Source organism: Enterobacter mori, from assembly GCF_025244905.1.
GTDB classification, from domain to species: domain Bacteria; phylum Pseudomonadota; class Gammaproteobacteria; order Enterobacterales; family Enterobacteriaceae; genus Enterobacter; species Enterobacter mori_A.
On record NZ_CP104285.1, the window covers coordinates 4,192,457 to 4,249,058 of the forward strand.

57 protein-coding genes (2 of these 57 cut by a window edge) are annotated in these 56,602 nt (G+C 55.2%); 26 read left to right on the forward strand and 31 right to left on the reverse strand.

The annotated features are described in order from the left end of the window. The 4 genes from cgtA to rplU form a co-directional block, all read right to left on the reverse strand. Positions 1-218, reverse strand: the start of a protein-coding gene (gene cgtA, locus N2K86_RS19775; RefSeq protein ID WP_029739622.1) for an Obg family GTPase CgtA. Its footprint begins 958 nt before the window's first position; 218 of the gene's 1,176 nt are visible here — the first part of the coding sequence; it begins with the start codon at positions 216-218; the stop codon falls past the left edge of the window. A gap of 15 nt (positions 219-233) precedes the next feature. Next, positions 234-1,199 (reverse strand): DMT family transporter, encoded by a 966-nt coding sequence (locus tag N2K86_RS19780; protein ID WP_260659714.1) that lies wholly within the window; start codon positions 1,197-1,199, stop codon positions 234-236. A 95-nt stretch (positions 1,200-1,294) separates the two neighbouring features. Further along, positions 1,295-1,552: a 50S ribosomal protein L27 gene (rpmA, locus tag N2K86_RS19785; RefSeq protein ID WP_004385076.1), complete on the reverse strand. Its 258-nt coding sequence runs from the start codon at positions 1,550-1,552 to the stop codon at positions 1,295-1,297. A 19-nt stretch (positions 1,553-1,571) separates the two neighbouring features. Beyond that, entirely contained in the window at positions 1,572-1,883 is a 312-nt protein-coding gene (gene rplU / locus N2K86_RS19790; RefSeq protein ID WP_010436026.1) for a 50S ribosomal protein L21, read from the reverse strand. A gap of 257 nt (positions 1,884-2,140) precedes the next feature. Here rplU and ispB point away from each other — a divergent pair, with 257 nt between their 5' ends. Then, positions 2,141-3,112 carry an octaprenyl diphosphate synthase gene (ispB, locus tag N2K86_RS19795; RefSeq protein WP_260659715.1) on the forward strand — a complete coding sequence of 324 codons (972 nt, stop codon included), beginning with the start codon at positions 2,141-2,143 and terminating at the stop codon, positions 3,110-3,112. Positions 3,113-3,341: 229 nt separating this feature from the next. Further along, positions 3,342-3,620, forward strand: a complete 279-nt coding sequence (gene sfsB / locus N2K86_RS19800; protein ID WP_260659716.1) for a DNA-binding transcriptional regulator SfsB — start codon at positions 3,342-3,344, stop codon at positions 3,618-3,620. Positions 3,621-3,684: 64 nt separating this feature from the next. On the opposite strand, the gene murA is transcribed toward sfsB, so the two are convergent. From murA to mlaF, 7 genes are all read right to left on the reverse strand, one after another. Then, on the reverse strand, positions 3,685-4,944 hold the full coding sequence (gene murA, locus N2K86_RS19805) for a UDP-N-acetylglucosamine 1-carboxyvinyltransferase (protein ID WP_023309349.1): 1,260 nt from the start codon (positions 4,942-4,944) through the stop codon (positions 3,685-3,687). Positions 4,945-4,995: 51 nt separating this feature from the next. After that, positions 4,996-5,250: a BolA family iron metabolism protein IbaG gene (gene ibaG / locus N2K86_RS19810; protein WP_010436035.1), complete on the reverse strand. Its 255-nt coding sequence runs from the start codon at positions 5,248-5,250 to the stop codon at positions 4,996-4,998. A gap of 126 nt (positions 5,251-5,376) precedes the next feature. After that, positions 5,377-5,670, reverse strand: a complete 294-nt coding sequence (gene mlaB / locus N2K86_RS19815; RefSeq protein WP_260659717.1) for a lipid asymmetry maintenance protein MlaB — start codon at positions 5,668-5,670, stop codon at positions 5,377-5,379. Then, positions 5,670-6,305 (reverse strand): phospholipid-binding protein MlaC, encoded by a 636-nt coding sequence (mlaC, locus tag N2K86_RS19820; RefSeq protein WP_260659718.1) that lies wholly within the window; start codon positions 6,303-6,305, stop codon positions 5,670-5,672. Before mlaC ends, mlaB begins: the two co-directional genes overlap by 1 nt. A gap of 18 nt (positions 6,306-6,323) precedes the next feature. After that, positions 6,324-6,872, reverse strand: a complete 549-nt coding sequence (gene mlaD / locus N2K86_RS19825; RefSeq protein ID WP_260659719.1) for an outer membrane lipid asymmetry maintenance protein MlaD — start codon at positions 6,870-6,872, stop codon at positions 6,324-6,326. Positions 6,873-6,876: 4 nt separating this feature from the next. Then, entirely contained in the window at positions 6,877-7,659 is a 783-nt protein-coding gene (mlaE, locus tag N2K86_RS19830) for a lipid asymmetry maintenance ABC transporter permease subunit MlaE (RefSeq protein ID WP_010436044.1), read from the reverse strand. A gap of 7 nt (positions 7,660-7,666) precedes the next feature. Next, positions 7,667-8,479 (reverse strand): phospholipid ABC transporter ATP-binding protein MlaF, encoded by an 813-nt coding sequence (gene mlaF, locus N2K86_RS19835; protein WP_260659720.1) that lies wholly within the window; start codon positions 8,477-8,479, stop codon positions 7,667-7,669. Between the two features lie 228 nt (positions 8,480-8,707). Between mlaF and N2K86_RS19840 the strand changes: the two genes are divergently transcribed. The 11 genes from N2K86_RS19840 (at position 8,708) to npr (ending at position 16,627) form a co-directional block, all read left to right on the forward strand. Continuing rightward, complete coding sequence (locus N2K86_RS19840; protein ID WP_010436050.1) at positions 8,708-9,685, forward strand: calcium/sodium antiporter; 978 nt, start codon at positions 8,708-8,710, stop codon at positions 9,683-9,685. A 13-nt stretch (positions 9,686-9,698) separates the two neighbouring features. Continuing rightward, entirely contained in the window at positions 9,699-10,685 is a 987-nt protein-coding gene (kdsD, locus tag N2K86_RS19845; protein WP_010436053.1) for an arabinose-5-phosphate isomerase KdsD, read from the forward strand. Between the two features lie 14 nt (positions 10,686-10,699). Further along, positions 10,700-11,266 carry a 3-deoxy-manno-octulosonate-8-phosphatase KdsC gene (gene kdsC, locus N2K86_RS19850; protein WP_260661733.1) on the forward strand — a complete coding sequence of 189 codons (567 nt, stop codon included), beginning with the start codon at positions 10,700-10,702 and terminating at the stop codon, positions 11,264-11,266. Then, entirely contained in the window at positions 11,263-11,838 is a 576-nt protein-coding gene (gene lptC / locus N2K86_RS19855; protein WP_148401074.1) for an LPS export ABC transporter periplasmic protein LptC, read from the forward strand. The genes kdsC and lptC overlap by 4 nt, the downstream gene beginning before the upstream one ends. Then, complete coding sequence (gene lptA, locus N2K86_RS19860) at positions 11,807-12,361, forward strand: lipopolysaccharide ABC transporter substrate-binding protein LptA (RefSeq protein WP_260659721.1); 555 nt, start codon at positions 11,807-11,809, stop codon at positions 12,359-12,361. Before lptC ends, lptA begins: the two co-directional genes overlap by 32 nt. A gap of 6 nt (positions 12,362-12,367) precedes the next feature. Next, positions 12,368-13,093, forward strand: coding sequence for an LPS export ABC transporter ATP-binding protein (gene lptB, locus N2K86_RS19865; RefSeq protein WP_260659722.1), 726 nt, complete (start codon positions 12,368-12,370; stop codon positions 13,091-13,093). A gap of 47 nt (positions 13,094-13,140) precedes the next feature. Continuing rightward, positions 13,141-14,574 carry an RNA polymerase factor sigma-54 gene (rpoN, locus tag N2K86_RS19870; RefSeq protein ID WP_260659723.1) on the forward strand — a complete coding sequence of 478 codons (1,434 nt, stop codon included), beginning with the start codon at positions 13,141-13,143 and terminating at the stop codon, positions 14,572-14,574. A gap of 22 nt (positions 14,575-14,596) precedes the next feature. Beyond that, positions 14,597-14,884 (forward strand): ribosome hibernation promoting factor, encoded by a 288-nt coding sequence (gene hpf / locus N2K86_RS19875; protein WP_010436063.1) that lies wholly within the window; start codon positions 14,597-14,599, stop codon positions 14,882-14,884. Positions 14,885-14,966: 82 nt separating this feature from the next. Further along, the gene (gene ptsN / locus N2K86_RS19880; protein WP_010436064.1) at positions 14,967-15,458 is read left to right on the forward strand and encodes a PTS IIA-like nitrogen regulatory protein PtsN; all 492 of its coding nucleotides are present in this window, start codon (positions 14,967-14,969) and stop codon (positions 15,456-15,458) included. Positions 15,459-15,503: 45 nt separating this feature from the next. After that, positions 15,504-16,358, forward strand: a complete 855-nt coding sequence (gene rapZ / locus N2K86_RS19885; protein ID WP_010436066.1) for an RNase adapter RapZ — start codon at positions 15,504-15,506, stop codon at positions 16,356-16,358. Beyond that, positions 16,355-16,627, forward strand: coding sequence for a PTS phosphocarrier protein NPr (gene npr / locus N2K86_RS19890; RefSeq protein ID WP_003861872.1), 273 nt, complete (start codon positions 16,355-16,357; stop codon positions 16,625-16,627). The genes rapZ and npr overlap by 4 nt, the downstream gene beginning before the upstream one ends. 38 nt (positions 16,628-16,665) lie before the next feature. Here npr and mtgA read toward each other — a convergent pair whose 3' ends face one another. The 5 genes from mtgA to lptF all read right to left on the reverse strand — a co-directional run bounded on the left by mtgA (position 16,666) and on the right by lptF (position 22,924). Then, complete coding sequence (mtgA, locus tag N2K86_RS19895) at positions 16,666-17,391, reverse strand: monofunctional biosynthetic peptidoglycan transglycosylase (protein ID WP_260659724.1); 726 nt, start codon at positions 17,389-17,391, stop codon at positions 16,666-16,668. After that, the gene (gene elbB / locus N2K86_RS19900; RefSeq protein ID WP_260659725.1) at positions 17,388-18,041 is read right to left on the reverse strand and encodes an isoprenoid biosynthesis glyoxalase ElbB; all 654 of its coding nucleotides are present in this window, start codon (positions 18,039-18,041) and stop codon (positions 17,388-17,390) included. Before elbB ends, mtgA begins: the two co-directional genes overlap by 4 nt. Before the next feature lie 231 nt (positions 18,042-18,272). After that, positions 18,273-20,606, reverse strand: coding sequence for an aerobic respiration two-component sensor histidine kinase ArcB (arcB, locus tag N2K86_RS19905; RefSeq protein WP_260659726.1), 2,334 nt, complete (start codon positions 20,604-20,606; stop codon positions 18,273-18,275). A 135-nt stretch (positions 20,607-20,741) separates the two neighbouring features. Continuing rightward, the gene (gene lptG, locus N2K86_RS19910; RefSeq protein ID WP_260659727.1) at positions 20,742-21,824 is read right to left on the reverse strand and encodes an LPS export ABC transporter permease LptG; all 1,083 of its coding nucleotides are present in this window, start codon (positions 21,822-21,824) and stop codon (positions 20,742-20,744) included. Further along, the gene (gene lptF, locus N2K86_RS19915) at positions 21,824-22,924 is read right to left on the reverse strand and encodes an LPS export ABC transporter permease LptF (RefSeq protein ID WP_089597752.1); all 1,101 of its coding nucleotides are present in this window, start codon (positions 22,922-22,924) and stop codon (positions 21,824-21,826) included. Before lptF ends, lptG begins: the two co-directional genes overlap by 1 nt. A gap of 265 nt (positions 22,925-23,189) precedes the next feature. On the opposite strand from lptF, the gene pepA reads away from it, so the two are divergent. The 5 genes from pepA (at position 23,190) to ahr (ending at position 29,848) form a co-directional block, all read left to right on the forward strand. After that, complete coding sequence (gene pepA / locus N2K86_RS19920; protein ID WP_010436084.1) at positions 23,190-24,701, forward strand: leucyl aminopeptidase; 1,512 nt, start codon at positions 23,190-23,192, stop codon at positions 24,699-24,701. A gap of 118 nt (positions 24,702-24,819) precedes the next feature. Then, positions 24,820-25,263: a DNA polymerase III subunit chi gene (gene holC, locus N2K86_RS19925; RefSeq protein WP_221551114.1), complete on the forward strand. Its 444-nt coding sequence runs from the start codon at positions 24,820-24,822 to the stop codon at positions 25,261-25,263. Beyond that, the gene (locus tag N2K86_RS19930; RefSeq protein ID WP_260659728.1) at positions 25,263-28,118 is read left to right on the forward strand and encodes a valine--tRNA ligase; all 2,856 of its coding nucleotides are present in this window, start codon (positions 25,263-25,265) and stop codon (positions 28,116-28,118) included. Before holC ends, N2K86_RS19930 begins: the two co-directional genes overlap by 1 nt. Positions 28,119-28,241: 123 nt before the next feature. Continuing rightward, positions 28,242-28,745, forward strand: coding sequence for a GNAT family N-acetyltransferase (locus N2K86_RS19935; RefSeq protein ID WP_010436090.1), 504 nt, complete (start codon positions 28,242-28,244; stop codon positions 28,743-28,745). 83 nt (positions 28,746-28,828) lie between these two features. Further along, complete coding sequence (ahr, locus tag N2K86_RS19940; RefSeq protein WP_260659729.1) at positions 28,829-29,848, forward strand: NADPH-dependent aldehyde reductase Ahr; 1,020 nt, start codon at positions 28,829-28,831, stop codon at positions 29,846-29,848. Between the two features lie 87 nt (positions 29,849-29,935). Here the strand turns inward: ahr and N2K86_RS19945 are convergent, their stop codons facing one another. Further along, positions 29,936-31,573, reverse strand: coding sequence for a dihydroxyacetone kinase subunit DhaK (locus tag N2K86_RS19945; RefSeq protein ID WP_260659730.1), 1,638 nt, complete (start codon positions 31,571-31,573; stop codon positions 29,936-29,938). A 137-nt stretch (positions 31,574-31,710) separates the two neighbouring features. Here N2K86_RS19945 and N2K86_RS19950 point away from each other — a divergent pair, with 137 nt between their 5' ends. Continuing rightward, positions 31,711-33,213 (forward strand): helicase HerA-like C-terminal domain-containing protein, encoded by a 1,503-nt coding sequence (locus tag N2K86_RS19950; protein ID WP_260659731.1) that lies wholly within the window; start codon positions 31,711-31,713, stop codon positions 33,211-33,213. On the opposite strand, the gene N2K86_RS19955 is transcribed toward N2K86_RS19950, so the two are convergent. Next, positions 33,193-34,134, reverse strand: a complete 942-nt coding sequence (locus tag N2K86_RS19955; RefSeq protein ID WP_260659732.1) for a TIGR01212 family radical SAM protein — start codon at positions 34,132-34,134, stop codon at positions 33,193-33,195. The two genes, N2K86_RS19950 and N2K86_RS19955, sit on opposite strands and share 21 nt — an antisense overlap. A 686-nt stretch (positions 34,135-34,820) precedes the next feature. On the opposite strand from N2K86_RS19955, the gene gltB reads away from it, so the two are divergent. Then, positions 34,821-39,281 (forward strand): glutamate synthase large subunit, encoded by a 4,461-nt coding sequence (gene gltB, locus N2K86_RS19960; protein WP_260659733.1) that lies wholly within the window; start codon positions 34,821-34,823, stop codon positions 39,279-39,281. 9 nt (positions 39,282-39,290) lie between these two features. Next, positions 39,291-40,709, forward strand: coding sequence for a glutamate synthase subunit GltD (gene gltD / locus N2K86_RS19965; protein WP_260659734.1), 1,419 nt, complete (start codon positions 39,291-39,293; stop codon positions 40,707-40,709). A gap of 34 nt (positions 40,710-40,743) precedes the next feature. Here gltD and nanQ read toward each other — a convergent pair whose 3' ends face one another. From nanQ to zapE, 10 genes are all read right to left on the reverse strand, one after another. Continuing rightward, a complete protein-coding gene (gene nanQ / locus N2K86_RS19970) occupies positions 40,744-41,211 on the reverse strand; it encodes an N-acetylneuraminate anomerase (protein WP_260659735.1) in 468 nt (155 codons plus the stop codon). Next, positions 41,208-42,077, reverse strand: a complete 870-nt coding sequence (gene nanK / locus N2K86_RS19975; RefSeq protein WP_260659736.1) for an N-acetylmannosamine kinase — start codon at positions 42,075-42,077, stop codon at positions 41,208-41,210. Before nanK ends, nanQ begins: the two co-directional genes overlap by 4 nt. Next, complete coding sequence (locus N2K86_RS19980; protein WP_260659737.1) at positions 42,074-43,558, reverse strand: MFS transporter; 1,485 nt, start codon at positions 43,556-43,558, stop codon at positions 42,074-42,076. Before N2K86_RS19980 ends, nanK begins: the two co-directional genes overlap by 4 nt. 112 nt (positions 43,559-43,670) lie before the next feature. Continuing rightward, positions 43,671-44,564: an N-acetylneuraminate lyase gene (gene nanA / locus N2K86_RS19985; RefSeq protein ID WP_260659738.1), complete on the reverse strand. Its 894-nt coding sequence runs from the start codon at positions 44,562-44,564 to the stop codon at positions 43,671-43,673. Between the two features lie 124 nt (positions 44,565-44,688). Then, positions 44,689-45,471 carry a transcriptional regulator NanR gene (gene nanR / locus N2K86_RS19990; RefSeq protein ID WP_260659739.1) on the reverse strand — a complete coding sequence of 261 codons (783 nt, stop codon included), beginning with the start codon at positions 45,469-45,471 and terminating at the stop codon, positions 44,689-44,691. Between the two features lie 102 nt (positions 45,472-45,573). Next, positions 45,574-46,071, reverse strand: coding sequence for a ClpXP protease specificity-enhancing factor (gene sspB / locus N2K86_RS19995; RefSeq protein ID WP_260659740.1), 498 nt, complete (start codon positions 46,069-46,071; stop codon positions 45,574-45,576). A gap of 5 nt (positions 46,072-46,076) precedes the next feature. Beyond that, a complete protein-coding gene (gene sspA, locus N2K86_RS20000) occupies positions 46,077-46,715 on the reverse strand; it encodes a stringent starvation protein SspA (RefSeq protein WP_010436114.1) in 639 nt (212 codons plus the stop codon). A 305-nt stretch (positions 46,716-47,020) separates the two neighbouring features. Next, positions 47,021-47,413, reverse strand: a complete 393-nt coding sequence (rpsI, locus tag N2K86_RS20005) for a 30S ribosomal protein S9 (protein ID WP_003860436.1) — start codon at positions 47,411-47,413, stop codon at positions 47,021-47,023. 15 nt (positions 47,414-47,428) lie between these two features. Next, on the reverse strand, positions 47,429-47,857 hold the full coding sequence (gene rplM, locus N2K86_RS20010) for a 50S ribosomal protein L13 (protein ID WP_006178824.1): 429 nt from the start codon (positions 47,855-47,857) through the stop codon (positions 47,429-47,431). Positions 47,858-48,203: 346 nt separating this feature from the next. Then, positions 48,204-49,328: a cell division protein ZapE gene (gene zapE / locus N2K86_RS20015; protein ID WP_260659741.1), complete on the reverse strand. Its 1,125-nt coding sequence runs from the start codon at positions 49,326-49,328 to the stop codon at positions 48,204-48,206. A 189-nt stretch (positions 49,329-49,517) separates the two neighbouring features. On the opposite strand from zapE, the gene zapG reads away from it, so the two are divergent. The 3 genes from zapG to degS all read left to right on the forward strand — a co-directional run bounded on the left by zapG (position 49,518) and on the right by degS (position 52,614). Then, entirely contained in the window at positions 49,518-49,916 is a 399-nt protein-coding gene (zapG, locus tag N2K86_RS20020) for a Z-ring associated protein ZapG (RefSeq protein ID WP_010436126.1), read from the forward strand. 170 nt (positions 49,917-50,086) lie between these two features. Next, positions 50,087-51,454, forward strand: a complete 1,368-nt coding sequence (gene degQ / locus N2K86_RS20025; RefSeq protein WP_260659742.1) for a serine endoprotease DegQ — start codon at positions 50,087-50,089, stop codon at positions 51,452-51,454. Between the two features lie 92 nt (positions 51,455-51,546). Continuing rightward, complete coding sequence (degS, locus tag N2K86_RS20030) at positions 51,547-52,614, forward strand: outer membrane-stress sensor serine endopeptidase DegS (RefSeq protein ID WP_260659743.1); 1,068 nt, start codon at positions 51,547-51,549, stop codon at positions 52,612-52,614. An 87-nt stretch (positions 52,615-52,701) separates the two neighbouring features. On the opposite strand, the gene mdh is transcribed toward degS, so the two are convergent. Continuing rightward, positions 52,702-53,640, reverse strand: coding sequence for a malate dehydrogenase (gene mdh / locus N2K86_RS20035; RefSeq protein WP_010436131.1), 939 nt, complete (start codon positions 53,638-53,640; stop codon positions 52,702-52,704). A 398-nt stretch (positions 53,641-54,038) separates the two neighbouring features. Here mdh and argR point away from each other — a divergent pair, with 398 nt between their 5' ends. Both argR and yhcN read left to right on the forward strand, forming a co-directional pair. Then, positions 54,039-54,509 carry a transcriptional regulator ArgR gene (argR, locus tag N2K86_RS20040; RefSeq protein WP_010436133.1) on the forward strand — a complete coding sequence of 157 codons (471 nt, stop codon included), beginning with the start codon at positions 54,039-54,041 and terminating at the stop codon, positions 54,507-54,509. 376 nt (positions 54,510-54,885) lie between these two features. Continuing rightward, positions 54,886-55,149 carry a peroxide/acid stress response protein YhcN gene (gene yhcN, locus N2K86_RS20045; RefSeq protein ID WP_010436136.1) on the forward strand — a complete coding sequence of 88 codons (264 nt, stop codon included), beginning with the start codon at positions 54,886-54,888 and terminating at the stop codon, positions 55,147-55,149. 59 nt (positions 55,150-55,208) lie between these two features. On the opposite strand, the gene N2K86_RS20050 is transcribed toward yhcN, so the two are convergent. Together N2K86_RS20050 and N2K86_RS20055 are read right to left on the reverse strand one after the other, a co-directional pair. Continuing rightward, entirely contained in the window at positions 55,209-55,481 is a 273-nt protein-coding gene (locus N2K86_RS20050) for a barstar family protein (protein WP_010436138.1), read from the reverse strand. Positions 55,482-55,526: 45 nt separating this feature from the next. Next, positions 55,527-56,602, reverse strand: the 3' portion of a protein-coding gene (locus N2K86_RS20055) for an NAD-dependent succinate-semialdehyde dehydrogenase (protein ID WP_260659744.1). 379 nt of this gene lie beyond the right edge of the window; the window shows 1,076 of its 1,455 coding nt (coding positions 380-1,455); its start codon lies beyond the right edge, outside the window; it ends in the stop codon at positions 55,527-55,529.

A 56,602-nucleotide genomic window follows, 5' to 3' on the forward strand; every position in this document is an offset into this window, starting at 1 on the left:
CCGTTCTGGCCGCGCTCGGCACGGAAAGATTTTTCGAAACGGTAGTCGATCAGCGTGTTGAGGTTTTCATCCGCCTCCAGCCACACGTCACCACCATCGCCACCGTCACCGCCGTCAGGGCCGCCACGAGGAATATATTTTTCACGGCGGAAGCTTACACAACCGTTACCGCCATCACCTGCCACGACCAGAATCGTCGCTTCATCAACAAACTTCATTTTACTCTCCGTAACTCATTCGCCTGAGCGGGGGACTACTACGACCGCTTCATTTTTGCGCCAACGCCCCCAGAGACGATGACCAATGGCGGAATACATCGCACCCGCAACCACGACAAACGCACCGAGATAACCCAACAAGTTGAGCATCGGCTTGACGAAGACATCGGGCCAGGCCATTGATAACAAATCTGAAAATAACAGCGTAAACAGCGGAGTCAGCGTGATTAACGCGCTCACCTGCGCTGCCTGCCAGCGCGCCATTGCCTCAGCCAGCGCACCATAACCGACCAGCGTGTTCAGCCCACAAAAGATGAGGCACGCCAGTTGCCAGTCGCTAAGCTGAGTAATCACACCCGGCTTTGCTAACGGCAGTAATGCTACTGTACACAAAGTGTACAATAAAAAGAGGATCTGCTGTGAGGCCAGACGACGCAATAACACCTTTTGTGCGACGCCATAACTCACCCAGACCGTTGCTGCCCCGACACCGAAAATCACACCCCAGGTGTAATCCGTCAGGCGGGTGAAAATCTCAACCAGGCTGGTGTTGAAAAACATCACCAGACCACAGAGCAGCATGCTCGCCCCGATAATCTGCGTTCCGCGCATCTTCTCCTTAAGGATAAAGACGCTGGCGACCATCATGCCGACCGGTGAAAGCTGGCCGATCACCTGCGACGCCGTGGGACTGAGATATTGCAGGGAGGAGCTAAACAGGATGAAGTTGCCGAACAGACCGCCCGTCGCGATAGCCAGTAAAACCAGCCAGCGCGGCTTTCGGAAGAGACGCAGCGGTGGAAGCTTACCTTTGATCGCCAGAATGGCACCGAGGCCAATGCTTGCCATCAGGAAGCGATAAAACACTACCGTCGGCGGCTCCATCACGTCCAGTACCTGCTTCATTGCAATTGGCAGCGCACCCCAGCACATTGCGGTGGTGAGCGCCAAAAGAATACCCATGCCGGCCTGCTGCTTCATGCCCGTTTTCCCTACAGAAAATTTTCCGGGTTTCCAATGTAAAAAGCCCCGCAACACGTTGCGGGGCTTTAATCCGTTACCGGACCGAGAAAACCTTACTCAGCAACGATGCTGATGTATTTACGGTTGTTCGGGCCTTTAACTTCAAATTTCACTTTACCGTCTGCTTTAGCAAACAGAGTGTGGTCACGACCGCAACCTACGTTGTTGCCAGCGTGGAATTTGGTACCACGTTGACGAACGATGATGCTACCCGCCAGAACGGATTCGCCACCGAAACGCTTAACGCCAAGGCGTTTAGCTTCTGAATCGCGACCGTTACGTGTGGAGCCGCCAGCCTTTTTATGTGCCATTTAAATCTCTCCTCAGGTCTTAGGCGCTGATGCCAGTAATTTTCACATCAGTGAACCACTGACGGTGGCCCTGCTGCTTACGGTAGTGCTTACGACGACGAAACTTAACGATTTTAACTTTCTCGCCACGACCGTGTGCAACAACTTCAGCTTTGATCACGCCGCCATCAACGAAAGGAACGCCGATTTTGACTTCTTCACCGTTTGCGATCATCAGAACTTCAGCGAATTCAACAGATTCGCCAGTTGCGATGTCCAGCTTTTCCAGGCGAATGGTCTGACCTTCGCTTACTCGGTGTTGTTTACCACCACTTTGGAAAACCGCGTACATATAAACTCCGCTTCCGCGCACATCCTCGTATGAATCAGAGTGCGCTATAAATATTCACAATAGGGCGCGAATATTACGCAAAACGCGAGCCTTTGACAAGTGCTACCATCAATACATGAAGAAAAAAAACACAACACGTACGGTAACGTTTATCTGAGCCGTTTTTTCAGTACAATCAGCGATACTATTGATAAACCGAAACCCTTTGTGAACCCACACTCCGTGGGATAAACAGGATAAAAAGCCCGGCTTTTGCGATGAATTTAGAAAAAATCAACGAGTTAACCGCGCAAGATATGGCGGGTGTAAATGCAGCAATCCTGGAGCAACTCAACTCTGATGTTCAGCTGATCAATCAGTTGGGCTATTACATCGTTAGCGGCGGCGGTAAACGCATTCGCCCGATGATTGCCATTCTGGCCGCTCGCGCCGTTGGCTATCAGGGAAATGCCCACGTCACGATTGCGGCCCTGATCGAATTTATCCACACAGCCACGCTGCTGCATGATGACGTGGTGGATGAATCAGACATGCGCCGTGGCAAAGCAACCGCAAACGCAGCATTTGGCAACGCAGCCAGCGTTCTGGTGGGGGATTTCATCTATACCCGTGCTTTCCAGATGATGACCAGCCTCGGCTCTCTGAAAGTGCTGGAAGTGATGTCTGAAGCGGTAAACGTTATCGCTGAAGGTGAAGTCCTGCAGCTGATGAACGTTAACGACCCGGACATCACTGAAGAAAACTACATGCGCGTGATTTACAGCAAGACGGCGCGCCTGTTTGAAGCGGCGGCTCAATGCTCTGGTATCCTTGCTGGCTGCACTGAAGCCCAGGAAAAAGGGCTTCAGGATTATGGCCGTTATCTGGGGACTGCCTTCCAGTTGATTGATGATTTGCTGGACTACAGCGCCGATGGCGAAACGCTCGGCAAAAACGTTGGGGATGACCTGAACGAAGGCAAACCAACGCTGCCGCTGCTCCATGCTATGCGTCACGGAACCCCCGAGCAGGCGAAACTGATCCGTGAAGCGATCGAGCAAGGAAACGGTCGCCATCTTCTGGAACCTGTACTGGAAACAATGGCACTCTGCGGATCGCTGGAATGGACGCGTCAGCGTGCTGAAGAAGAGGCAGACAAAGCCATCGAAGCACTTCAGGTGATTCCGGACTGCCCGTGGCGTGACGCGCTGATTGGCCTTGCCCACATCGCCGTTCAGCGCGATCGTTAATCCTTCCTCCTTCTCCCCGTGGCCACATGGGGAGATTCCAATAAGCACCAATAAATTCCATAATCATGTTAAATCATCGGCTTACATCCCGCATGAATAAAGCCATGTCATATTCTGAATATTGCTTCCAGTAACGCGAACTTTTTAGAACACATGTTCGAAGAAGGTATAGTAGCCCTGTCATTTCAGGAGAAATGGCGTGGGTGAAAACGAACACAAGGACAGCTTTATGGATATGAAACTGATCGACTGGCACTCAGCTGATATTATTGCGGCACTGCGCAAAAAAGGGACATCACTGGCAGCGGAATCGCGCCGTAACGGGTTGAGCTCATCGACGCTGGCAAACGCATTGACTCGCCCGTGGCCGAAGGGGGAATTGATTATTGCGACGGCGCTGGAAACGCACCCGTGGATCATCTGGCCGTCACGCTATCACGACCCCATAACTCACGAATTTATCGACAGAACGCGCACGATACGCCAGAAGAAGGCGCAGTCGGAGTAACACTGCCATTTTGACATCATCAGCAATCCCCCGGCCTTTACAGGCCAGGGGGGTGCAAGAACGATTACTCGCCTTTCACACGCTCGATATTGGCACCCAGCGCGCGCAGTTTGTCTTCGATACGCTCATAGCCACGATCGATGTGGTAGATACGGTCAACAATGGTCGTCCCTTCCGCGATACAACCCGCCAGCACCAGGCTTGCAGACGCGCGAAGATCGGTTGCCATCACCTGCGCACCAGACAGTTTTTCCACGCCGTGGCAAATGACCGTATTGCTTTCGATCTCAGCGTGAGCGCCCATACGGATGAGTTCCGGTACGTGCATGAAGCGGTTCTCGAAGATGGTTTCAGTGATGAAACCTGTGCCTTCGGCGACCAGGTTTAACAGCGTAAACTGAGCCTGCATGTCCGTCGGGAACGCTGGATGCGGTGCAGTACGCACATTAACGGCTTTTGGACGCTGTCCGTGCATATCAAGGCTAATCCAGTCTTCACCGATTTCGATATCCGCACCCGCATCGCGCAGTTTAGCCAGCACCGCATCCAGGGTATCAGGCTGTGCGTTGCGACAAACAATCTTACCGCCAGAGATCGCCGCAGCAACCAGGAAGGTACCGGTTTCGATACGGTCCGGCAGAACGCGATAGACACCGCCGCCCAGGCGTTCAACGCCTTCGATGGTAATACGGTCAGTCCCCTGGCCGGAAATCTTCGCGCCCAGCGCTACGAGGAAGTTTGCGGTATCCACAATTTCCGGTTCACGTGCGGCGTTTTCAATGATGGTCGTGCCTTCTGCCAGCGTTGCCGCAGACATAATGGTGACGGTTGCGCCAACGCTCACTTTGTCCATGACAATGTGCGCACCTTTCAGACGGCCATTGACGGACGCCTTGACGTAACCTTCTTCCAGCTTGATCTCTGCGCCCAGTTTCTCCAGACCAAAGATATGCAGGTCAACCGGACGCGCGCCGATGGCGCAGCCGCCCGGCAGTGAAACCTGACCCTGACCGAAACGCGCCACCAGCGGGCCAAGCGCCCAGATGGATGCGCGCATGGTTTTCACCAGATCGTAAGGGGCAGAGAAGTTGTTCACCTTGCTGGCGTCGATCCAGACGGAGCCGTTACGTTCGACTTTCGTGCCCAACTGGGTGAGCAACTTCATGGTGGTGTCGATATCTTTCAGCTTAGGTACGTTCTGAATTTCTACCGGCTCTTCCGCGAGCAATGCAGCAAAGAGGATTGGCAGCGCAGCATTTTTTGCGCCAGAAATTGTGACTTCGCCCTGGAGACGCGTTGGCCCCTGTACACGAAATTTGTCCATGTAATTGCTCTCTTATAAATTCAACCGTGCTGCGGGCGTCTCGCCCTCAGCTCAAAAACCGTTTAGTTTGCGATCGCGTGCCCACTCTTGCGGTGTGAACGCTTTAATCGACAGGGCATGGATGCGGTTATCCGCAATGTATTCCATCAGCGGCGCATAGACAGCCTGCTGTTTCTTCACACGACTCATCCCGTCAAAGATCTCACCCACAGCAATAACCTGGAAGTGACTGCCATCGCCAGAGACGTGGACTTCCTGAAGGGTGAGTGCATTCATCAGCACTGCCTGGATTTCATTATTTTCCATGGGGTCTATATCATCTGATAGTGAAAACAAGCCCAACATCTTAGAGCAAAGTAGCGTCGTCTTAAACAAGCAAAAAGCCCCGACGATGAAACAGCCAGGGCTTTCAGAAGTAACGCACTGAAAATATTAGCGCGGTAAAACGTCCTGAGGCAGATTATAAAGCTGCGCCAGGGTCATGACGTTATCGCTCGCGCCGTGAAGCCTGACGCTTGCTCCCGGCGTTTTACCCACTGCGATCAGATGGGTGAGCAGCGCAACACCCGCCGTATCGACCCGCGAGACATCGCTTAAATCAATCAGCGTCACGCCCTGCATCGCTTCATGGCGTTTATCCCACAGCGGATTCAGTAGATCCTGATCGAGCTCACCCGACAGCTTTAACGTCTCGCCTTCACGCGACCAGCTCAGTTGCTGCGACATTACTTCTTCTCGTCCAGGGTGATTTTCTGACGAGAGATAGACTGCAGCTGTGCGGTCAGGCCATCAATGCCTTTGGTGCGCAGCAGGTCGCTCCACTCGTTCTGTTTGGTGGTGATCATGCTCACCCCTTCGGCAATCATGTCATACGCCTGCCAGTTTCCACTCTGGCTGTTTTTACGCCACTGGAAGTCCAGACGAACCGGCGGACGGCCGTTAGGATCGTTAATCGTCACCCGGATAGGCACGATGGTGGCATCGCCCAGCGGCTGTTCAGGCGCAATCTGGTAGGTCTGGCCGTGGTACATCGCCAGGGCCTGGCCGTAAGCCTGTTTCAGGTATTCACGAAACGCAGCAAAGTAAGCCTCACGCTGTGCAGGGGTCGCATCTTTGTAGTAACGGCCCAGTACCAGTGCACCTGCATATTTGATCTGCACATACGGCAACAGTTCCTGATCGACCACATCACGCAGGTAATCAGGATTAGCACGAATCTTCGGCTGTTCGTTTTTAAGACGATCGAAGGTTTTCTTCGCGGCCGCGTCCATCTGTTTGTACGGGTTGCTCTGATCTGCAGTCTGTGCCGCAGTGAGAGGGGCAATGACCAGCATGGCAACCATTAGCAGTCGTTTAAACATGAATGACTTCTCCTGAAATTAATTCGCAGCACCAGGGGTCGGCGCAACATTGGTAGGGTCTTCATTCTGCGCAGGGGCAGCGTCAGACTTTTTATCATCCCCTTTACTGTTGTAAAGGAACTGACCAATCATATCTTCCAGCACCATCGCGGACTTCGTATCCTGGATCACGCTACCGTCTTTAAGGATAGTCGTTCCCAGCTCAGGATCTTCAAAGCCCACGTTAAGAGCCAGATATTGTTCGCCAAGCAGACCGGAGGTACGGATGGAGAGCGAGCTGGTATCGGGAATGTGGTTATAACGCTCTTCAATATCCATCGCCACGCGCGGCAGATAGGTTTTCTCATCCAGCGTAATGTCTGATACGCGTCCAATCACCACGCCGCCAATACGAACCGGTGAGCGTGCCTTCAGGCCACCGATATTATCGAAGGTGGCATAAACGCGATACGTCGGCTCGGTGCGTACAGAGGTGATATCCGCCGCTCTCAGACAGATAAACAGGGCCGCCAGCAGTGCCAGTAACAGGAATACGCCAACCCAAATTTCATTTTTTCTCGTTTGCATGAACTCAATTCCCAAACATCAGTGCGGTGAGCACAAAATCCAGACCCAGTACGGCCAGCGACGAATGAACGACGGTACGTGTCGTTGCACGGCTGATGCCTGCCGAGGTTGGAATAGCATCATAGCCGTTGAATAACGCAATCCAGGTGACCGTAATGGCAAAGACCACGCTCTTGATTAGACAGTTCACCAGATCCATCCGCAGGTCGATGGCGTCCTGCATCGCGGACCAGAAGAAACCGGCATCAATACCTTTCCAGTGCACGCCGACCAACGACCCGCCCCAGATACCGACCGCCACAAAGAGGATAGTCAGCAGCGGTAACGAAATCACTCCCGCCCAAAAACGCGGTGAGATGACGCGACGCAGCGGATCGACCGCCATCATTTCCATACTGGAAAGTTGCTCGGTAGCGCGCATCAACCCGATTTCTGCCGTTAAGGCAGAGCCCGCGCGTCCGGCGAACAGCAGCGCAGCAACAACCGGCCCCAACTCACGCAGCAGCGAGAGCGCTACCAGCATCCCGAGGCTGGTTTCCGCACTGTAGGTTGTCAGCACCAGGTAACCTTGTAACCCAAGCACCATACCAATAAACAGACCGGACACGATGATGATCAGCATCGACAACACGCCGACATTATAGAGTTGCCGCACCAGCAAAGGCGCGTGCTTGCGGAATTCCGGCTTGCCGACCAGCGCGTTGAATAACATCAATCCGGCACGCCCGAACGTCCTGATGGTTTTTATGCCACGGTGTCCGAGCGCAGCCAACGCATTTAGCAGCATGAGTGGCTTAACTCCCTATTCCCAGTAAATCGTCACGATAGTCGCCAGCCGGGTAGCGGAACGGCACAGGGCCATCTGCAATACCGTCGAGGAACTGCCGCACCCGCGGATCGCAATTTTCCTGCAGCGCCTGAGCGCTACCGTGTGCGACGATCTTTTTGTCCGCCACGATGTAGGCGTAATCGGCAATGCTCAACACTTCCGGTACATCGTGAGACACCACGATGCAGGTTACGCCCAGCGCGCTGTTTAATTCAGAAATTAACTTCACCAGCACGCCCATGGTGATTGGGTCCTGTCCCACAAACGGTTCGTCAAACATGATTAAATCGGGTTCAAGCGCAATCGCACGCGCCAGCGCGGCACGGCGCGCCATACCGCCAGAGAGTTCAGACGGCATCAATTTCGCCGCGCCCCGCAGGCCAACAGCTTCAAGCTTCATCATGACGGTGCTTTTCAGCAGTTCGGGCGGCAGATGGGTATGTTCACGCAGCGGGTACGCCACGTTGTCAAAGACGTTCATATCCGTGAACAAAGCTCCCGACTGAAAAAGCATGCTCATGCGTTTGCGAACGGTATAAAGACGCGAGCGCGTCATCTCCGGGACGTTCTCGCCATCGAAGAGGATTTCGCCGCCGTCAGGGGGAATTTGCCCCCCAATAAGACGCAGCAACGTCGTTTTACCGATCCCTGACGGGCCCATAATGGCGGTGATTTTGCCATGCGGCACGGTCAGCGAAATATCATCAAATATCAATCGGTTGCCGCGAGAGAAACTGACACCGCGGACATCGACTAAATTCGCCATCGTTTGGCTCATTTATGGTTCCTTTCTTACCCTGCCTCAGGCTAAGCATGAGGCTTAAATCAGCCCTAAACGCCACATTTTTACAGAATATTGCCTGTAGAGGTTAGCGAAAGCTGGCATTTGTTTTACTTTTCCGGCGCATAAAGTCAAAATTAGGAATTCGTTACGACTCAGGCTGTATGCAGCGCCAACAATTCCTGCGCGGTGGACCGGCAAGTATACCTGAAGAAAGGACTTTTGATGCTTTTAGCAACAGCACTGTTAATAATTGGTTTACTTTTGGTGGTCTACAGTGCTGACCGTTTAGTGTTTGCCGCATCAATTTTGTGCCGCCTGATTGGCGTTCCCCCTCTCGTCATCGGAATGACGGTTGTTAGCGTCGGTACCTCACTCCCTGAAATTATCGTCTCTGTCACGGCATCGCTCCATGACCAGACAGACCTTGCGATTGGCACCGCGATTGGCTCTAACATCGTCAATATTCTACTGATTTTGGGTTTAGCCGCATTGCTGCACCCATTTCGCGTGCATTCCGATGTTCTGCGCCGCGAATTGCCGCTAATGTTAATCGTAAGTCTGCTGGCGGGCTATGTGCTGTATGACGGGGTGCTGAGCTACGATGATGGCATTTTCTTGCTCGCCCTCGCCGGGATATGGCTGCTGTATAGTGTTAAAATCGCCCGTCAGGCAGAAAAACAGGGGCACGACAGCCTGACCCGAGAACAGGTTGCCGAACTCCCGCGTGAAGGTACGCTACCTGTGGCGTTATTGTGGCTGGGCGTTGCGCTGATCATTATGCCGATGGCAACGCGCATGGTCGTCGATAACGCGACGGTGCTGGCAAACTATTTCGCCATGAGCGAACTGACAATCGGCCTGACGGTGATTGCTATCGGTACCAGTCTGCCTGAGCTGGCCACCGCCATCGCGGGCGCGCGCAAAGGTGAAGATGATATCGCCATTGGTAATATCATCGGCTCGAATATTTTCAATATCGCGATCGTGACGGGCCTGCCAGCCCTGATCTCACCGGGGCCGTTTAACCCGATGGCGTTCACGCGCGATTACGGAGTGATGTTGCTTGTCAGCGTCATATTTGCCCTGCTCTGCTGGCGGCGGCAACGACAAATTGGCAAAGGCGCAGGCGCACTGCTGACAGGTGGATTTATCGTATGGATGGCGATGCTGTACTGGCTCTCGCCGCTTCTCTCTGGGTAAACGGAAACGCATTATGTCGCAAATAGAATTGCAGCCGGGTTTTGACTTTCAGAAAGCAGGAAAAGAGGTTCTGGAGATTGAACGTGAAGGTCTGGCGCAGTTAGATCAGTACATTAATCAGGATTTTAGTCTGGCATGTGAGAAGATACTCTACTGTGCCGGTAAAGTCGTGGTGATGGGAATGGGCAAGTCCGGCCACATTGGACGCAAAATGGCGGCGACCTTTGCCAGCACGGGAACGTCATCGTTCTTTGTGCACCCAGGGGAAGCCGCGCACGGCGACCTCGGGATGGTCACCCCGCAGGACGTGGTTATCGCATTGTCGAATTCCGGTGAATCCAATGAGATCCTGGCCCTCATCCCGGTGCTAAAGAGACTACAGGTCCCGCTTATCTGCATGACCAGCCGCCCGGAAAGCAGCATGGCGCGTGCGGCGGATATTCATCTGTGTGTAAAAGTGCCCAAAGAAGCCTGCCCGCTTGGCCTTGCGCCAACCTCCAGCACGACGGCCGCACTGGTGATGGGCGATGCCCTTGCCGTTGCGCTGCTTGAAGCCCGTGGTTTTACCCCTGAAGATTTTGCGCTTTCTCACCCAGGCGGTGCGCTGGGCCGTAAGCTGCTGCTCAGGGTCAACGATATTATGCACACGGGCGATGAGATCCCTCACGTTAGCAAAGAGGCTTCCCTGCGCGATGCGTTACTGGAGATTACCCGTAAAAATCTGGGTATGACGGTGGTGTGCGACGATCTGATGAAAATTCAGGGAATATTCACCGATGGCGACTTGCGCCGGGTGTTCGATATGGGCGTGGACGTTCGCACATTGGGTATCGCAGACGTCATGACGCCAGGCGGAATTCGCGTGCGTCCTGGCATCCTTGCGGTGGATGTCCTGAACCTGATGCAGTCCCGTCATATTACCGCAGTGATGGTTGCCGATGGCGACCAGTTGCTGGGTGTGGTACATATGCATGATCTTCTGCGCGCAGGCGTAGTGTAATGAAGGATAAGACAATGAGTAATGCGGGTGCATCCCTTGCAACCTGTTATGGTCCGGTAAGCGCGCACATGATGGCAAAGGCGGAAAACATCCGTCTGTTGATCCTTGATGTGGATGGCGTGCTCTCCGATGGCCTGATTTATATGGGCAATAGCGGCGAAGAGCTGAAAGCATTTAACGTTCGCGACGGGTACGGCATTCGTTGCGCGCTCACGTCCGGCATTGAAGTTGCTATTATCACCGGACGGAAAGCTAAACTTTTAGAAGACCGCTGCGAAACGCTGGGCATTACCCATTTGTATCAGGGGCAGTCAGACAAAATGGTCGCCTTTAACGATTTGCTGACGAAGCTGGCAATCGCACCTGAGAACGTGGCCTATGTTGGCGATGATTTGATCGACTGGCCGGTGATGGCGGAAGTGGGTCTGAGCGTAGCCGTTGCTGACGCACACCCGCTGCTTCTCCCACGCGCGGATTACGTCACCCGTATCAACGGTGGACGTGGGGCGGTCCGTGAAGTCTGCGATCTGCTTCTGCTCGCGCAGGGCAAGCTTGATGAGGCCAAAGGGCAATCGATATGAGTAAAACCAGACGTTGGGTTATCATTCTGCTTTCGCTTGTCGCATTGGTACTGATTGGCGTGAACCTTGCCGACCGTGATGATGCACAAACAGAAGTCGTTAATACGAGCGATCCAACCTATAAAAGCGATCACAGTGATACGGTAGTTTATAGCCCTGAAGGTGCGCTGAACTATCGCCTGATTGCCCAGCATGTGGAATATTTTTCCGATGACGGTATCTCGTGGTTTACCCAACCGGTGATGACCACCTTTGATACTGACAAAACCCCGACATGGTCAATTAAGTCAGACCGGGCAAAACTGACAAATGACCGTATGCTTTATCTGTACGGCCACGTTGAAGTCAACGCCCTGACCGCTGACTCTCAACTGCGCAAAATTACGACGGATAACGCCCAGATCAACCTGGTGACCCAGGACGTGACCTCGCAGGATTTGGTCACACTGTATGGCACAACATTTAATTCCAGCGGTTTAAGAATGCGCGGGAACTTACGCAGCAAAAACGCCGAGCTGATTGAAAAGGTTAGAACCTCCTATGAAATTCAAAACAAACAAACTCAGCCTTAAAGCCATTATCGCCAGCGCACTGCTGGCGGCCAGTCTTCCCGCGATTGCTGTGACTGGCGATACCGAACAGCCGATTCATATCGAATCCGACACGCAGTCCCTTGATATGCAAGGTAACGTCGTCACCTTCACGGGTAACGTCGTGATGACCCAGGGCACCATCAAAATTAACGCCGATAAAGTGGTCGTTACCCGTCCGGGCGGCGAGCAGGGCAAAGAGATTATTGATGGCTATGGTAACCCTGCCACGTTCTACCAGATGCAGGACAACGGCAAACCGGTGAAAGGCCGCGCGTCGCATATGCATTATGAACTGGCGAAGGATCTGGTCATCCTGACCGGTAACGCCTATCTGGAGCAGCTGGACAGCAATATTACCGGCGACAAGATCACCTATCTGGTCAAAGAGCAGAAAATGCAGGCCTCCAGCGAGAAAGGCAAACGCGTCACCACCGTGCTGGTTCCATCGCAGCTGCAGGATAAAGGCAAAGGCCAGGCTCCGACACAAAAGAAGAGTAACTAATTCGTTATGGCAACATTAACTGCAAAAAACCTCGCGAAAGCGTATAAGGGCCGCCGTGTCGTTGAAGATGTCAGCCTGACCGTCAACTCCGGCGAAATTGTGGGTTTGCTTGGCCCTAACGGTGCAGGGAAAACCACCACCTTCTACATGGTGGTGGGCATTGTGCCGCGTGATGCCGGCAACATCATCATTGATGATAAAGACATTAGCCTGCTGCCGCTGCACGCGCGCGCGCGCCGTGGTATCGGCTACCTGCCGCAGGAAGCCTCAATCTTTCGTCGTTTGAGCGTCTACGATAACCTGATGGCCGTGCTGCAGATCCGTGACGACCTGACCAGCGAGCAGCGCACCGACCGCGCTAACGAGCTGATGGAAGAGTTTCATATCGAACATCTTCGCGACAGTCTCGGTCAGGCGTTGTCCGGGGGTGAGCGTCGTCGTGTCGAGATTGCACGTGCGCTGGCCGCCAACCCGAAATTCATCCTGCTGGATGAACCCTTCGCGGGCGTTGACCCGATCTCCGTTATTGATATCAAACGCATTATCGAACACCTGCGCGACAGCGGGCTTGGCGTGCTGATCACCGACCACAACGTCCGTGAAACGCTGGCCGTCTGTGAACGCGCCTACATAGTGAGCCAGGGCCATCTGATTGCCCACGGTACACCGCAGCAAATCCTCGAAGATGAGCATGTTAAGCGCGTGTACCTTGGGGAAGACTTCAGACTCTGATAGGGTAGAGGTAACGTAACGCCGAACCGGAGAAAAATGCTCTGAACATGAAGCAAGGTTTGCAATTAAGGCTCAGCCAACAACTGGCGATGACGCCGCAGCTACAGCAGGCGATACGTCTGTTGCAGCTGTCCACGTTAGAACTCCAGCAGGAGCTCCAGCAAGCGCTGGACAGCAATCCGTTGCTGGAGCAAACCGATCTTCATGACGAGGTAGAAACCCAGCAAACGCAGGACACTGAAGCGCTCGACACCGCTGATGCGCTCGAACAAAAAGAGATGCCGGACGAGCTGCCGCTGGATGCCAGCTGGGATGAAATCTACACCGCCGGAACCCCTTCCGGCACGCGTGCAGACTACCAGGACGACGAGCTACCGGTTTATCAGGGTGAAACCACCCAGTCGCTACAGGATTACCTGATGTGGCAGGTGGAGCTCACCCCCTTCTCCGATACCGACCGCGCGATTGCGACCTCGATTGTCGATGCCGTTGACGATACGGGTTATTTAACCGTAACCCTGGACGACATCCTGGAAAGTATCGGCGACGACGAGATCGAACTCGAAGAGATCGAAGCGGTTCTGAAGCGCATTCAGCGTTTCGACCCGGTCGGTGTGGCCGCGAAAGATCTCCGCGATTGCCTGCTGATCCAGCTGTCGCAGTTCGCCAAAGAGACGCCGTGGATTGAAGAAGCCCGCTTAATCATCAGCGATCATCTGGATCTGCTGGCGAATCACGATTTCCGCACCCTGATGCGCGTCACGCGTCTGAAAGAAGAGGTGCTGAAAGAGGCGGTGAATCTGATCCAGTCTCTCGATCCGCGTCCCGGCCAGTCGATCCAGACCAGCGAACCGGAATATGTCATTCCGGATGTGTTAGTCAGAAAACACAATGGTCGCTGGGTGGTCGAGCTGAACTCAGACAGCATTCCTCGCCTGCAAATCAACCAGCAGTATGCCTCCATGTGCACCAGCGCGCGCAATGACTCCGATAATCAATATATTCGTAGCAATTTGCAGGAAGCACGCTGGTTGATCAAAAGTCTGGAAAGTCGAAATGACACGCTGCTGCGCGTTAGCCGCTGTATTGTTGAACAACAGCAGGCCTTTTTTGAGCAGGGCGAAGAGTTTATGAAACCGATGGTACTGGCGGACATCGCCCAGGCCGTCGAGATGCATGAATCAACCATTTCTCGCGTGACCACGCAGAAGTATCTGCACAGTCCACGCGGTATTTTTGAGCTTAAGTATTTCTTCTCCAGTCATGTGAATACCGAAGGCGGAGGCGAAGCCTCGTCAACGGCCATTCGCGCGCTGGTGAAGAAGTTGATCGCCGCGGAGAACCCCGCGAAGCCACTGAGTGACAGTAAGTTAACCACCATGCTGTCCGACCAGGGTATTATGGTGGCACGTCGTACTGTTGCGAAGTATCGAGAGTCTTTATCCATTCCGCCGTCTAACCAGCGTAAACAACTGGTTTGACACAACCGATAAGGAAGACACTATGCAGCTCAACATCACAGGACACAACGTCGAGATTACTGAGGCCTTACGTGAGTTTCTGAACACAAAGTTCGCAAAGCTCGAACAGTATTTCGAAAGGATCAATCAGGTCTATATTGTGTTGAAAGTGGAGAAAGTGACTCATATCTCGGATGCAACCCTGCACGTTAACGGGGGTGAACTCCATGCCAGTGCGGAAGGGCAAGACATGTACGCGGCTATCGACGGCTTGATTGATAAGCTTGCGCGACAGCTCAATAAACATAAAGATAAACTGAAACAACACTAATTGTCCGGGCAGTTAACGGGTGCAGGACGGCCTGTTGTGCGACACAACAGGCCATTTGTACAGTTAGCGCTTAGGTGAAATTATGATGAACAACGATTCGGCTCTTCAACTGAGCAATGTCCTTAACCAGGAATGTACCCGCAGTGGCGTTCACTGCCAGAGCAAAAAACGTGCGCTGGAGATCATCAGTGAGCTGGCTGCAAAACAGCTGGGCCTGCCACCTCAGGTCGTGTTCGAAGCGATCCTGACCCGTGAAAAAATGGGCAGTACCGGCATTGGCAACGGCATCGCGATCCCGCATGGCAAACTCGAAGAAGACACCTTGCGTGCCGTCGGCGTGTTTGTGCAGCTTGAAACACCCATTGCCTTTGATGCTATCGATAACCAACCCGTCGATCTCCTCTTCGCGCTGCTGGTGCCAGCAGACCAGACAAAGACCCATCTGCATACGTTGTCGCTGGTCGCTAAACGCCTGGCCGATAAAACCATTTGCCGTCGACTGCGTTCAGCGCAAAGTGATGAGGAGCTCTTCCAGATTATCACTGAAGCAGAAGGCAATCAGGATGATGCGTAACCGGGAGATGGCCTTCACATCTGTTGTCCTGAGGAGAAACGGAACATGGTGCTGATGATCGTCAGCGGTCGCTCGGGGTCGGGGAAATCCGTCGCCCTGCGTGCGCTGGAAGATATGGGTTTTTACTGCGTAGATAACCTGCCGGTGGTGCTGTTGCCCGATCTGGCGCGGACGCTTGCGGACAGACAAATTTCTGCCGCCGTCAGTATCGATGTCCGTAACATGCCAGAATCACCTGAGGTCTTTGAGCAGGCCATGAGCAATCTGCCTGAGTGCTTCTCGCCTCAGCTGTTGTTCCTTGATGCCGATCGTAACACCCTGATCCGTCGCTACAGCGATACCCGTCGTTTGCACCCGCTTTCCAGTAAAAACCTTTCGCTGGAAAGTGCCATCGACGAAGAGAGCGATCTGCTGGAGCCGCTGCGCTCCCGGGCCGACCTGATTGTTGACACCTCTGAAATGTCCGTGCACGAACTGGCGGAAATGCTGCGAACCCGTTTGCTGGGTAAACGCGAGCGTGAATTGACGATGGTGTTTGAATCCTTCGGCTTTAAGCACGGTATTCCTATCGATGCGGATTATGTTTTCGACGTGCGCTTCCTGCCGAACCCGCACTGGGATCCCAAACTGCGTCCAATGACCGGTCTGGATAAGCCCGTGGCGGCCTTCCTCGACAGACACACAGAAGTTCACAATTTTATCTACCAGACGCGAAGCTACCTTGAGCTATGGTTACCTATGCTGGAGACAAACAATCGTAGCTATCTGACGGTAGCGATTGGCTGTACCGGCGGTAAACATCGTTCGGTTTATATCGCCGAACAGCTGGCCGACTACTTCCGCTCACGCGGAAAGAACGTTCAGTCCCGTCATCGCACGCTGGAAAAACGTAAAACATGACCGTAAAACAAACCGTTGAGATCACCAACAAGCTGGGCATGCATGCACGCCCGGCAATGAAATTGTTTGAACTGATGCAAGGTTTCGATGCAGAAGTTCTGCTGCGCAATGACGAAGGCACTGAAGCTGAAGCGAATAGCGTCATTGCGCTGCTGATGCTGGACTCAGCGAAAGGTCGCCAGATTGAAGTCGAGGCCACCGGCCCCCAGGAAGAGGAAGCGCTGGCGGCGGTAATTGCCCTGTTTAATGCCGGGTTTGACGAAGATTAAGTCTGCTAGTCAGGCGGGTGGCGCTACGCTTACTCGCCCTACATGAGATTATTACGCTGCATAAACCCTTCTCCCCCCAACTGTCTCATCTGACGCATGATCCACGCCTGACGGCTTCGCACGTACCCTGACGGCGCACTGGCCTTAAAGCGGATAGGGTTAGGCAGAACAGCCGCTAACAGCGCCGCTTCGGACATACTCAGTTTGCGGGCAGGCTTATTAAAATAGCGTTGTGATGCAGCTTCAACACCAAAAACCCCGTCACCAAACTCTGCGATGTTCAGGTAAACAGTGAGAATACGCTTTTTACTCCAGACCGTTTCCATCCCCAGGGTCAACCCCGCTTCCAGCCCTTTTCGCACCCAGCTTCGACCATCCCATAAAAACAGGTTCTTAGCCGTCTGCTGCGACAACGTAGACGCACCGCGCACGCGATTTTCGTGACGCTCGTTGTGGGCGAGCGCCTTCTCGATGGCTGTCATGTCAAAACCCCAGTGCTCCGGGAATTTCTGATCTTCTGCCGCAATCACGGCCAGCCCCATGAACGGTGATATCTCATCCATGCTTACCCAGTCAGAATGGGCGACATAGCCAAAATCACCGGTCAACCACGCGCTGAGCTGGCGCTCAACCATCACAGCGGAAAAGGGTACCGGCAGAATGCTGAATAAAGCGATCCCGCCGCCCCAGAAGACGGCCAGTACAAGCACAGCGCGCAACAGGGTACGTTTTATCCACGTACCCGCAGCAAATTTACGGCTCATTGCGAGAGCACCAGCACTCTGTCCACCAGCTTATCAATGCCCGTGGCTGCTTCAGCGATGGATTGCGCCAGCATATAGGCGGGCGTGGTGACGATCTTGTTGTCTTCATCGACCACAATATCATCCACCGGACAAGGAACATGCTCGCCGCCCATATCTTCGACGATCTCAGCGGTATCAATATCGGTCCCGATAGTCAGGCGCAGCGGAAAGTCAAAGATCCGGGGCAGCATGGCCGGGGCAATACAGATGAAACCCAGCGGCTTGCCTGCTGCATGCATCGCCTGGGCGAGCCGTTTTAAATCGGGATCGACATGGCACTCTGCCCCTTCCGAAGCAAAGGTGCTGAGATTTTTGGCTGCGCCAAAGCCACCCGGCACGATCAACGCATCCAGCGTTGAGGCATCAGCCTGGGCCAGGGGTTGGACAGCGCCCCGGGCGATACGCGCGGCTTCAATCAGGACGTTACGCGTTTCAGCCATCGGCTCGCCGGTAAGATGGTTGATCACATCCGCCTGGCTTTTTTCCGGCGCGAAGCAGGCCACTTCAGCGCCCTGACGAGATAATGCCAGCAGCGTTAGTACGGCTTCATGTATCTCAGAACCGTCGTAAACACCACAACCACTCAGCACGACACCAATCTTTTTCATTATGACGTTCCTTCTTTGCAACATGCTGAAGCACATTAAAAATTCTGATTAAACCGCTATGCTTCACACATTTCACTGATTCATGTAACAAACCATTTAAGATTTGCTATCTTATCTGCGTGCGGCCTCAATATTCAGGCGGCGTCCAAGCGAAAACAACACGAAAAATCAGGCGCAGCCACGATTTCCCTGGTGTTGGCGCAGTATTCGCGCACCCCGGTTAAGCCGGGGTCATTTTTTTCTGGCTTCTACCCAGGCTTTCAGCACCGCCACATCGTTTTGCCACTCTTGTTTCATCTCCTCAACCCATTCACCAACATTATCTTCCCATGCGGGTAAATCAGGCGATTGAATCTGTTGACCCAGTTGCTGAAGATGGCGTAGCCCTACCGAGCCGGCCGCACCTTTGATTTTATGCCCCTCTTCAACGATACCTTTCCGATCGCGCGCCGTCAGGTTGGACTCAAGCACGCTCAAGTAACCCGGCATCATTTTTTCGAATACCGCCAGACCATCGGTAATCAGTTTTGGCCCCACCAGATCGATATACTGCTCCAGCATCGCGGTATCGAGTAGTGTGTGTGCTTTCGCGCTATCAACAGACGTCATGGTGCTCTCCTCTTCATCACGGGTATCCCAGAACTTCTTGATCATGGCGGTCAGGGCAGGCACCGCCAGCGGCTTGCTGAGCACATCATCCATACCGGCATCGAGGTACTCTTTTTTGTCTTTCAGTACGTTTGCCGTCAGCGCCACCAGCGGCGGCAACTCATCGGCAGCATATTTGCGCGTAAGCTCACGGGAGATATCCAGCCCGGTCATGTCCGGAAGCTGAATATCCAGCAGGACCAGGTCATACTCGCCAGGCGTAAACATCTCCAGCGCCGCTTTGCCGGTCATCGCCACATCCACGCTGTTACCGAGTTTTTCCAGCACGGAACGCGCCACAATCACGTTCAGTTCAATGTCCTCCACCAGCAGAACATGCAGAGCGGGCAGCGGCATATCGTCGTTATCAAAGGTATCTTCAACCTCCTCAGCCACCGCGGGCGCATGCACCGTCAGGGTAAAGGTTGAACCTTTGCCCGGATGGCTGGCAACCGTGATATCACCGCCCATGCTTTTCGCCAGACGTTTCGACACCGCCAGACCAATACCGGTCCCGGTCGCCGGTTTACCGCCGTTGCTGTCTTTTACCTGGTAATACATGGCAAAGATCTTATCCTGCTCTTCCTGCGGAATGCCGATACCCGAGTCTTCAACCTCGAAGTGCAGCATGTCCCCTTCGTCATAGCGAATACGCACCGCAACCCGCCCCTTCTGGGTAAACTTCACGGCGTTGCTGATCAAGTTCCACAGGATCTGACGCAGGCGCGTGCCGTCTGTGACCACTTTATGCGGCAGCGGCAGGGTGGGCTCCATCACAAAGCTCAGCCCTTTTTGCTGGGCCTGCAGGCCGGAGAGGTTCTCCAGGTCAGCCAGGAAACCGGTGAAATCCACCGGCTGGTTATCAAGCTGCACCTTACGGCGCTCCATCTTATCCATATCAATAATATCATTGAAGATATTGCCCAGCGTGACCGCCGAGACATGGATCGTTTTGAGGTATTTTTCCTGCTCGCCGGTCAGGTCGGTGTCGAGCAGAATGCGGCTCAACCCAACGATGCCGTTCAGCGGCGTACGCAGTTCGTGGCTGATGGTTGAGATAAAGGTGGTCTTGTCGCGGCTGGCGCGTTCCAGCGCATCCTGATAGCGCTTACGCTCGGTGATATCACGGCCAAAGCCCATCAGACCATGACGTTTTCCAACGCGGTCGTAATACGGCACTTTGCGGATCTCAAAGCAGGCTTTACGACCGTCGGGATAATCCAGCCACTGTTCATAGGTGAGCGACACGTTGTGGCGGAAGACTTTTTCATCCGTCTCCATCACTTTGGCAGCCGCTTCTTCGGAATAGACATCCTGCGGTTTGAGGTTAACCAGCTGTTTTTCACTTTTGCCGGTCAGCAGCTCCATTGCGCGGTTACAGCCGGAGAATTCTTTATCTTCGTTACGATAGAAAACCAGATCCGGCGAGGCATCCAGGAAGGAGCGCAGGAAAGAGGATTGTTGTTCGAGCTGGATCTGCGTCACTTCGCGCTCTTTCATCTCGATTTTCAGTTGCTCCAGCGTAGCCTGACGTTCAGCTTCAGCCTTCTCGCGGTCCGAAATCTCCTGATTCAACTGCGCAATATTATCCTTGAGCTGGACGTTAAGCTTGAGGTCTCGCTCGCGCATCTCTTCCAGCTTATCCACCAGTTTTGATAAACGCTGGCGAGACTCCTCCAGCTGCTCAACCACCACGGAGAGGAAATAGACCGCCCACGGCGTGATCAACAGGCCGAAGAAAATAGAGCGGATCACGTCGATGCTTTCAACCTGACCGTGCAGAACCATGGTCACGGCCATTTGCACGACAATCGCCAGAACGACCAGCGCCAGCGCCAGCAGTAAGGAGAAACGTACCAGCCCGAGCTTCATCATCAGGTCGACGTAATACTGGGCCAGCATTCGAATTTGCTTCATAGGGGATCCCTTCACGACGTTATCGCTCAATAATACTCAAATTCGCGTCGGGGCGTTGAAGGTTGTGAGAAAAAGTGCGGGGTGAAACAGGAGATTAGCCTCGCTTCCGGCAAACCGGAAGCGAGGAGAGATCAATCAGGAACGTCTTAGCAGCAGCCAGAGGCTGATTAGGAAGAAGCTGGCGCTTGGCAGCAACGCGCCGATAATCGGCGGGATACCGTAAACCAGCGTCAACGGACCGAAGATCTGGTCGAGAACGTAGAACACAAAGCCGAAGCTGATCCCGGTCACGACGCGCACGCCCATCGGCACGCTACGCAAAGGACCGAAGATAAACGACAGCGCCATCAGCATCATGACCGCGACAGACATCGGCTGGAAAATTTTGCTCCACATATTGAGCTGATAACGCCCGGCGTCTTGTCCACTCGACTTCAGATACTTCACGTAGTTATGCAGGCCGCTGATAGAGAGCGCATCAGGATCCAGCGCAACCACGCCCAACTTGTCCGGCGTCAGGTTGGTCTTCCAGGTACCGGAAACCGTCTGCGTCCCGGTGATCTGTTTCGGATCTTTCAGGTCAGACTCATCCACCTGAGAGAGACGCCACTGTTTGTGTTCAGCATCAAATTTTGCAGAGGAGGCGTGACGCACAGACTTCAAACGACGTTCATCGTTAAAGGTGTAAATACTCACACCGCCCAGTTCGTCATCACCTTTCACGCGCTCGATATAGACGAAGCTATTACCGTCTTTCGCCCACAGACCTTGCTGCGTTGAGAGTAGAGAGCCACCGTACATGGCCTGAGCACGGTAGTTACGCGCCATCTGTTCGCCCTGCGGCGCCACCCACTCGCCAATCGCCATGGTCAACAACACCAGTGGGATCGCGGTTTTCATGACGGACAGCGCAACCTGCATACGGGTAAAGCCGGAAGCCTGCATCACCACCAGTTCGCTACGCTGCGCCAGCATCCCCAGCCCCAGCAGCGCACCGAGCAGGGCCGCCATCGGGAAGAAGATTTGCACATCTTTTGGCACGCTGAGCAGGGTATACATCCCCGCACCCAGCGCGTCGTAACTCCCCTGCCCGGCTTTTTTCAGCTGATCGACAAACTTGATAATGCCGGAGAGCGACACCAGCATGAACAGGGTCATCATGATGGTGGTAAAAATCGTTTTACCGATATAGCGGTCAAGAACGCCAAATGCCTGCATTAGATGGCTCCTTTACGCGTAAACCGGGCACGAATTCGACGCATTGGCACCGTATCCCACAAGTTGAGGCCCACCGCCAGCAGCAGATACAGACCATTCACTACCCAGGTCCAGACAACCGGGTCAATTTTCCCTTTGCCACCGTTGGACTTAATTGACGTCTGGAGCAGGAAGAACACCAGATACAGCAGCATGGCCGGAAGCATCGACAGCACGCGTCCCTGACGCGGGTTCACCACGCTCAGCGGAACCACCATCAGCGCCATCATAAACACGGTGAATACCAGCGTGATGCGCCAGTGCAGTTCAGCACGCGCGCGGTCGGTATCGGTGTTGATTAAGGTGCGCATATCCATCTGCTCGGTGTCCGTCGGATCGAGCGCAACGGCCTGATGACCAATAATCGCCTGATAGTTCTGGAAATCGGTGATACGGAAATCGCGCAGCATCGCGGTGCCTTCAAAGCGCGTGCCTTTGTTCAGCGTCACAACCTGGGAACCATCTTTACGCTGCGCCAGTTGACCAGAATCGGCGACCACCACGGAAGGACGGGCGTTACCTTTGGTACGCAACTGAGCAAGAAACACATCGTTAAAGCGGCTGCCGTCAACGCTTTCGATAAAGAGAACGGAGTTACCGTCGGTGGCCTGCTGGAACTGGCCCTGGGCCAGCGCGGCCAACCCCGGGTTAGCTTTTGCTTCCGCCAGCACTTCGTCCTGATGACGAGATGACGCCGGACCTGCCCACATGACGTTTACGGCAGCAACGATCCCTGTGAACAACGCCAGCACCATAGCCGCTTTCACCAACACGGCTTTGCTTAAGCCGCAGGCGTGCATCACCGTGATTTCACTTTCGGTATACAGCTTACCGAGCGTCATCAGCAAACCGAGGAAAAGGCTTAACGGCAGAATGAGCTGCGCCATTTCAGGCACGCCTAATCCGAGCAGAGAAAGCACCAGATTTGTTGGGATTTCACCGTCAACCGCCGCGCCGAGGATCTTGACCAGCTTCTGACAGAAAAAGATCAGAAGAAGGATAAAGAGGATCGCCAGTTGGCTCTTCAGCGTCTCCCGCACCAGATATCTTATGATTATCACTTTAAATACGCCCGTTAAAACTCGTCTTTTGCAGGAATTTAGCTTGTTTCATGGCTTAAACGTCATTTATTCTCTTGAGTCGTCGAAATCATCGCTAAGATTAAAAAACCCGGCGGATTCGCGCTTCAGAACATTTAATGACGTGCCGAAACCGTAGTAACGTAAGATTAACACGAAGTCACCACAACCGCGGACATGAGTTACGAAAGGTTTCAATTCTATCCGTAGCTGCCGCCGTTGTCTTTAAGATTCAGGAGCGTAGTGCATGGAGTTCAGTGTAAAAAGCGGTAGCCCGGAGAAACAGCGGAGTGCCTGCATCGTTGTGGGCGTGTTTGAACCGCGCCGACTCTCCCCGATCGCCGAACAACTCGATAAAATCAGTGACGGCTACATCAGCGCCCTGCTGCGCCGTGGCGAACTGGAAGGTAAACCTGGGCAGACGCTGTTACTGCACCATGTTCCGAACGTCCTGTCCGAACGCATTCTGCTGATTGGCTGCGGCAAAGAGCGTGAGCTGGATGAGCGTCAGTATAAGCAGGTGATTCAGAAAACGATTAATACCCTGAATGATACCGGCTCGATGGAAGCCGTCTGCTTCCTGACTGAACTGCACGTCAAAGGCCGTAACACCTACTGGAAAGTGCGTCAGGCTGTCGAAACCGCAAAAGAGAGCCTGTACAGCTTCGACCAGCTCAAGACCAACAAAAGCGAGCCGCGTCGCCCGCTGCGTAAAATGGTCTTTAACGTGCCCACCCGCCGCGAGCTGACCAGCGGCGAGCGCGCCATTCAGCACGGTCTGGCGATTGCCGCCGGTATTAAAGCCGCTAAAGATCTCGGCAACATGCCGCCAAACATCTGTAACGCCGCATACCTGGCCTCTCAGGCGCGTCAGCTGGCGGATTCCTACAGCAAGAATGTTATCACTCGCGTCATCGGCGAACAGCAGATGAAAGAGCTGGGGATGCACTCTTACCTGGCGGTCGGCAACGGCTCGCAGAACGAATCCCTGATGTCGGTGATTGAGTACAAGGGTAACCCGTCCGAAGACGCGCGCCCGATCGTGCTGGTCGGTAAAGGCCTGACCTTCGACTCCGGCGGTATCTCCATCAAGCCAGCTGAAGGCATGGACGAGATGAAGTACGACATGTGCGGTGCGGCGGCGGTATACGGCGTGATGCGCATGGTCGCAGAACTTCAGCTGCCGATTAACGTCATCGGCGTGCTGGCGGGCTGTGAAAACATGCCTGGCGGTCGCGCTTACCGTCCGGGTGACGTGCTGACCACCATGTCCGGACAGACTGTTGAAGTGCTGAATACCGACGCCGAAGGCCGTCTGGTGCTGTGCGACGTGCTGACCTACGTTGAGCGCTTCGAACCTGAAGCGGTAATCGACGTGGCAACGCTGACCGGCGCCTGCGTGATTGCGCTAGGCCACCACATCACCGGCCTGATGTCGAACCACAACCCGCTGGCACACGAGCTTATCGGCGCGTCCGAACAGGCCGGTGACCGCGCGTGGCGTCTGCCGCTGGGCGATGAGTTCCAGGAGCAGCTGGAGTCCAACTTTGCGGATATGGCGAACATCGGCGGTCGTCCTGGCGGTGCGATCACAGCGGGCTGCTTCCTGGCACGCTTCACCCGCAAGTACAACTGGGCGCACCTGGATATCGCGGGCACCGCATGGCGCTCCGGTAAAGCCAAAGGCGCAACCGGTCGTCCGGTCGCGCTGCTGTCGCAGTTCCTGCTTAATCGTGCGGGTTTTAACGGCGACGAGTGATGAAAAACGCCGGGTGGCGGCTTCGCCTTACCCGGCCTACAACGTCACTCAACCGTAGGCTGGGTAAGCGAAGCGCCACCCGGCTTTGCATTTAAATCCACGACAAGAAGCCCCATATATGAAGAATGCAACGTTCTACCTTCTGGACAACGACACCCATCAGGATGGCCTCAGCGCCGTCGAACAACTGGTGTGTGAAATTGCCGCAGAACGTTGGCGCGCAGGTAAACGCGTGTTGATTGCCTGTGAAGATGAGCAGCAGGCGATTCGCCTTGATGAAGCGCTGTGGGCCCGCCCGCCGGAGAGTTTTGTGCCGCATAACCTGTCGGGCGAAGGACCGCGCGGTGGCGCGCCGGTCGAAATTGCCTGGCCGCAGAAGCGCAACAGCAGCGCGCGCGATATTCTCATTAGCCTGCGGGTAGACTTTGCAGATTTTGCCACCGCTTTCACAGAAGTGGTAGACTTTGTCCCTTACGAAGAATCTTTGAAACAACTGGCGCGCGAACGCTATAAAGCGTACCGCCTGGCTGGTTTTAACCTGAATACGGCAACCTGGAAATAATGGAAAAGACATATAACCCACGCGATATCGAACAGCCGCTTTACGAGCACTGGGAACAGCAGGGCTATTTCAAGCCTAACGGCGACGAAAGCAAAGAGTCCTTCTGCATCATGATCCCGCCGCCGAACGTCACCGGCAGTTTGCATATGGGGCATGCTTTCCAGCAGACCATCATGGACACCATGATCCGCTATCAGCGCATGCAGGGTAAAAACACCCTGTGGCAGGCGGGGACTGACCACGCGGGTATCGCGACCCAGATGGTGGTTGAGCGTAAAATTGCCGCTGAAGAAGGTAAAACCCGCCACGACTACGGTCGCGAGGCGTTCATCGACAAAATCTGGCAGTGGAAGGCAGAATCCGGCGGTACCATTACCCGTCAGATGCGCCGTCTCGGCAACTCCGTGGACTGGGAGCGTGAGCGCTTCACCATGGACGAAGGCCTTTCCAACGCCGTGAAAGAAGTCTTCGTGCGCCTGTATAAAGAAGACCTGATTTACCGCGGCAAGCGCCTGGTAAACTGGGATCCGAAACTGCGCACCGCCATCTCTGACCTGGAAGTGGAAAACCGCGAGTCTAAAGGCTCCATGTGGCACATCCGCTATCCGCTGGCCGACGGCGCGAAAACAGCCGACGGTAAAGATTACCTGGTGGTCGCAACGACTCGTCCGGAAACCCTGCTGGGCGATACCGGCGTAGCCGTTAACCCGGAAGATCCGCGTTATAAAGATCTGATCGGCAAATTCGTGGTGCTGCCGCTGGTAAACCGCCGTATTCCGATTGTGGGCGACGAACACGCCGACATGGAAAAAGGCACCGGCTGCGTAAAAATCACCCCGGCGCACGACTTCAACGACTACGAAGTCGGCCGTCGTCACGCCCTGCCGATGATCAACATTCTGACCTTCGACGGCGATATCCGTGAAAGCGCAGAAGTTTACGACACCAAAGGCGAAGAGTCTGACGTTTACTCCAGCGACATCCCGGCTGAATTCCAGAAGCTGGAGCGCTTTGCCGCGCGTAAAGCCATCGTTGCTGCCGTCGACGCGCTCGGCCTGCTGGAAGAGATCAAGCCTCACGACCTGACCGTGCCGTACGGCGACCGTGGCGGCGTGGTTATCGAACCCATGCTGACCGACCAGTGGTACGTCCGTGCCGACGTGCTGGCGAAACCGGCTGTGGAAGCAGTTGAGAACGGCAGCATCCAGTTCGTGCCGAAGCAATACGAAAACATGTACTTCTCCTGGATGCGCGATATTCAGGACTGGTGTATCTCACGTCAGCTGTGGTGGGGTCACCGTATTCCGGCATGGTACGACAACGACGGCAATGTCTACGTTGGCCGCACCGAAGACGAAGTGCGTCAGGAAAACAACCTGAGCGCTGACGTTGCCCTGCGTCAGGACGAAGACGTGCTGGACACCTGGTTCTCCTCCGCACTGTGGACCTTCTCCACGCTCGGCTGGCCAGAAAACACCGACGCGCTGCGTCAGTTCCACCCAACCAGCGTGATGGTGTCCGGTTTCGACATTATCTTCTTCTGGATCGCCCGCATGATCATGATGACCATGCACTTCATCAAAGATGAAGACGGCAAGCCGCAGGTTCCGTTCCATACCGTCTACATGACCGGTCTGATCCGCGACGACGAAGGCCAGAAGATGTCCAAGTCCAAGGGCAACGTTATCGACCCGCTGGACATGGTTGACGGTATCTCTCTGGAAGATCTGCTGGAAAAACGTACCGGCAACATGATGCAGCCGCAGCTGGCGGAGAAAATCCGCAAGCGCACCGAGAAGCAGTTCCCGAACGGGATCGAGTCTCACGGTACCGACGCCCTGCGCTTCACCCTGGCGGCGCTGGCCTCTACCGGCCGTGACATCAACTGGGACATGAAGCGTCTGGAAGGTTACCGTAACTTCTGTAACAAGCTGTGGAACGCCAGCCGCTTCGTGTTGATGAACACCGAAGATCAGGACTGCGGCTTCAACGGCGGCGAGATGACCCTGTCGCTGGCGGACCGCTGGATCCTGGCGGAATTCAACCAGACGGTGAAAGCGTTCCGCGACGCGCTGGACAGCTACCGCTTCGATATCGCGGCGGGCATTCTGTACGAATTCACCTGGAACCAGTTCTGTGACTGGTATCTGGAGCTGGCGAAGCCGGTGATGAACGGCGGTTCTGAGGCGGAGCTGCGCGGCACGCGCAACACGCTGATTACCGTTCTGGAAGGTCTGCTGCGCCTGGCGCATCCGGTCATTCCATTTATCACCGAAACCATCTGGCAGCGCGTGAAGGTGATTGCAGGCATCAACGCTGACACCATCATGCTGCAGCCGTTCCCGGAATTCGATGCGGCGAAGGTTGATGAAGCGGCGTCCGCGGACACCGAGTGGCTGAAACAGGCGATCGTTGCGGTACGTAACATCCGTGCTGAAATGAACATTGCCCCAGGCAAACCGCTGGAGCTACTGCTGCGCGGTTGCAGCGAGGCTGCTGTGCGTCGCGTCAGCGAGAACAACACCTTCCTCAAGACCATGGCGCGTCTGGAAAGCATCACCGTGCTGCCTGCTGATGAAAAAGGCCCGGTTTCCGTGACCAAAATCATCGACGGTGCCGAGCTGCTGATCCCAATGGCAGGCCTGATCGACAAAGACGCCGAGCTGGCGCGTCTGGCGAAAGAAGTGGCGAAAGTCGACGTGGAAATTGGCAAAATCGAAAGCAAACTGGCGAACGAAGGCTTTGTGGCCCGCGCGCCGGAAGCGGTCATCGCCAAAGAGCGTGAACGTCTGGTTGCTTTCGCCGATGCGAAGACCAAACTGATTGAGCAGCAGGCGGTTATTGCCGCCCTGTAATGCTTTTACCCCTTACGCTTCAGGGCGTAAGGGGTAACCTTCCTGAAAACTCCTCGCTTGCACTCCCCTTTCTGCGGTGCTATTAACAGCAGTTGTGTGTCAATTTTTGTCATGAGTAATGCTATGAGCGTGATTACCCCCGTCGCGACGACAATGCGTCGAATCACTGAGCAGGACAACCCGGCAATTGCCGCTGTTATCCGCACGGTTTCCGCCGAATATGGCCTGACAGCCGATAAAGGCTACACCGTGGCCGATCCTAATCTCGATGAGCTTTTCCATCTGTACAACCAGCCCGGCCATGCCTACTGGGTTATCGAGCAGAATGGCAAGGTCGTGGGCGGCGGCGGCGTAGCACCACTGAGCTGCAGCGAGCCGGATATTTGTGAGCTGCAGAAAATGTATTTTCTGCCGTCGGTTCGCGGACAGGGTCTGGCGAAAAAGCTGGCGCTGGTCGCCCTGGAACACGCGCGCACCCAAGGTTTCAAACGCTGTTACCTCGAAACCACCGCCTTCCTCAAAGAGGCCATCGGTCTGTATGAGCATCTCGGCTTTGAGCATATCGATGCACCGCTGGGCTGTACCGGCCACGTTGATTGCGAAGTCAGAATGCTGAAAAGTCTGTAATTTTCGTTCCTGCCCTCTTCTGTTAAGCGGCTGTAAACTGAATGCTCTACACTCTCAGTTCACACCATAACGGGGGAAACACGATGTCAAAGATAAAAAGCTACGCCGCACCGCAGGCGGGTGCAGAACTTGAGCTGTACGAGTACGATGCGGGCGAACTAAAAGCAGAAGACGTCGAAGTACAGGTTGATTACTGCGGGATCTGCCACTCGGATCTCTCGATGATCGACAACGAATGGGGCTTCTCGAGCTATCCGCTGGTTGCCGGGCACGAAGTCATTGGCCGCGTCGTGGCGCTCGGTAGCGCCGCACAGGACAAAGGGCTGAAAGTGGGCCAGCGCGTAGGCATTGGCTGGACGGCACGTAGCTGCGGTCACTGCGATGCCTGTATCAGCGGCAACCAGATCAACTGCCTCGAAGGCGCAACGCCAACCATTCTTAACAAAGGCGGTTTCGCCGACAAGCTGCGCGCCGACTGGCAATGGGTCATCCCGCTGCCGGACAGCATTGATATCGAATCCGCCGGTCCGCTGCTGTGTGGCGGTATCACCGTTTTCAAACCGCTGCTGATGCATCATATCACCGCTACCAGTCGTGTGGGCGTGATCGGTATTGGTGGTCTGGGCCATATCGCCATCAAACTGCTGCATGCGATGGGCTGCGAAGTGACGGCATTCAGTTCTAACCCGGCGAAAGAGAAAGAAGTGCTGGCGATGGGTGCGGATAAAGTGGTGAACAGCCGCGATCCGCAAGCGCTGAACGCGCTGGCGGGTCAGTTTGATCTGATCATCAACACCGTGAACGTCGATCTCGACTGGCAGCCGTACTTTGAAGCGCTGGCCTACGGCGGGAACTTCCACACCGTGGGAGCGGTGATGAAGCCGCTGCCGGTTCCGGCGTTTACCCTGATCGGTGGGGATCGCAGCGTGTCAGGCTCCGCGACCGGTACGCCGTTTGAGTTGCGCAAGCTGATGAAGTTTGCCGGACGCACCAAAGTGGCGCCGACAACCGAGCTGTATCCGATGTCGAAAATCAACGAAGCGATCCAGCACGTGCGCGACGGCAAAGCCCGCTACCGCGTGGTGTTGAAAGCGGATTTTTGATGTGACAGTGCCGGGTGGCCGCTTCGCCTTACCCGGCCTACTCGATCCTGTAGGCCCGGTAAGCGCAGCGCCACCGGGCGATTTTAACTACTGCACCAGTGTTTTAAACACCTCTGCCACCGCGACCGCCCCCGGATCCATTACGCCGTCCAGATTCTCTTTATTCACATACGACGAGCGCCCCGCGCCCGCTTTCATCATCTTCGCAGTCGCTTCAGCCCCCTGCTGTGCGGCCTTCGCCGCTGCTTCGATATCGCCTTTCTGCAACGCCTCCAGCGCTGGCTGCAGCGCGTCGATCAGCGTGCGATCGCCAAGATCTGCCCCACCGTACTGCTTCATCTGCGCCAGCCCGCTGAGCAATGCCTCCGGTAGCGGCTGTCCATCATGAAGCTTTTGTCCGGCCGCCGTGAAGAAGATCGACATTAACACGCCGCTCGATCCACCCATCACCGTCGCCAGCCGCTCGCCCACCAGCAGCAGCAGCGTCGACACGTCGTTCAGCGGAAGTTTGTGCTCCTCCAGACGCTGCGCAACATCCCGCGCGCCTTGCGCAAAGGTGGAGCCCGTATCACCGTCGCCCACTTTCGCATCCAGCGCGTTCAGGCGATTTTCAAGCTCGATCAGTGTCCCGGTTACCGAGGAGATATACGCACCCACCCGCGGGTTTTCCGACGGGGTGTATTCCACGCGATCGTGGATGGCGCTATGCGCCACGGTACGTAAAGGTGCGAACGGCACGGGCTTCTGCCAGCCCAGCGTCTCGACCTCGGCGTGAATCGCCTTTTCGAAAAAATCGTTGAGCTTCAGCAGCGTCAGAGAAAAGCCTTTCATGTCCAGCGCGCTCACCAGCGGTGCCGGACCAATCAGATACGCAATGTTCTCTTTCAGCGCCGAATGCGCCAGCTCTTTGGTCAGCAACGCCATTTCGAGCGCCGAGACGCCGCCGAGGTTGTTAATCAGCACTGCAAAGCGTCCTTCGCCCGCCTGCGCTTTGAGCGGTGTCACCAGCGTGTCGATAATCGCTTTGCTGTTTTGCGTATCCACCACGGACGCTCCCGGCTCACCGTGAATTCCGAGGCCCAGCTCGACATGGCCTTGCTTAATGCGCCCTTCTTCCTCGTCGCTGCCCGGTAGGTTGCACGTTTGCATCGCAACGCCCAGGCTCCAGAGGTTGTCGCAGGCCTGTTGCGCAATATCCCGCACCTCACTCAACGATTTCCCGTGCTCCGCCGCATAGCCCGCAACCTTATGCACCAGCGCCGTACCTGCTATACCGCGCGGCTGCTTGTTGTCCGGCAGCGCGATATCGTCCGCCACAATCACCATCTCCACCTTCAGGCCGTAGCGCTTGGCCTTTTCTGCCGCCAGGCCAAAGTTCAGGCGATCACCGGTGTAGTTTTTGACGATCAGCAGGCAGCCGCGATCGCCCGTGACCGCCACAATCGCATTCAACACCGCATCCACGCTCGGCGAGGCAAACAGATCGCCGCATACCGCCGCCGTGAGCATCCCTTTTCCAACAAACCCGGCGTGCGCCGGTTCGTGGCCGGAACCCCCACCGGAGATCACCGCCACGCGGCTTTTATCCCAGTCACCGCGCGCCACAATACGAATAGCGGGATCAACATCAAGCTTGACGAGGTTTCCGTGCGGAGCAGAAATGAGAATACCTTCGATGGCGTCATTGACCAGCTGTTTACGATCGTTAAAGAAGAATCTGGACATAGCTTTCCAAAATGTTGTGAACCGTATGCAAAAGCATAGTCCGCGCTGGATAATGCGCCGCAAAGTCAGGAATTTACTCAACCAAATTGCGGCCAGGTTGCCTATACTCCACCCAGGACAAAGAGAGGAAGCGCATCATGAGTACACCATTGTTAATTGCCCGGACGCTGGAAAAAGAGCTGTATTTACTGCCCGCGATGACGAACCGCCACGGTCTGATCACCGGGGCGACCGGGACGGGGAAAACCGTCACCCTGCAAAAGCTGGCGGAGTCGCTTTCGGAGATTGGCGTACCGGTCTTTATGGCTGACGTGAAAGGCGATTTAACCGGTGTGGCTCAGGAAGGGACAGCCTCTGAAAAACTGCTCGAACGGCTAAAGAATATTGGCATCACGGACTGGACGCCGCATAACAATCCTGTGGTGGTGTGGGATATCTTTGGTGAGAAAGGCCACCCGGTGCGTGCCACCGTCTCCGATCTCGGCCCGCTGCTGCTGGCCCGTCTGCTTAACCTCAACGATGTACAGTCCGGCGTGCTGAACATTATCTTCCGCATTGCCGATGACCAGGGGCTACTGCTGCTTGATTTTAAAGATCTGCGCGCCATTACCCAGTACATCGGCGATAACGCCAAATCCTTCCAGAACCAGTACGGCAATATCAGCAGCGCGTCGGTGGGCGCCATTCAGCGTGGGTTGCTGACCCTGGAGCAACAGGGTGCCGAGCACTTCTTCGGCGAGCCGATGCTGGATATCAAAGACTGGATGCGCACCGACAGCAACGGCAAAGGCATCATTAACATTCTGAGCTCAGAGAAGCTCTACCAGATGCCAAAGCTCTACGCCGCCAGCCTGCTGTGGATGCTCTCCGAACTGTACGAGCAGTTACCCGAAGCGGGCGATCTGGAAAAACCGAAGCTGGTCTTCTTCTTTGACGAAGCGCACCTGCTGTTTAACGACGCGCCGCAGGTGCTGCTGGATAAGATTGAACAGGTCATTCGCCTGATCCGCTCCAAAGGCGTTGGCGTCTGGTTTGTGTCGCAAAACCCGTCGGATATCCCGGATAACGTGCTCGGTCAGTTGGGTAACCGCGTGCAGCACGCCCTGCGCGCCTTTACGCCAAAAGATCAGAAAGCAGTAAAAGCCGCCGCGCAAACCATGCGCGCCAATCCGGCCTTTGATACCGAAGCGGCGATTCAGGCGTTAGGCACCGGTGAAGCGCTGGTCTCGTTCCTGGATGCGAAGGGCAGCCCGTCCGTGGTGGAACGCGCTATGGTGATCGCGCCCTGCTCGCGCATGGGGCCGGTTACCGACGATGAACGCAACGGCCTGATTAACCACTCTCCGGTTTACGGGAAGTACGAAGACGAGGTGGATCGCGAGTCCGCGTTCGAGATGCTGCAAAAAGGGGTACAGGCGACAACGGAATCGCAGGATGCGCCTGCCGCTAAAGGGCAGTCTGTCGCCGTGGATGACGGTATTCTCGGCGGGCTCAAAGACATCCTGTTCGGCAGCACCGGGCCGCGCGGCGGCAAGCGCGACGGCGTGGTACAAACCATGGCGAAAAGCGCCGCGCGACAGGTCACCAATCAGATAGTGCGCGGCATGCTGGGAAGCCTGTTAGGCGGCCGTCGCCGGTAGACGGGGGATCCACGGTCGGCCAAGCGCCGACCCCTGTACGCCGTTCTCCTGCAGATAGCGGTCGATTTCCACCATCCCCGTCCAGCGGTTCTCACACCATAGCGGTGCCAGAAGCGTTGGACGGCGGGCGCTGGCGGAGATGCGGTGGTAGACAATTTCCGGCGGCGTGTGGCGAATCATCTCCCCTGCCGTCACCGTATAGTCGTCGAGTTCAATACTGCTTAACCGCCCTGCTTCCCAGGCTTTCGCCATAATGCTTCCCGTAACGATATGCAGCGGATGCAGCTTTATGCCGTCCACGCCGGTCTCAACCACCTTTTCCAGCGTTTCAAGGCCATGCTGTTGACCTTCGCCGGGTAACCCAACAATCAGGTGCGAACAGACCTTCAGCCCGCGCTCACGGGCCAGGCGCGTGGTGCGCTGGTAGCAGGCGAAATCATGGCCACGGTTAATACGGTGCAGGGTTTTGTCGTGCGCGGTTTGCAAGCCCAGCTCCAGCCAGATCTCGTAGCCTTGTTCTTTGTACTCGCTGAGCAGGTCCAGCACCGCGTCCGGCACGCAGTCCGGGCGCGTCCCCACGCACAGCCCAACGATGTTAGCCTGGCTGACGGCCTGCTGATACATAGAGCGCAGCACCTGCACCTCTGCCCACGTGCTGGTGTAGGCCTGGAAATAGGCCAGATACTGTTTCGCGCGGTTCACCAGGCTGGCCTGATGGGCGAGCTGTTCAGCGATAGAGTGATGCTGCTGGGTTTCGTCAGCAAAGGACGCAACGTTACAGAAGGTGCAGCCGCCGCGCCCGATGGTGCCATCGCGATTCGGGCAGCTAAACCCGCCGTGCAGCGTCAGCTTATGAACCTTTTGCCCGTACCGCTGCAAAAGATCCCCACCAAACATATTGACTAATTTCTGTAACTGCATAATCTGGTAGACCGTCCCGGAGAAAGGGGACAAGCCTGCCACTTTTAGCCTATGTCGGCGATGACCTGGATCAATCGTCCTGGACGGCTTTTATCTATATGAATAAATACTCAAGATTACTGCAATTTCATTCACGCCAGTTGTGATTACTTTTCCTTATGTTCTGATTGTTTTTTTCATTTATAGCGCCACCACTGAAAAACAGTGGGTTTATGCGGGTTTGCAGTCAATGCCAGATTATTATTCTGCTATAAAACTGCTATTCAGCACGCTACATTGATAATACCGCTTTCATATAGTGAGTCAGATCACACTCCGCTGCGTCCTGCCAGGGCATGCAATCAATGTAAAAATAGTTAAATACCCTTTTATTACAACAAGATAAACCCTCTTTAGCACATTTTTGTATAAATAAGATTGCCATTTGACCTGTGTACTAATTCCCGATAAGTTGGAAATCCGCTGGAAGCTTTCTGGATGAGCGGCCTGCTCATCATATTTATGCAGTAATTGAGATTCCCTCTGAAGCAAGTCCTCAAACTTGTTTACCTGCGCGAAAGGATGAAAAGAGGGCGAATGCGAGGTCCGCGTATGAAACGCAAACCCCGTCGCCATGCTCTTTCTGTGCCTGTGCGCCACGGTAAAGTTCAGTGGGAAGCCCGACGAGCCTGGGGAGGTTCACTGATATGTTGTACGATAAATCCCTTGAGAAGGATAACTGTGGTTTCGGCCTGATCGCCCACATAGAAGGCGAACCTAGCCACAAGGTAGTGCGTACTGCTATTCACGCACTGGCCCGTATGCAGCACCGTGGCGCCATCCTTGCCGATGGTAAAACCGGCGACGGTTGCGGCCTGCTGCTGCAAAAACCGGATCGTTTCTTCCGCATCGTGGCGGAAGAGCGCGGCTGGCGTTTAGCCAAAAACTACGCTGTCGGCATGCTGTTCCTGAATCAGGATCCTGAAAAAGCAGCCGCCTCACGCCGCATCGTTGAAGAAGAACTTCAGCGTGAAACCCTGTCGATTGTCGGCTGGCGCAATGTGCCAACCAACGAAGGGGTGCTCGGTGAAATCGCCCTCTCCTCGCTGCCTCGTATTGAACAGATTTTCGTTAATGCGCCTGCGGGCTGGCGTCCGCGTGATATGGAACGCCGTCTGTTTATCGCCCGCCGTCGCATTGAAAAACGTCTCCAGGACGATAAAGAGTTCTACGTCTGTAGCCTCTCCAACCTGGTGAACATCTATAAAGGTCTGTGTATGCCGGCTGACCTGCCGCGCTTCTACCTGGACCTGGCGGACCTGCGTCTGGAATCGGCCATTTGCCTGTTCCACCAGCGCTTCTCCACCAATACCGTTCCACGCTGGCCGCTGGCTCAGCCGTTCCGCTACCTGGCGCACAACGGCGAGATCAACACCATCACCGGTAACCGCCAGTGGGCCCGCGCCCGTACCTATAAGTTCCAGACGCCACTGATCCCTGACCTGCACGATGCCGCGCCGTTCGTGAACGAAACCGGCTCTGACTCCAGCTCAATGGATAACATGCTGGAACTGCTGCTGGCAGGCGGGATGGACATCGTGCGCGCCATGCGTCTGCTTGTGCCACCGGCCTGGCAGAACAACCCGGATATGGACCCCGAGCTGCGCGCGTTCTTCGACTTTAACTCCATGCACATGGAGCCGTGGGACGGCCCGGCGGGCATCGTGATGTCCGACGGCCGTTTTGCCGCCTGTAACCTGGACCGTAACGGTCTGCGTCCGGCGCGCTACGTTATCACCAAAGACAAGCTCATCACCTGCGCCTCTGAGGTCGGTATCTGGGATTATCAGCCTGACGAAGTGGTTGAGAAAGGCCGCGTCGGTCCGGGCGAGCTGATGGTTATCGACACCCGCGGTGGGCGCATTTTGCACTCCGCCGAAACCGACAACGATCTGAAAAGCCGCCATCCGTACAAAGAGTGGATGGAGAAGAACGTCCGTCGCCTCGTGCCGTTCGAAGATCTACCGGACGAAGAAGTGGGCAGCCGCGAGCTGGACGACGATACCCTCGCAAGCTTCCAGAAGCAGTTTAACTACAGCGCGGAAGAGCTGGACTCCGTCATCCGCGTACTCGGTGAAAACGGTCAGGAAGCGGTCGGCTCCATGGGTGACGATACCCCGTTTGCCGTGCTCTCCAGCCAGCCGCGCATTATTTATGACTACTTCCGTCAGCAGTTCGCGCAGGTCACCAACCCGCCGATCGACCCGCTGCGTGAAGCGCACGTAATGTCGCTGGCCACCAGCATCGGCCGCGAGATGAACGTATTCTGCGAAGCAGAAGGCCAGGCGCACCGTCTGACCTTTAAATCGCCGATCCTGCTGTACTCCGATTTCAAACAGCTCACTACGCTGAAAGAGGATCACTATCGCGCCGACACGCTCGATATTACGTTCGACGTAACCGAAGCGACCCTCGAAGAGACGGTGAATGCGCTGTGTGATAAAGCTGAACAGATGGTGCGTAACGGTACCGTTCTGCTGGTGCTGTCTGACCGCAATATCGCGAAAAACCGTCTGCCGGTACCTGCGCCAATGGCGGTGGGTGCTATCCAGACGCGTCTGGTCGATAAGAGCCTGCGCTGCGACGCCAACATCATTGTTGAAACCGCAAGCAGCCGCGACCCGCACCACTTTGCCGTGCTGTTAGGCTTTGGCGCGACGGCGATCTACCCGTATCTGGCCTACGAAACGCTGGCCCGTCTGGTGGATACCCGCGCTATCGACAAAGATTACCGCGCGGTAATGCTGAACTACCGCAACGGCATCAACAAAGGCCTCTACAAGATCATGTCCAAAATGGGCATCTCGACTATCGCCTCTTACCGCTGTTCGAAGCTGTTTGAAGCGGTCGGCCTGCATGACGATGTCGCAAATCTCTGCTTCCAGGGCGTGATCAGCCGTATCGGCGGCGCTGGTTTTGCTGATTTCCAGCAGGATCTGGTGAATCTGTCAAAACGCGCCTGGCTGGCACGTAAACCGCTGGATCAGGGCGGTTTGCTGAAATACGTTCACGGTGGCGAATACCACGCCTACAACCCGGACGTGGTGCGCACGCTGCAGCAGGCGGTTCAGAGCGGCGAATACAGTGATTATCAGCAGTACGCTGAGCTGGTAAACAACCGTCCGGCGGCGACGCTGCGCGACCTCATTGCCCTGAATCCGGGTGATGAAGCGGTCAGCATTGACGACGTAGAACCGGCGTCTGAGCTGTTCAAACGTTTCGATACCGCGGCAATGTCCATCGGCGCGCTGAGCCCGGAAGCCCACGAAGCGCTGGCGGAAGCCATGAACAGCATCGGCGGCAACTCCAACTCCGGCGAAGGCGGTGAAGATCCGGCCCGTTACGGCACCAACAAGGTGTCCCGTATCAAGCAGGTGGCATCCGGTCGCTTTGGCGTAACGCCTGCGTACCTGGTCAACGCCGACGTGATTCAGATTAAAGTCGCTCAGGGTGCTAAACCGGGCGAAGGCGGTCAGCTGCCGGGGGATAAAGTCACCCCGTACATCGCCAAATTGCGCTATTCCGTACCGGGCGTGACGCTGATCTCCCCACCGCCGCACCACGATATCTACTCTATCGAGGACTTAGCGCAGCTGATTTTCGACCTGAAGCAGGTCAACCCGAAGGCGATGATCTCCGTGAAGCTGGTTTCCGAACCGGGCGTCGGCACCATCGCCACCGGCGTGGCGAAAGCCTATGCGGACCTGATCACCATCGCCGGTTACGACGGTGGTACCGGCGCAAGCCCGCTCTCCTCCGTGAAATATGCGGGCTGTCCGTGGGAGCTGGGTCTGGTGGAAACCCAGCAGGCGCTGGTGGCTAACGGCCTGCGCCACAAGATCCGCCTGCAGGTGGACGGCGGCCTGAAAACCGGTCTCGACATCATCAAAGCGGCGATCCTCGGCGCGGAAAGCTTCGGCTTCGGCACCGGCCCGATGGTTGCTCTGGGCTGTAAATACCTGCGTATTTGCCACCTGAACAACTGTGCAACCGGCGTGGCTACCCAGGACGAGAAGCTGCGTAAGAACCACTATCACGGCCTGCCGTTCAAAGTGACCAACTACTTTGACTTCATCGCCCGCGAAACCCGCGAGCTGATGGCGCAGCTGGGCGTGAAGCGTCTGGTGGACCTGATTGGCCGTACCGACCTGCTGAAAGAGCTGGAAGGCTTCACCGCTAAGCAGCAGAAGCTGGAGCTGAGCAAGCTGCTGGAAACCGCCCAGCCGCACCCAGGCAAAGCGGTGTTCTGTACCGAGAAGAACCCGCCGTTCGATAACGGCGTGCTGAACGCGCAGCTGCTGCAGCAGGCGAAACCGTACGTGGACGACAAGCAGAGCAAAACGTTCTGGTTTGATATCCGCAACACCGACCGTTCCGTGGGCGCATCCCTCTCCGGTTACATCGCGCAGACGCACGGTGACCAGGGGCTGGCGGCCGATCCGATTACCGCACACTTCAGCGGTACCGCGGGTCAGAGCTTTGGCGTGTGGAACGCGGGCGGCGTTGAGCTATATCTCACCGGCGATGCCAACGACTACGTGGGTAAAGGCATGGCGGGCGGTCTGCTGGCGGTACGTCCACCGGTTGGTTCCGCCTTCCGCAGCCATGAAGCCAGCATCATCGGCAACACCTGTCTGTACGGCGCGACCGGCGGTCGTCTGTTCGCAGCGGGCCGTGCGGGCGAGCGTTTTGCGGTGCGTAACTCCGGTGCGATCACCGTGGTGGAAGGCATTGGCGATAACGGCTGTGAGTACATGACGGGCGGGATTGTTTGCGTTCTGGGTAAAACCGGCGTGAACTTCGGTGCAGGCATGACGGGCGGTTTTGCCTACGTTCTGGATGAAGACGGTGAGTTCCGCAAACGCGTGAACCCGGAGCTGGTGGAAGTGCTGGGCGTTGATACGCTGGCCATTCACGAAGAGCACCTGCGCGGTTTAATTACCGAACACGTGCAGCATACCGGTTCTTCGCGCGGCGAAGAGATCCTGGCGAACTGGCCGGCGTTCTCTGCGAAATTCGCGCTGGTTAAGCCGAAGTCCAGCGATGTTAAAGCCCTGTTGGGTCACCGTAGTCGTAGCGCAGCAGAGCTGCGCGTGCAGGCGCAGTAAGGAATTCAGATGAGCCAGAACGTATACCAGTTTATCGACCTGCAGCGTGTTGATCCGCCAAAGAAACCGCTGAAGATCCGCAAAATTGAATTTGTTGAAATCTACGAGCCGTTTTCGGAAGGCCAGGCCAAGGCACAGGCAGACCGCTGCCTGTCCTGCGGTAACCCTTACTGCGAATGGAAATGTCCGGTCCATAACTACATCCCGAACTGGCTGAAGCTGGCCAACGAAGGGCGTATTTTTGAGGCCGCCGAGCTGTCTCACCAGACCAACACCCTGCCGGAAGTGTGCGGCCGGGTGTGTCCTCAGGATCGTCTGTGCGAAGGCTCCTGCACGCTGAACGACGAGTTCGGTGCGGTGACCATCGGCAACATCGAGCGCTACATCAACGATAAAGCGTTCGAGATGGGCTGGCGTCCGGATATGACCGGCGTGCGTCAAACCGATAAGCGCGTGGCGATCATCGGTGCAGGCCCGGCAGGCCTGGCCTGTGCGGACGTGCTGACCCGCAACGGCGTGAAGGCGGTGGTCTTTGACCGCCATCCGGAAATCGGCGGTCTGCTGACCTTCGGTATCCCGGCCTTTAAGCTGGAAAAAGAGGTTATGACCCGTCGCCGTGAAATCTTCACCGGCATGGGCATTGAGTTCAAACTGAACGTGGAAGTAGGCCGCGACGTGCAGCTCGACGATCTGCTGAAGGATTACGACGCCGTGTTCCTTGGCGTGGGCACCTATCAGTCCATGCGCGGCGGTCTGGAGAACGAAGATGCACCGGGCGTTTATGACGCGCTGCCGTTCCTGATTGCCAACACCAAACAGCTGATGGGCTACGGTGAAACCGCCGAGGAGCCTTTCGTCAGCATGGAAGGCAAACGCGTGGTGGTGCTGGGCGGCGGTGATACCGCGATGGACTGCGTGCGTACCTCCATTCGTCAGAATGCGGCACACGTGATTTGCGCCTACCGTCGTGACGAAGAGAACATGCCGGGCTCTAAACGCGAAGTGAAAAACGCGCGTGAAGAGGGCGTGGAGTTCCAGTTCAACATCCAGCCTCTGGGTATTGAAGTGAATGCCAACGGTAAAGTGAGCGGCGTGAAGATGGCGCGCACGGAAATGGGTGCGCCGGATGCGAAAGGCCGTCGTCGTGCGGAAATCGTGGCAGGCTCTGAACACGTGATCCCGGCCGATGCCGTGGTGATGGCGTTCGGTTTCCGTCCTCACAGCATGGAGTGGCTGGCGAAGCACAGCGTTGAGCTGGATTCACAGGGCCGCGTAATCGCCCCAGAAGGTAGCGACAATGCCTTCCAGACCAGCAACCCGAAAATCTTCGCCGGTGGTGATATCGTTCGCGGTTCCGATCTGGTAGTGACGGCGATTGCCGAAGGGCGTAAAGCGGCTGACGGTATACTGAACTACCTGGAAGTGTAAAAGACAAGCCGGATGGATCTCCATCCGGCTTTTTTTATGCGGCTAACAAGCTGGCACGAACCTTCACAACGGCTTTTTTAATCTCCCCCGCCGATTCAGCTATGCACCCCGGCTTATGGGGCTCTCCTGGCATAAAAATGACAAACATTCCCGGTTTGAGCACCACCGATTGCTCTGCTTCAATGCGGCTGCAAAGCTGATAATCTTCATCGTGATGCATCTCCTCGCTGTCGCGTGCAGAGCCCACAACACCAAACGCAATGCGCTCAGCCCCGGTTAGCAGCAGTTGGATATCGATATACTGCGCATGCAGTTCGGCCTTCTTCTGCGCCGGCTCTTGTGTGGCAAACTGCATGACGTTCATAAAGACGTCATCGCCCTGTAGTGCATAATGGCCAGGCGATTTTTCCTGCGGTCTTGCAGCAACGGCAAGCGTTAGCGCATTCACCAGAACAGCGGGCAGACCCGATGATGCCAGCGACTGTAATTCTCCCATCATCATAATGCCTCTCCTTGTACTAACAGCGCCGCACCCAGTAGCCCGGCGTCGTGGCGGTAGTGGGCCGCCCGAAGTGGAACCTGATACACGTCAGGCTCCTGTGAAAGATACTTTGCGACCAACGGCAAATACCCTTCTGCCAGCCCAACGCTGCCGCCCACGACGACCACCTGACAGTCGGTGACGGCTTTCGTGTCGGCGATAAGGCGCGCCAGCGTGTGTGCAGAATTCGCCACCAGCTTGCGTGCCTGAGGAATGCCCAGCGCGGCACGGTTGAATATGGCTTTTGCATCCAACCCGGCTAAATCGCCCTGCGCCTGGGCAGCAATGCCTCTGCCGGATGCGATGGCCTCAACACACCCTCTTCGTCCACAACCACAAAACGGCCCGGCTGGGTCGGCCAGCGTATGCCCCAAATGCCCCGCCAAACCGCCGCAGCCCGTCTGCAGCTTTCCGTTGAGGACAATGCCGCCGCCCACGCCGGTTGATACCGTCAGGAAGACCATATCGTCTTCACCCGGCAGCGCGCAGTACTCGGCCCAGGCGGCAGCCTGCGCGTCGTTTATCGCCATCACCGGTAATTGTGTGGTCTCCTCCAGAAATGTGACCAGCGGAAAGTGCGCCAGCCCGCCCAGATTGGCCGGATTAATGGCGGTCAGTATTCCGTTGTGAATAATCCCTGTCGAGGCCACCGCCACGCGCCGGGCGTGGGTAACCAACGGTGAAACCAGAGTACGCAGCGCCTCCTCCAGCGCACCTGGCGTATGGCTGGCGGGGGTTGGGCACTCCCTGCGCATCGACAGACTGTTCCCCTCCAGCAGGGCAGCGGCGAGCTTTGTGCCGCCAATATCAATCGCCAGCGTCGTCATTTCACCACCTGCTCGCTTTTGACACTGCCCGCGGAGAAAGCGCCACTCAGCGGTTTACCGTCGATAGCGTCGTGGGTGCGCAGTGCTTCGGGTCTGATCCAGCGCTGAACGCGGGACGGCATATCCAGACCAATCAACAGGATCACCACAAACGTCAGGCCAAAGGAGAGCGAGCCGAGAGCGGTGCCCAGCGCCATATCCTGCGACAGCAGCGCGCCAATCACCGGAGCTATCGCCCCGCCCAGCGCCCCGACATTGTAGGTAAAGCCGAGGCCAGCAGCCCGCTGGTCGGTATCGAAATAGCCCCCGATGAGTTTGGGTAAGATCCCTGATATCCCCTGCCCCAGCATTTGCTGGAAAAAGAGGAGCAGGCCCAGCACCCAGACATTAGCGCCACCAATCGCAAATACGGGGATGATAAGCAGCTGTGAGGCCAGCAGGCTGCAGACGTAAGCCTTGCGCGTCCCCAGCCAGTCACCAAGGAAACCGCCCACACAGCAGCCCACCGCTGCGCCGAAACCGCTAAAGAACAGAACCTTCGCCACGGTAGACGGGTCATACGCCAGATCGGTTTTCAGATAAGTAGGGAGTAACGCCTGAATCGGCCATGAGTAGAGGAAGGCGAACAGCACGACGACCATTAGCGTGACCCCCGTGGGCCAGCGTTTACCGCTGCTTTGCACCATAAAACTGATAAAAACAATGGCGCATAGCAGGCCAAGAATGACGACCAGCCCTGCGTTATTGAGTTCACCGGCGAAACAGAGCCATAGTGCCGTTCCGGCAAACAGCGTCATCGCAACGTTGATAACGCGGTATTTGCCGCGATAAAGGATATCGACCATCGTTCGCACCGGGGCTTTGCCTTCGTGCTTCGCTTTCCAGTCCTCCGCCTCCGGAATGTTTTTACGCAGCCACAGGGCAAACACGATGGGCAAGATGCCAATAAAGAACAGTGCGCGCCAGCCCCATACGGGGACCACGAGGCTGTAGACCTGTGCGGCGAGCACGGCACCGACGGAGAAGCCTGAAATTAAAAAGCCGCTCGCCTTATTACGCAGATGCTTCGGCCAGCTTTCAATGACGTAGGTTGCGCTGGAGCCGTATTCGCCCGCCATCCCCATGCCAATCACCATCCTGGCGATAAACATCGTGACATAGCCCGGCGCAAAACCACAGGCCAGCGTACCGCAGGAAAAGAGGACAATACTGGTGATCATCGCCAGCTTACGGCCGTAGCGATCGCCCATTGCCCCCAGTAACAGCCCACCGAACCAGCGTGAAATAAAGGCCGCCGAAATCAGGCTCGCCGCTTCCACCGTCGTCAGGCCAAATTCACTTTTTACTTCTGTCAGGACCAGGGCAATCAATACAAAATCGAAGCCATCAAGCAGGTATCCCAGCCAGGCAGCGGAAAACGCACGCCACTGTGGACGGGTAAGATGGCGGTACCACGGGATGCTTTGGGTAGACTTACTCATTTCACTCTCCCGACGATTTCTTTGTCGTTTTGCCGGATGGCGGCTGCGCCTTATCCGGCCTACGTATCGCGTTTTTGGAGGCCGGGTCAGCGGAGCGCCACCCGGCAATGCGTTAGCGTTTTTCCGCCATTAACTGCTCCGCCAGGGCTTTCAGCTCCGGCAAGAATTTTTCGTCCACAGGGGCAAACGGTTTGCGACACAGCGGTACCGATACCACATCCATATAGTGCAGCACTGTTTTTAGCCCACGGAAGACACCGGCTTTGATCAGCAAGTCGATGACCTTATTGCACTCGCTTTGCAGGCGTTGTGCGGTGGCGTTATCCCCTTCACGAACGGCGTTGGCAATCGCCTGATAGCGCCAGCCCATGATGTTGTACGTGCTGCCGATCCCGCCGTCTGCCCCTGCCAACAGGCCGGAGGCGAAGATCTCGTCGTAGCCGTTGTAGAGCACCAGATCCGGATGCGCGCGGCGGATCTGCTCCATCTGGAACAGATCGCCAGAGGTTTGCTTCAGCGCCCCCACCCCCGGCAGCGTCACCAGGGTATTGATCTGATCCAGCGTTAACTTCACGCCGCTTAACGCCGGAATGTTATAAACCACCATCGGCAAACCATCCGCAGAATCAATAATTGCACGGTAGTGATCGCAATGTTCCTCAAAGCTGAAGGGATAGTAGAACGGTGTGACGGCGGACACGGCGTCAAAGCCATACCGGGCGGCAGAGGTGGCCAGCTGCTGGCTTTCCGCCGTGCTGACGCAACCGACATGGGCGATTAAGGTGATTTTCCCTTTCGCCTCATCCGCCACAATCTCCATCACCTCTTCGCGTTCGGAGAGGCTTTGCACAAAGGCTTCCCCCGTTGAACCTCCGACATACAGACCGTCGATGCCCTGCGTAATATTGAACTGCACCAGACGGCGCAGGCTCTCTTTATCCAGCGCCTGTTGGCGGGTGAAGGGGGTCAGGAGTGCGGCCATTACGCCGCGTAATTGCGTTGCCATAGATACCTCAATTGATCGTGTGTTTGTTATAACGACATACCTTTATACCTGTTATACCAGATCAATTACGCAGCAGTGGAATACAGATCGCTTATATTGCGATCGACTTCACTAAAGGAGATCGTTATTTTTTGGCTTTGGAACTCTGGCCGAAGGCGTGCCAGGTCGCAGACACGCTATTGAGGTGGGTTTGTAGCGCGCGGTCAGCCTCATCAGGATCGCGACGGCGGATCGCATCAACGATCGCGATATGCTGGCGATAGCTGACTTCATTATGCTTATACAGCTCAGCCTCCGGCACTGTTGGACGTGCGGCGATCAGCCAATCCAGCAACGCAACGTGGATAGCGTTAAAGATCGGGTTGCCGGGGATCTCCGCCAGCACGCGGTGAAAGTCGACATCGGAGCGAATAAACAGCGCATTATCATCAAGCGACTGGCTATTGATCTCCAGCGCTTTTGTCAGGCGATCGATTTGCTCGTCAGTGGCAAATTCAGCGGCAAAGCGAACAAGGCTGGATTCGAAAAACAGACGCAGCTGCTCGAAATGGGCAATTCCCCCTGGCTGGGTCAGGAAATCTTTTGCCATGCCGGAAAGCTCGCTGATGATGGTATCGGCAGAAGGCATGGTAACGCGGGCGCGTTCACCGTTGTTAATCTGCACCAGACCTTTACGCTTCAGCGCCGCCAGCGCCTCACGCACCGAGGGGCGACCGACGTTGAAGAATTCCATCAGTTCGCGCTCGGAGGGCAATTGTTCTCCCTGCGCAAATTCCTTCCGGCGGATCATCTGCTCCAGCTCTTCTTCCACCATATCGGACAACTTCTTGCGCGCCAGCGGACGACGTCGCAGGCTGCGGCCAATGGTTTCATCAGAGTTTTCAGCTTTAAGATCAGTCGGTTTCATTGCAGTCCGGTGCCGGAAAGGAAGAAAAATTCATCATAACACAGGAAATAACAGGTGGCGAAAAGGGGCAGAAAGCAAAACAGGCCCTATGGGCCTGTTTGATTACTTCACGACGCGAAGTGCCGGACGACCACCGCGCGGAGGCGGATCGTCATCAGGGTCGTTGTCGTCGTGATGATCGGGTTTGTCGCCATCAATAAGTGACATCACCGTGTCGCTTTCGCGCTCCTCGGAAGCGTCATCATCATTCAGGCTGGCAACATCTTCGTCATACGCCGCTTCCGGCTCAAACATGGTACCCGCACCGTTCTCACGTGCGTAGATCGCCAGAACCGCAGCCAGTGGTACGGAAACCTGACGCGGTACGCCGCCAAAACGCGCATTAAAGCGCACTTCGTCGTTTGCCAGCTCCAGGTTACCCACCGCGCGCGGCGCAATGTTCAGCACGATCTGTCCGTCACGTGCATATTCCATAGGAACCTGCACGTCCGGCAACGTCACATCCACAACCAGGTGCGGCGTGAGCTGGTTATCCAGCAGCCATTCATAGAAGGCGCGCAGCAGATACGGACGGCGTGGGGAAAGTTGTGACATTTCCACAGTCATTAGCCTCGGCCGAGACGCATTTCACGTTCCGGCTCAGTCAGAGAAGCCAGGAAAGAGTCGCGTTCAAATACGCGCGTCATGTAGCCTTTCAGCTCTTTCGCACCCGGACCGCTGAACTCAACACCCAGCGTAGGCAGACGCCACAGCAGTGGTGCCAGGTAGCAATCGACCAGGCTGAACTCATCGCTCAGGAAGAAAGGCTTCTGACCAAAGACTGGCGCGATTGCCAGCAGCTCTTCTCGCAGTTGTTTACGTGCAGCATCCGCTTCAGACGACGTACCGTTAACGATAACGTTCATCAGCGTATACCAGTCTTTTTCGATACGCTGCATGTACAGGCGGCTTTCACCACGCGCAACAGGGTAAACAGGCATCAGTGGCGGATGCGGAAAACGCTCATCCAGGTATTCCATAATGATACGGGATTCCCACAGGGTCAGCTCGCGATCCACCAGCGTTGGTACGCTCTGGCTCGGGTTGAGATCGATCAGATCCTGAGGAGGGTTATCCTTTTCCACATGCTCGATCTCAAAACTGACACCCTTCTCGGCCAGCACGATACGAACCTGATGGCTATAAATGTCAGTAGGACCAGAAAACAGCGTCATTACCGAACGTTTGTTGGCAGCGACAGCCATGAAAACCTCCAGGTATATTCAGAATTTTACTGCTACCGGCCCACCAGGGCCAGCCAGATGATGTATTGCCCATCCCAGAGAAAACACATTGTTCAAGAATCGAACAAAAATCGAGTATTCACCGATATTTGGGCAGAAAATTGGATGATAGTTTACCAGATTTTGATGGCTTTGTGGTGAGGGGATTCTGGAAATGTGGAAAAAGAGGAGATATATCAATTCATGTTGTGGATAACCTACGCATTATCCATAAAAAACCCGCCGAAGCGGGTTTTTCGCCAATCGTACTGCGTAAGCAGAATGGATTAACGTTTGGAGAACTGTGGACGACGACGTGCTTTACGCAGACCCACTTTCTTACGTTCAACCTGACGCGCGTCACGAGTAACGAAGCCAGCTTTACGCAGTTCAGAACGCAGGGATTCGTCGTACTCCATCAGAGCGCGGGTGATACCGTGACGGATCGCACCTGCCTGACCGGAGATACCACCACCTTTAACGGTGATGTACAGATCCAGTTTTTCTACCATATCAACCAGTTCCAGCGGCTGGCGAACTACCATGCGGGCAGTTTCACGACCGAAGTACTGTTCCAGAGAACGTTGGTTGATTACGATTTTACCGCTGCCCGGTTTGATGAACACGCGAGCTGCGGAACTTTTGCGGCGACCAGTGCCGTAGTATTGATTTTCAGCCATTGCCTATAATCCCGATTAGATGTCAAGAACTTGCGGTTGCTGTGCCGCGTGGTTGTGCTCGTTACCTGCGTAAACTTTCAGTTTACGGAACATAGCACGACCCAGCGGGCCTTTTGGCAGCATGCCTTTAACCGCGATTTCAATCACACGCTCAGGACGGCGAGCAATCATCTCTTCAAAGGTCGCTTCTTTGATACCACCGATGTGGCCAGTGTGGTGATAGTACACTTTGTCAGTACGCTTGTTGCCGGTTACAGCAACTTTATCAGCGTTCAGAACGATGATGTAATCACCGGTATCAACGTGCGGAGTGTATTCCGCTTTATGCTTACCGCGCAGGCGACGAGCCAGTTCAGTAGCCAGACGGCCCAGAGTTTTACCGGTCGCGTCAACAACATACCAGTCGCGCTGTACGGTTTCTGGTTTAGCTGTAAAAGTTTTCATTAAAAGCTTACCCAAATAATAAGTTACACGTTGGTGAACACCCAAACGTTTAGTCAGTTGAGGCTCACACGACAAAGTCCGGCAAACCTACCCCTTCGAATAGCACATGCCGACACATAGAAAGTTTCGGGAAAAAAACCTTCTCGTAACGTGGGGTCGCAAGATTATAGAGAAGTTGAGGTCAAAGATCGACCCTTAAATGCGATTTGGAATGGGTTTTTCGGGGGGCAAGTTTGTGCGGTCTGGTGCCCTCACCCCCAGCCCCTCTCCCACAGGGAGAGGGGGGCAATTGTTAAGGTCTGGAGCCCTCACCCCCAGCCCCTCTCCCACGGGGAGAGGGGGGCATTTATGGCATATGCTCCAGCTTAAGGTATTCCTCGCTCTGCATCTCCTGCAGGCGCGACAGGCAGCGCTGGAACTCAAACTTCAGCCGCTCCCCCTGGTAAATCTCATATAAAGGTACCTCAGCGCTGACCACCAGCTTAACGTGGCGCTCATAAAACTCGTCCACCAGCGCAATGAAGCGTCGCGCTTCGCTTTCCATCAGGCGCGTCATCACCGGCACATCCAGCACCATCACGGTGTGGAACAGGCGCGAAAGCGCGATGTAATCATGCTGGCTGCGGGCATCGACGCAGAGTGTCGCAAAGGAGACGGCCAGGATTTGATTTTCTACGCCCTGAGTTTGCAAGGGACGATGGTTAATCTCGAGTTCCGGGGCACGCTCACGTTTTGCCCCCGCCAGCGCCAGCCACAGTTTATCCATCTGGTTTGTGGTTTCTGCGTTCAACGGCGAAAGCCACAAATGGGCCTGAGTCAGCGTGCGCAGGCGGTAATCCACGCCCGCGTCGACGTTCATGATGTCGCAATGCTGTTTTATCGCATCGATAGCGGGCAGGAAGCGCGCGCGCTGCAAACCATTGCGGTACAGCTCGTCCGGCGGGATGTTCGAGGTCGCTACAAGCGTAATCCCACGCGCAAACAGCGCTTTCATCAACCCGCCCAGCAGCATCGCATCCGTAATATCGGAAACAAAAAATTCGTCAAAGCAGAGTACGTCCGTTTCCGCCTTAAAGCGGTCTGCCACAATTTCCAGCGGGTCGCTTTTGCCCTGCAATGCCGTCAGCTCTTCGTGAACCCGCAGCATGAAGCGGTGAAAATGCAGGCGTTGTTTACGCGTGCCCGGCAGGCTCTGGTAGAACATGTCCATCAGCCAGGTTTTACCGCGCCCGACGCCCCCCCACATATATAAGCCACGTACCGACGCGTTAACCTGAGGTTCTTTTTTCCCCAACAACCGGCCGAATGCAGCCTTCAGCCCACTACTTTGCACCGCCTCTGCGGGTTTCGCTGTGAGCTCCTGATAAATTGTATTCAGACGATTAACCGCTTCACGCTGCACGTCATCCGGCTGATGTGAGCCCTCATTCAGGGCCAGTTGGTAACGCGATGAGGGGGACAGGCTTTGCATAATCTTATTGTTATTCCTTCAGTTATTACTCACCATCGGGCGCGACTGATGAAAAAAAGGCCGTTCTACACTACGCGATGATACGTCAGGATTCCACTTCTGAAGAAATAGCGGTTATAGTGGCAATATCAGGCACAGGCAGGAGCCGAGCCAACACCCTACGGAACAACAAGACAACGGGAGAAGTTCATGACCTGGGAATATGCGCTAATCGGTTTAGTCGTCGGCATCGTCATCGGTGCTGTGGCCATGCGTTTCGGTAATCGCAAATTGCGTCAGCAGCAGTCACTGCAGTACGAACTGGAAAAGAACAAAGCCGAACTGGAAGAGTATCGTGAAGAGCTGGTCAGCCACTTTGCCCGTAGCGCCGAGCTGCTGGACAACATGGCGACCGACTATCGCCAGCTGTATCAACACATGGCGAAAAGCTCCAGCAGCCTGCTGCCGGAAATGACCGCAGAAACGAACCCGTTCCGCAACCGTCTGGCAGACTCTGAAGCGGGTAACGATCAGGCTCCGGTTCAGATGCCACGCGACTATTCGGACGGCGCGTCCGGCCTGCTGCGCGGTGGCGCAAAACGCGATTAATCGCAAAACATGAATAAATTTTACGGGCGCATCTCTTGCGCCCGTCCTTTCTTCCCGTCCCCAGCTATTATTTAGTCAAACACCTCATTGTTCAGCAGTTGAAAATTCAATAACATCAAGATGTTTTTGGGCCGTTCTTCTTTCATTCCAGGATACGAGAGTCAGCATCAATGAAGAAAAAAAACCAGCTGTTGAGCGCTTTAGCGTTAAGTGTCGGGTTATCTCTCTCGGCGTCCTTCCCTGCCCACGCGGCACTGCCTTCGCAGGTGCCGGGACAGGCAGCCATTCCTAGCCTCGCGCCGATGCTGGAAAAAGTGCTGCCCGCCGTGGTCAGCGTCCAGGTCGAAGGCACCGCGCGGCAAAGCCAGCGCGTGCCGGAAGAACTGAAGAAATATTTCGGTGATGAATCTCCCGACCAGCAGGCGCAGCCATTTGAAGGACTGGGCTCTGGGGTGATCATTGATGCGGCCAAGGGCTATATCCTGACCAACAACCATGTGATCAGTCAGGCGGATAAAATCAGCGTCCAGCTCAATGATGGACGCGAATTTGACGCCAAACTGATCGGCGGCGATGACCAGAGCGATATTGCGCTTCTGCAGATCCTAAAACCCAGCAACCTGACACAGATTGCCATTGCGGACTCCGACACGCTGCGCGTGGGCGATTTTGCCGTCGCCGTTGGTAACCCCTTCGGTCTGGGCCAGACTGCCACCTCCGGGATCGTCTCCGCACTTGGGCGCAGCGGCCTGAACCTGGAAGGGCTGGAAAACTTTATTCAGACCGACGCGTCTATTAACCGCGGTAACTCGGGTGGTGCCCTGCTCAACCTGAACGGTGAGCTTATTGGTATCAACACGGCGATCCTCGCCCCCGGCGGCGGCAGTATCGGGATTGGCTTTGCCATACCGAGCAATATGGCCAAAACCCTGTCTCAACAGCTCATTCAGTTTGGTGAAGTCAAACGTGGGCTGCTGGGCATCAAAGGGATGGAGATGAGCGCGGATATCGCCAAAGCCTTTAACGTCAACGTCCAGCGCGGCGCATTTGTCAGCGAAGTGCTGCCAAATTCCGGGTCGGCGAAAGCAGGCGTGAAATCCGGCGATGTCATCGTCAGCCTGAACGATAAACCGCTGAACAGCTTCGCAGAACTGCGTTCTCGCATTGCCACCACCGAGCCTGGCGCCAAAGTGAAACTCGGTTTGATTCGCGACGGCAAACCGCTGGACGTTGAAGTCACGCTGGATAAGAGCACCTCTTCTTCCGCCAGCGCCGAGCTGATCGCCCCGGCCCTGCAAGGCGCGACGTTGAGCGACGGCCAGCTCAAAGACGGCACGAAAGGCATTACTATTGATACCGTCGAGAAGAGCAGCCCTGCCGCACAGGCGGGATTGCATCAGGATGATGTCATCATCGGCGTGAACCGCACTCGCGTGCAATCTATTGCAGAAATGCGCAAGGTGCTGGAAAGTAAGCCAACGGTCATTGCCCTGCAGGTCATGCGTGGCAAAGAGACTATCTATATTTTATTGCGCTAAGCATTTGCGACCCCGGACATCACCGCTGCATGTGATGTCCGGATAACTCATGTTATGCTGCAAACCGTTCATTTTTTAACGACACGCGCATCATGCTTTTAAAGCTCTTTCGTTCCATTGCTATCGGTTTGATCGTTGCTGGCCTGCTGTTGGTGGCTATGCCGTCTTTGCGTCAGTTCAACAAACTGACGGCCCCCCAGTTTGACAGTACGGATGAAACGCCTGCCACTTACAATCAGGCTGTTCGCCGTGCCGCACCCGCCGTGGTCAACGTGTATAACCGAGGACTGAATACCTCGGCCCATAACCAGCTGGAGATCCGCACGCTCGGCTCCGGCGTAATTATGGATGAACGTGGCTACATCATTACCAACAAGCACGTGATTAACGATGCCGACCAGATTATCGTCGCCTTGCAGGATGGTCGCGTCTTTGAAGCGTTACTCGTGGGCTCTGACAGCCTGACCGACCTGGCGGTACTTAAGATCAACGCCACGGGTGGCCTGCCCACCATTCCGATTAACCGTAAACGCACGCCACATATTGGCGACGTCGTGTTGGCGATAGGTAACCCGTACAACCTGGGCCAGACCATTACCCAGGGGATTATCAGCGCCACCGGTCGAATCGGCCTGAACCCGTCAGGGCGGCAGAATTTCCTTCAGACCGATGCTTCAATCAACCACGGTAACTCCGGCGGCGCGCTGGTGAACTCACTGGGTGAGCTCATGGGCATCAACACCCTCTCGTTCGATAAGAGTAACGATGGCGAGACGCCGGAAGGGATTGGCTTTGCGATTCCATTCCAGCTGGCAACCAAGATCATGGACAAACTCATTCGCGACGGGCGCGTGATCCGTGGCTACATTGGTATCGGTGGACGTGAAATTGCGCCGATGCATACCCAGGGCGGTGGGATCGACCAGATTCAGGGGATTGTGGTGAATGAAGTAGCGCCTGGTGGCCCGGCAGCGGCAGCGGGTATTCAGGTTAACGACGTCATCGTGTCGGTTAATGGCACACCGGCAGTCTCGGCGCTTGAGACAATGGACCAGGTGGCGGAGATCCGCCCAGGCTCAATCATCCCGGTAGAAGTCATGCGTAATGATAAGAAGCTGACGATTCAGGTGACGATTCAGGAATACCCGGCGACAAACTGATGTGTATAAAAAAACCGAAGCCTGTGCTTCGGTTTTTTTTTCCGGGTGGCGCTTACGCCTACCCGGCCTACAAAGGGAGAGGACGTTTTACTTGTTAACGAACTCTTCGCCCAGAGTGATATCTTTCTTCAGCGTATCCAGCATACCTTCCATCGCGTTTTGTTCAAACGCGCTCAGCGTACCAATGGATTTACGCTCTTCAATACCGTTTTTGCCCAGCAGCAGCGGCTGAGAGAAGAAGCGAGCGTGTTCGCCGTCGCCTTCAACGTAAGCGCATTCAACAACATTTTTCTCGCCCTGCAGAGCACGAACCAGAGACAGACCGAAACGTGCCGCCGCCTGACCCATAGACAGGGTTGCAGATCCGCCACCCGCCTTCGCTTCCACCACTTCGGTGCCCGCGTTCTGGATGCGTTTAGTCAGGTCAGCCACTTCCTGCTCGGTGAAGCTCACGCCTGGGATCTGCGACAGCAGAGGCAGGATCGTCACGCCAGAGTGACCACCGATAACCGGCACTTCCACTTCCGTTGGCTGCTTGCCTTTCAGCTCAGCGACGAAGGTGTTTGAACGGATGATATCCAGCGTGGTCACGCCGAACAGTTTGTTCTTGTCGTAAACACCCGCTTTCTTCAGCACTTCAGCTGCGATAGCGACGGTGGTGTTCACCGGGTTAGTGATGATACCGATACAGGCTTTCGGGCAGATTTCAGCGATCTGCTGAACCAGGTTTTTCACGATGCCCGCGTTGACGTTGAACAGGTCAGAACGATCCATACCAGGTTTACGTGCCACACCCGCAGAGATCAGTACGACGTCAGCACCCTGCAGCGCAGGACGCGCATCTTCACCGGAGAAGCCTTTGATTTTCACAGCGGTCGGGATGTGGCTCAGGTCAACCGCCACACCTGGGGTTACCGGAGCAATATCGTACAGGGAGAGTTCTGAGCCTGAAGGCAGTTGGGTTTTCAGTAGTAGGGCAAGCGCCTGGCCGATACCACCAGCAGCGCCGAGGACTGCAACTTTCATCCTAAACTCCTTATTATGGTTAACTTTAAGTATCTGTAACTCCGTTGCGGCGACCATAATTCAGCGAGTAAATAATTACAATTTTCGTAGCTAAAGAATTTGAGGTCGCGCGTCTTTCACCTTCGCCTGAATGCTATCGGGCAGCGGGCAGCAACGAAATAAGAGGTGGTTACAATACACCTTGCCACGCCACCAAAACAACATCATTTTGATAACATTTAATTTACTTTTAAGCTTATTTGCGCGGCGTGACCCAGGCATGTTTTCCGATAACGAAATCTGATAAAATCACTCCCTTTCATAACATTATTTCAGCCTACCGCCAGGTAGATAGTTTGCATAAAAATTCATCCACATGCATAATAATGTTGTTCCTATCGTCATATTCCGGGTGACTTATGCGAAGCTCGTCTAAGCAAGAAGAATTAGTGAAGGCGTTTAAAGCGCTACTCAAAGAAGAGAAATTCAGTTCTCAGGGAGAAATTGTTCAGGCGTTGCAGGAACAAGGCTTCGAAAACATCAATCAGTCGAAAGTCTCCCGCATGTTAACCAAGTTTGGCGCAGTGCGTACCCGCAATGCCAAAATGGAAATGGTCTATTGCCTGCCAGCTGAACTTGGCGTGCCGACTACCTCCAGCCCGCTGAAGAACCTGGTCCTCGACATCGACTATAACGATGCCGTGGTGGTTATCCATACCAGCCCTGGCGCGGCGCAGCTGATTGCTCGCCTGCTGGACTCATTAGGTAAAGCGGAAGGGATCCTCGGCACCATCGCCGGTGATGACACCATCTTTACAACCCCGGCAAACGGTTTCTCAGTTAAAGATCTCTACGAAGCGATTCTGGTCCTGTTCGAACAGGAACTGTAATCCTCCTCCCCGCGGCCTGGCTGCGGGGTATTGTTCTCCCCCCGCTACGTTACCCCCTCTTTTCTACTGCCTCATACTTTGACAAATAGTGCTTTTTACCAGCCATTAACATTCACCCAGTGAATGCTATGGCGCAAAACCGCACAAAAAATCAAAGCGCCATATCTCTATGATTTTATTGAGTTAACCCTCATAATCTGATGATAAAACAACCATTTTTATGCGTTTTCGTTATATAAATCTTACCCGTTAACACGTAATTACACATGAAACAATTAGTCTGGTATTAATTTATCGCGTTATTAGTGTATACTTGATTTTGTGATGAGGGTCACAAAGCAAGACCCCACTAAAAAATTCGACGAGGTAAAGAATCATGAAAATCAAAACTACTGTAGCGGCTCTGAGTATCCTGTCTGTCCTGTCATTTGGCGCTTTTGCGGCTGACTCCATCAACGCAGATCAGGCGCAATCCCGTGAGGCAATCGGCACGGTGTCTATTGGCGCGGTCGGGACGTCTCCGATGGATATGCATGAGATGCTGAACAAGAAAGCGGAAGAAAAAGGTGCATCCTCCTATCGCATCATTGAGGCGCGTAGCGGTGACACCTGGCACGCAACTGCTGAACTGTATAAATAAACCCTCGTCGTATCTAAGCATACGACTTGCCCCTGGCCTCACGGTCAGGGGCTTTTTTTTTAATGTCGCGCATTAAAACGCAACTGTCCTTCCAGCTCTTCTTCGGCTTCATCAAACAGCAGGATCAGCGCGCCAAAGCGTCTGCGCAGCTTGTCGGGCAAATGAATGAACTCGATCTCCAGCGGTAATGGCAACTGACTGCCGGTAACCACATCCCACAGCGTATCCAGGTTGGTGACGCTTTCCCGCTCCAGGTTGAATACCCGGGTAAATTCTCGATAAAAGTCGTCCTGACTGTCGATTTCGTCAAAATCAAAGGTATACGTTTTCATTGCCAGCCACCCGGTACAGGCGGGCGGAATATGCCGCCCTGTCTATTATAATCCCCCGATATGCAGGGTTTTGACTTCCAGAAACTCTTCAAGCCCCAGCACGGAACCTTCGCGCCCCAGCCCGGACTCTTTTACGCCGCCAAACGGTCCCAGTTCGGTGGAGACGGCACACTCGTTAATTCCAATCATCCCGCTTTCAATCGCCTGCGAGACGCGGAACACTCGCGACAGGTTCTGAGTGTAGAAATAGGCCGCCAGCCCGTAAGGCGTGTTGTTGGCGCGCATAATCACTTCATCTTCCGACGTAAACCGGAAGCAGGCAGCCACCGGGCCAAACGTCTCCTCTTCCGCCAGCTTCATCCCTTCATGGCAATCACCGAGTACCGTAGGTATCCAGAAGTTGCCGCCGAGGGAATGCGCTTTGCCGCCCGTCAGCACCGTGGCGCCTTTTGCAACGGCATCTTCCACATGTTCGCGTACTTTATCGACGGCGGAAGCGTCAATCAGTGGGCCAACAACGACGCCCTCTTCCAGACCGTTGCCGACTTTCAATGCGTTTACCGCATCGGCGAGTTGGTTCACAAACTTGTCATAGACCGTTTCCTGAATATAAAAACGGTTTACGCTGACGCAGACCTGACCGGCATTGCGAAACTTGTTCGCAATCGCGCCCTTAACGGCTGCATCAATATCTGCATCCTCAAAAACGATATAGGGCGCATTGCCCCCCAGCTCCATTGAAACTTTCTTCATCGTCTCGGCAGCGTTGCGCACCAGGGTTTTCCCCACTGAGGTTGACCCGGTGAACGAGATTTTGCGCACATCATGGCTGGCCATGATCGCGTCGCTGATTTCATGCGTATTGCCCGCCACCGCATTGAGTACGCCGTCTGGCACACCGGCCTGCTTCGCCAGTGTGAGCAGTGCAAAAGCGCTCAGCGGTGTATTGTTGGCGGGTTTAATCACGCCGGTACAACCTGCGGCCAACGCCGGACCGAGCTTGCGGGTGAGCATCGCCATCGGGAAGTTCCACGGCGTAATGGCAGCAACCACGCCGATGGGTTCTCGGGTCGCCAGAATGCGGGAGCCGGGTTTAACCGGAGGGATAATTTCACCGTTTG

Bases quoted from the DNA above. Each gene is read 5' to 3' on its own strand.
- N2K86_RS20050 (WP_010436138.1), bottom strand. From the start codon at position 55,481: ATGAAAACGTATACCTTTGATTTTGACGAAATCGACAGTCAGGACGAC.
- rpsI (WP_003860436.1), bottom strand. From the start codon at position 47,413: ATGGCTGAAAATCAATACTACGGCACTGGTCGCCGCAAAAGTTCCGCA.
- gltD (WP_260659734.1), top strand. From the start codon at position 39,291: ATGAGCCAGAACGTATACCAGTTTATCGACCTGCAGCGTGTTGATCCG.
- N2K86_RS19840 (WP_010436050.1), top strand. From the start codon at position 8,708: ATGCTTTTAGCAACAGCACTGTTAATAATTGGTTTACTTTTGGTGGTC.
- mtgA (WP_260659724.1), bottom strand. From the start codon at position 17,391: ATGAGCCGTAAATTTGCTGCGGGTACGTGGATAAAACGTACCCTGTTG.
- mlaF (WP_260659720.1), bottom strand. From the start codon at position 8,479: ATGAGCCAAACGATGGCGAATTTAGTCGATGTCCGCGGTGTCAGTTTC.
- nanQ (WP_260659735.1), bottom strand. From the start codon at position 41,211: ATGATGATGGGAGAATTACAGTCGCTGGCATCATCGGGTCTGCCCGCT.
- npr (WP_003861872.1), top strand. From the start codon at position 16,355: ATGACCGTAAAACAAACCGTTGAGATCACCAACAAGCTGGGCATGCAT.
- lptC (WP_148401074.1), top strand. From the start codon at position 11,263: ATGAGTAAAACCAGACGTTGGGTTATCATTCTGCTTTCGCTTGTCGCA.
- N2K86_RS19935 (WP_010436090.1), top strand. From the start codon at position 28,242: ATGAGCGTGATTACCCCCGTCGCGACGACAATGCGTCGAATCACTGAG.
- rplU (WP_010436026.1), bottom strand. From the start codon at position 1,883: ATGTACGCGGTTTTCCAAAGTGGTGGTAAACAACACCGAGTAAGCGAA.
- kdsC (WP_260661733.1), top strand. From the start codon at position 10,700: ATGAGTAATGCGGGTGCATCCCTTGCAACCTGTTATGGTCCGGTAAGC.
- lptG (WP_260659727.1), bottom strand. From the start codon at position 21,824: ATGCAGGCATTTGGCGTTCTTGACCGCTATATCGGTAAAACGATTTTT.
- zapE (WP_260659741.1), bottom strand. From the start codon at position 49,328: ATGCAAAGCCTGTCCCCCTCATCGCGTTACCAACTGGCCCTGAATGAG.
- mlaC (WP_260659718.1), bottom strand. From the start codon at position 6,305: ATGTTTAAACGACTGCTAATGGTTGCCATGCTGGTCATTGCCCCTCTC.
- nanR (WP_260659739.1), bottom strand. From the start codon at position 45,471: ATGAAACCGACTGATCTTAAAGCTGAAAACTCTGATGAAACCATTGGC.
- rpoN (WP_260659723.1), top strand. From the start codon at position 13,141: ATGAAGCAAGGTTTGCAATTAAGGCTCAGCCAACAACTGGCGATGACG.
- rapZ (WP_010436066.1), top strand. From the start codon at position 15,504: ATGGTGCTGATGATCGTCAGCGGTCGCTCGGGGTCGGGGAAATCCGTC.
- lptB (WP_260659722.1), top strand. From the start codon at position 12,368: ATGGCAACATTAACTGCAAAAAACCTCGCGAAAGCGTATAAGGGCCGC.
- sspA (WP_010436114.1), bottom strand. From the start codon at position 46,715: ATGGCTGTCGCTGCCAACAAACGTTCGGTAATGACGCTGTTTTCTGGT.
- ptsN (WP_010436064.1), top strand. From the start codon at position 14,967: ATGATGAACAACGATTCGGCTCTTCAACTGAGCAATGTCCTTAACCAG.
- N2K86_RS19945 (WP_260659730.1), bottom strand. From the start codon at position 31,573: ATGTCCAGATTCTTCTTTAACGATCGTAAACAGCTGGTCAATGACGCC.
- ahr (WP_260659729.1), top strand. From the start codon at position 28,829: ATGTCAAAGATAAAAAGCTACGCCGCACCGCAGGCGGGTGCAGAACTT.
- N2K86_RS19955 (WP_260659732.1), bottom strand. From the start codon at position 34,134: ATGCAGTTACAGAAATTAGTCAATATGTTTGGTGGGGATCTTTTGCAG.
- yhcN (WP_010436136.1), top strand. From the start codon at position 54,886: ATGAAAATCAAAACTACTGTAGCGGCTCTGAGTATCCTGTCTGTCCTG.
- holC (WP_221551114.1), top strand. From the start codon at position 24,820: ATGAAGAATGCAACGTTCTACCTTCTGGACAACGACACCCATCAGGAT.
- argR (WP_010436133.1), top strand. From the start codon at position 54,039: ATGCGAAGCTCGTCTAAGCAAGAAGAATTAGTGAAGGCGTTTAAAGCG.
- pepA (WP_010436084.1), top strand. From the start codon at position 23,190: ATGGAGTTCAGTGTAAAAAGCGGTAGCCCGGAGAAACAGCGGAGTGCC.
- N2K86_RS19950 (WP_260659731.1), top strand. From the start codon at position 31,711: ATGAGTACACCATTGTTAATTGCCCGGACGCTGGAAAAAGAGCTGTAT.
- mdh (WP_010436131.1), bottom strand. From the start codon at position 53,640: ATGAAAGTTGCAGTCCTCGGCGCTGCTGGTGGTATCGGCCAGGCGCTT.
- rplM (WP_006178824.1), bottom strand. From the start codon at position 47,857: ATGAAAACTTTTACAGCTAAACCAGAAACCGTACAGCGCGACTGGTAT.
- kdsD (WP_010436053.1), top strand. From the start codon at position 9,699: ATGTCGCAAATAGAATTGCAGCCGGGTTTTGACTTTCAGAAAGCAGGA.
- lptA (WP_260659721.1), top strand. From the start codon at position 11,807: ATGAAATTCAAAACAAACAAACTCAGCCTTAAAGCCATTATCGCCAGC.
- N2K86_RS19780 (WP_260659714.1), bottom strand. From the start codon at position 1,199: ATGAAGCAGCAGGCCGGCATGGGTATTCTTTTGGCGCTCACCACCGCA.
- degS (WP_260659743.1), top strand. From the start codon at position 51,547: ATGCTTTTAAAGCTCTTTCGTTCCATTGCTATCGGTTTGATCGTTGCT.
- mlaD (WP_260659719.1), bottom strand. From the start codon at position 6,872: ATGCAAACGAGAAAAAATGAAATTTGGGTTGGCGTATTCCTGTTACTG.
- nanK (WP_260659736.1), bottom strand. From the start codon at position 42,077: ATGACGACGCTGGCGATTGATATTGGCGGCACAAAGCTCGCCGCTGCC.
- N2K86_RS19930 (WP_260659728.1), top strand. From the start codon at position 25,263: ATGGAAAAGACATATAACCCACGCGATATCGAACAGCCGCTTTACGAG.
- degQ (WP_260659742.1), top strand. From the start codon at position 50,087: ATGAAGAAAAAAAACCAGCTGTTGAGCGCTTTAGCGTTAAGTGTCGGG.
- nanA (WP_260659738.1), bottom strand. From the start codon at position 44,564: ATGGCAACGCAATTACGCGGCGTAATGGCCGCACTCCTGACCCCCTTC.
- ispB (WP_260659715.1), top strand. From the start codon at position 2,141: ATGAATTTAGAAAAAATCAACGAGTTAACCGCGCAAGATATGGCGGGT.
- murA (WP_023309349.1), bottom strand. From the start codon at position 4,944: ATGGACAAATTTCGTGTACAGGGGCCAACGCGTCTCCAGGGCGAAGTC.
- hpf (WP_010436063.1), top strand. From the start codon at position 14,597: ATGCAGCTCAACATCACAGGACACAACGTCGAGATTACTGAGGCCTTA.
- sfsB (WP_260659716.1), top strand. From the start codon at position 3,342: ATGGATATGAAACTGATCGACTGGCACTCAGCTGATATTATTGCGGCA.
- zapG (WP_010436126.1), top strand. From the start codon at position 49,518: ATGACCTGGGAATATGCGCTAATCGGTTTAGTCGTCGGCATCGTCATC.
- mlaE (WP_010436044.1), bottom strand. From the start codon at position 7,659: ATGCTGCTAAATGCGTTGGCTGCGCTCGGACACCGTGGCATAAAAACC.
- mlaB (WP_260659717.1), bottom strand. From the start codon at position 5,670: ATGTCGCAGCAACTGAGCTGGTCGCGTGAAGGCGAGACGTTAAAGCTG.
- elbB (WP_260659725.1), bottom strand. From the start codon at position 18,041: ATGAAAAAGATTGGTGTCGTGCTGAGTGGTTGTGGTGTTTACGACGGT.
- rpmA (WP_004385076.1), bottom strand. From the start codon at position 1,552: ATGGCACATAAAAAGGCTGGCGGCTCCACACGTAACGGTCGCGATTCA.
- ibaG (WP_010436035.1), bottom strand. From the start codon at position 5,250: ATGGAAAATAATGAAATCCAGGCAGTGCTGATGAATGCACTCACCCTT.
- N2K86_RS19980 (WP_260659737.1), bottom strand. From the start codon at position 43,558: ATGAGTAAGTCTACCCAAAGCATCCCGTGGTACCGCCATCTTACCCGT.
- arcB (WP_260659726.1), bottom strand. From the start codon at position 20,606: ATGAAGCAAATTCGAATGCTGGCCCAGTATTACGTCGACCTGATGATG.
- gltB (WP_260659733.1), top strand. From the start codon at position 34,821: ATGTTGTACGATAAATCCCTTGAGAAGGATAACTGTGGTTTCGGCCTG.